At 73.3% G+C, this 57,671-nt stretch carries 44 protein-coding genes and 2 pseudogenes (2 of these 46 only partly in view); 20 read left to right on the top strand and 26 right to left on the bottom strand.

Annotated elements, in window-relative coordinates; genetic code table 11:
- From ACF09C_RS03430 to ACF09C_RS03405, 6 genes are all read right to left on the bottom strand, one after another.
- A protein-coding gene (locus ACF09C_RS03430) for an ABC transporter ATP-binding protein (protein WP_392088130.1) crosses the window boundary here: on the bottom strand, positions 1–107 show its beginning. 706 nt of this gene lie to the left of the window's left edge; the window shows 107 of its 813 coding nt (coding positions 1–107); the start codon lies at positions 105–107; its stop codon lies off the left edge, out of view.
- Complete coding sequence (locus tag ACF09C_RS03425; protein WP_392088128.1) at positions 104–1,078, bottom strand: ABC transporter ATP-binding protein; 975 nt, start codon at positions 1,076–1,078, stop codon at positions 104–106. The genes ACF09C_RS03430 and ACF09C_RS03425 overlap by 4 nt, the downstream gene beginning before the upstream one ends.
- 5 nt (positions 1,079–1,083) lie before the next feature.
- Positions 1,084–1,989 (bottom strand): ABC transporter permease, encoded by a 906-nt coding sequence (locus ACF09C_RS03420; protein ID WP_392088126.1) that lies wholly within the window; start codon positions 1,987–1,989, stop codon positions 1,084–1,086.
- Positions 1,989–2,939: an ABC transporter permease gene (locus ACF09C_RS03415; RefSeq protein ID WP_392088124.1), complete on the bottom strand. Its 951-nt coding sequence runs from the start codon at positions 2,937–2,939 to the stop codon at positions 1,989–1,991. The genes ACF09C_RS03420 and ACF09C_RS03415 overlap by 1 nt, the downstream gene beginning before the upstream one ends.
- Positions 2,936–4,561, bottom strand: a complete 1,626-nt coding sequence (locus tag ACF09C_RS03410; protein ID WP_392088686.1) for an ABC transporter substrate-binding protein — start codon at positions 4,559–4,561, stop codon at positions 2,936–2,938. Before ACF09C_RS03410 ends, ACF09C_RS03415 begins: the two co-directional genes overlap by 4 nt.
- 177 nt (positions 4,562–4,738) lie before the next feature.
- Entirely contained in the window at positions 4,739–6,373 is a 1,635-nt protein-coding gene (locus ACF09C_RS03405; RefSeq protein WP_392088122.1) for an amidohydrolase, read from the bottom strand.
- Positions 6,374–6,471: 98 nt separating this feature from the next.
- Between ACF09C_RS03405 and ACF09C_RS03400 the strand changes: the two genes are divergently transcribed.
- Entirely contained in the window at positions 6,472–7,170 is a 699-nt protein-coding gene (locus tag ACF09C_RS03400) for a TetR/AcrR family transcriptional regulator (protein ID WP_392088120.1), read from the top strand.
- Positions 7,171–7,289: 119 nt separating this feature from the next.
- On the opposite strand, the gene ACF09C_RS03395 is transcribed toward ACF09C_RS03400, so the two are convergent.
- Positions 7,290–8,012, bottom strand: coding sequence for a sigma-70 family RNA polymerase sigma factor (locus tag ACF09C_RS03395; protein WP_392088118.1), 723 nt, complete (start codon positions 8,010–8,012; stop codon positions 7,290–7,292).
- A 117-nt stretch (positions 8,013–8,129) separates the two neighbouring features.
- Positions 8,130–8,882: a hypothetical protein gene (locus tag ACF09C_RS03390; RefSeq protein WP_392088116.1), complete on the bottom strand. Its 753-nt coding sequence runs from the start codon at positions 8,880–8,882 to the stop codon at positions 8,130–8,132.
- 145 nt (positions 8,883–9,027) lie between these two features.
- On the opposite strand from ACF09C_RS03390, the gene ACF09C_RS03385 reads away from it, so the two are divergent.
- Positions 9,028–10,224, top strand: coding sequence for an MFS transporter (locus tag ACF09C_RS03385; RefSeq protein ID WP_392088114.1), 1,197 nt, complete (start codon positions 9,028–9,030; stop codon positions 10,222–10,224).
- Between the two features lie 188 nt (positions 10,225–10,412).
- Complete coding sequence (locus ACF09C_RS03380) at positions 10,413–11,465, top strand: sugar ABC transporter permease (RefSeq protein ID WP_392088112.1); 1,053 nt, start codon at positions 10,413–10,415, stop codon at positions 11,463–11,465.
- Here ACF09C_RS03380 and ACF09C_RS03375 read toward each other — a convergent pair.
- Positions 11,452–12,624 (bottom strand): acyl-CoA dehydrogenase family protein, encoded by a 1,173-nt coding sequence (locus ACF09C_RS03375; RefSeq protein ID WP_392088110.1) that lies wholly within the window; start codon positions 12,622–12,624, stop codon positions 11,452–11,454. The genes ACF09C_RS03380 and ACF09C_RS03375 overlap by 14 nt on opposite strands.
- A gap of 171 nt (positions 12,625–12,795) precedes the next feature.
- On the opposite strand from ACF09C_RS03375, the gene ACF09C_RS03370 reads away from it, so the two are divergent.
- Together ACF09C_RS03370 and ACF09C_RS03365 are read left to right on the top strand one after the other, a co-directional pair.
- A complete protein-coding gene (locus ACF09C_RS03370; protein ID WP_392088109.1) occupies positions 12,796–14,670 on the top strand; it encodes a CoA transferase in 1,875 nt (624 codons plus the stop codon).
- Entirely contained in the window at positions 14,667–16,505 is a 1,839-nt protein-coding gene (locus ACF09C_RS03365) for a class I adenylate-forming enzyme family protein (RefSeq protein WP_392088107.1), read from the top strand. The genes ACF09C_RS03370 and ACF09C_RS03365 overlap by 4 nt, the downstream gene beginning before the upstream one ends.
- A gap of 60 nt (positions 16,506–16,565) precedes the next feature.
- Here the strand turns inward: ACF09C_RS03365 and ACF09C_RS03360 are convergent, their stop codons facing one another.
- From ACF09C_RS03360 to ACF09C_RS03350, 3 genes are read right to left on the bottom strand one after another with little or no spacing between them, the layout of a single operon-like run.
- Positions 16,566–17,390 carry a metal ABC transporter solute-binding protein, Zn/Mn family gene (locus ACF09C_RS03360; RefSeq protein WP_392088105.1) on the bottom strand — a complete coding sequence of 275 codons (825 nt, stop codon included), beginning with the start codon at positions 17,388–17,390 and terminating at the stop codon, positions 16,566–16,568.
- On the bottom strand, positions 17,333–18,211 hold the full coding sequence (locus ACF09C_RS03355) for a metal ABC transporter permease (RefSeq protein WP_392088103.1): 879 nt from the start codon (positions 18,209–18,211) through the stop codon (positions 17,333–17,335). The genes ACF09C_RS03360 and ACF09C_RS03355 overlap by 58 nt, the downstream gene beginning before the upstream one ends.
- Complete coding sequence (locus tag ACF09C_RS03350; protein WP_392088101.1) at positions 18,208–18,843, bottom strand: metal ABC transporter ATP-binding protein; 636 nt, start codon at positions 18,841–18,843, stop codon at positions 18,208–18,210. The genes ACF09C_RS03355 and ACF09C_RS03350 overlap by 4 nt, the downstream gene beginning before the upstream one ends.
- Positions 18,844–19,078: 235 nt before the next feature.
- On the opposite strand from ACF09C_RS03350, the gene ACF09C_RS03345 reads away from it, so the two are divergent.
- On the top strand, positions 19,079–24,217 hold the full coding sequence (locus ACF09C_RS03345; RefSeq protein ID WP_392088099.1) for a CHAT domain-containing protein: 5,139 nt from the start codon (positions 19,079–19,081) through the stop codon (positions 24,215–24,217).
- Positions 24,218–24,245: 28 nt separating this feature from the next.
- On the opposite strand, the gene ACF09C_RS03340 is transcribed toward ACF09C_RS03345, so the two are convergent.
- Together ACF09C_RS03340 and ACF09C_RS03335 are read right to left on the bottom strand one after the other, a co-directional pair.
- Positions 24,246–24,416 (bottom strand): hypothetical protein, encoded by a 171-nt coding sequence (locus ACF09C_RS03340; protein ID WP_392088097.1) that lies wholly within the window; start codon positions 24,414–24,416, stop codon positions 24,246–24,248.
- Positions 24,391–25,086, bottom strand: a complete 696-nt coding sequence (locus tag ACF09C_RS03335; RefSeq protein ID WP_392088095.1) for a DUF6338 family protein — start codon at positions 25,084–25,086, stop codon at positions 24,391–24,393. Before ACF09C_RS03335 ends, ACF09C_RS03340 begins: the two co-directional genes overlap by 26 nt.
- A gap of 165 nt (positions 25,087–25,251) precedes the next feature.
- On the opposite strand from ACF09C_RS03335, the gene ACF09C_RS03330 reads away from it, so the two are divergent.
- Complete coding sequence (locus ACF09C_RS03330; RefSeq protein ID WP_392088093.1) at positions 25,252–28,473, top strand: ATP-binding protein; 3,222 nt, start codon at positions 25,252–25,254, stop codon at positions 28,471–28,473.
- A gap of 28 nt (positions 28,474–28,501) precedes the next feature.
- Here the strand turns inward: ACF09C_RS03330 and ACF09C_RS03325 are convergent, their stop codons facing one another.
- Complete coding sequence (locus tag ACF09C_RS03325; protein ID WP_392088091.1) at positions 28,502–29,332, bottom strand: ATP-binding cassette domain-containing protein; 831 nt, start codon at positions 29,330–29,332, stop codon at positions 28,502–28,504.
- Between the two features lie 215 nt (positions 29,333–29,547).
- Here ACF09C_RS03325 and ACF09C_RS03320 point away from each other — a divergent pair, with 215 nt between their 5' ends.
- Both ACF09C_RS03320 and ACF09C_RS03315 read left to right on the top strand, forming a co-directional pair.
- Positions 29,548–31,386, top strand: a complete 1,839-nt coding sequence (locus tag ACF09C_RS03320) for an APC family permease (protein ID WP_392088089.1) — start codon at positions 29,548–29,550, stop codon at positions 31,384–31,386.
- Between the two features lie 130 nt (positions 31,387–31,516).
- Positions 31,517–31,846, top strand: a pseudogene (locus tag ACF09C_RS03315) (DUF4118 domain-containing protein); the annotation flags it as partial.
- A 458-nt stretch (positions 31,847–32,304) separates the two neighbouring features.
- Here ACF09C_RS03315 and ACF09C_RS03310 read toward each other — a convergent pair.
- The 3 genes from ACF09C_RS03310 to kdpB (ACF09C_RS03300) all read right to left on the bottom strand — a co-directional run bounded on the left by ACF09C_RS03310 (position 32,305) and on the right by kdpB (ACF09C_RS03300) (position 36,573).
- Entirely contained in the window at positions 32,305–33,099 is a 795-nt protein-coding gene (locus ACF09C_RS03310) for a GNAT family N-acetyltransferase (RefSeq protein WP_392088087.1), read from the bottom strand.
- A gap of 216 nt (positions 33,100–33,315) precedes the next feature.
- Positions 33,316–34,125 (bottom strand): SDR family NAD(P)-dependent oxidoreductase, encoded by an 810-nt coding sequence (locus tag ACF09C_RS03305; protein WP_392088085.1) that lies wholly within the window; start codon positions 34,123–34,125, stop codon positions 33,316–33,318.
- A 285-nt stretch (positions 34,126–34,410) separates the two neighbouring features.
- Positions 34,411–36,573, bottom strand: a complete 2,163-nt coding sequence (kdpB, locus tag ACF09C_RS03300; protein ID WP_392088083.1) for a potassium-transporting ATPase subunit KdpB — start codon at positions 36,571–36,573, stop codon at positions 34,411–34,413.
- 653 nt (positions 36,574–37,226) lie between these two features.
- Between kdpB (ACF09C_RS03300) and ACF09C_RS03295 the strand changes: the two genes are divergently transcribed.
- The 8 genes from ACF09C_RS03295 (at position 37,227) to ACF09C_RS03260 (ending at position 46,879) form a co-directional block, all read left to right on the top strand.
- A complete protein-coding gene (locus tag ACF09C_RS03295; protein WP_392088081.1) occupies positions 37,227–38,654 on the top strand; it encodes a hypothetical protein in 1,428 nt (475 codons plus the stop codon).
- Between the two features lie 99 nt (positions 38,655–38,753).
- Complete coding sequence (locus ACF09C_RS03290; protein WP_362419934.1) at positions 38,754–38,882, top strand: hypothetical protein; 129 nt, start codon at positions 38,754–38,756, stop codon at positions 38,880–38,882.
- Complete coding sequence (kdpF, locus tag ACF09C_RS03285; protein WP_329853613.1) at positions 38,879–38,968, top strand: K(+)-transporting ATPase subunit F; 90 nt, start codon at positions 38,879–38,881, stop codon at positions 38,966–38,968. The genes ACF09C_RS03290 and kdpF overlap by 4 nt, the downstream gene beginning before the upstream one ends.
- Before the next feature lie 8 nt (positions 38,969–38,976).
- A complete protein-coding gene (kdpA, locus tag ACF09C_RS03280) occupies positions 38,977–40,641 on the top strand; it encodes a potassium-transporting ATPase subunit KdpA (RefSeq protein WP_392088079.1) in 1,665 nt (554 codons plus the stop codon).
- Complete coding sequence (gene kdpB, locus ACF09C_RS03275; protein WP_392088077.1) at positions 40,638–42,773, top strand: potassium-transporting ATPase subunit KdpB; 2,136 nt, start codon at positions 40,638–40,640, stop codon at positions 42,771–42,773. Before kdpA ends, kdpB (ACF09C_RS03275) begins: the two co-directional genes overlap by 4 nt.
- Before the next feature lie 2 nt (positions 42,774–42,775).
- Positions 42,776–43,510, top strand: a complete 735-nt coding sequence (locus ACF09C_RS03270) for a potassium-transporting ATPase subunit C (protein WP_392088075.1) — start codon at positions 42,776–42,778, stop codon at positions 43,508–43,510.
- 101 nt (positions 43,511–43,611) lie between these two features.
- A complete protein-coding gene (locus ACF09C_RS03265) occupies positions 43,612–44,298 on the top strand; it encodes a response regulator (protein WP_392088073.1) in 687 nt (228 codons plus the stop codon).
- A gap of 40 nt (positions 44,299–44,338) precedes the next feature.
- Positions 44,339–46,879: a DUF4118 domain-containing protein gene (locus ACF09C_RS03260; RefSeq protein WP_392088071.1), complete on the top strand. Its 2,541-nt coding sequence runs from the start codon at positions 44,339–44,341 to the stop codon at positions 46,877–46,879.
- Between the two features lie 22 nt (positions 46,880–46,901).
- Here the strand turns inward: ACF09C_RS03260 and ACF09C_RS03255 are convergent, their stop codons facing one another.
- The 3 genes from ACF09C_RS03255 to ACF09C_RS03245 are packed head-to-tail and all read right to left on the bottom strand — an operon-like array spanning position 46,902 to position 48,518.
- Positions 46,902–47,219, bottom strand: a complete 318-nt coding sequence (locus ACF09C_RS03255; RefSeq protein WP_392088069.1) for a hypothetical protein — start codon at positions 47,217–47,219, stop codon at positions 46,902–46,904.
- Positions 47,216–47,647 (bottom strand): hypothetical protein, encoded by a 432-nt coding sequence (locus tag ACF09C_RS03250; RefSeq protein ID WP_392088067.1) that lies wholly within the window; start codon positions 47,645–47,647, stop codon positions 47,216–47,218. The genes ACF09C_RS03255 and ACF09C_RS03250 overlap by 4 nt, the downstream gene beginning before the upstream one ends.
- Positions 47,634–48,518, bottom strand: coding sequence for a hypothetical protein (locus tag ACF09C_RS03245; RefSeq protein WP_392088065.1), 885 nt, complete (start codon positions 48,516–48,518; stop codon positions 47,634–47,636). Before ACF09C_RS03245 ends, ACF09C_RS03250 begins: the two co-directional genes overlap by 14 nt.
- A 148-nt stretch (positions 48,519–48,666) precedes the next feature.
- Here ACF09C_RS03245 and ACF09C_RS03240 point away from each other — a divergent pair, with 148 nt between their 5' ends.
- The 3 genes and pseudogenes from ACF09C_RS03240 to ACF09C_RS03230 all read left to right on the top strand — a co-directional run.
- A complete protein-coding gene (locus ACF09C_RS03240) occupies positions 48,667–48,888 on the top strand; it encodes a hypothetical protein (protein WP_362419963.1) in 222 nt (73 codons plus the stop codon).
- 141 nt (positions 48,889–49,029) lie between these two features.
- Positions 49,030–49,389 (top strand): ArsR/SmtB family transcription factor, encoded by a 360-nt coding sequence (locus tag ACF09C_RS03235; protein ID WP_392088063.1) that lies wholly within the window; start codon positions 49,030–49,032, stop codon positions 49,387–49,389.
- 86 nt (positions 49,390–49,475) lie between these two features.
- Positions 49,476–50,420, top strand: a pseudogene (locus ACF09C_RS03230) (MFS transporter); the annotation flags it as partial.
- A gap of 362 nt (positions 50,421–50,782) precedes the next feature.
- On the opposite strand, the gene ACF09C_RS03225 reads toward ACF09C_RS03230, so the two are convergent.
- The 5 genes in view from ACF09C_RS03225 to ACF09C_RS03205 are tightly spaced (at most 46 nt apart) and all read right to left on the bottom strand, a layout consistent with a single transcriptional unit that may run on beyond the window.
- A complete protein-coding gene (locus tag ACF09C_RS03225) occupies positions 50,783–53,821 on the bottom strand; it encodes an alpha-mannosidase (RefSeq protein ID WP_392088061.1) in 3,039 nt (1,012 codons plus the stop codon).
- A gap of 46 nt (positions 53,822–53,867) precedes the next feature.
- Positions 53,868–55,127, bottom strand: coding sequence for a glycosyl hydrolase (locus ACF09C_RS03220; protein ID WP_392088059.1), 1,260 nt, complete (start codon positions 55,125–55,127; stop codon positions 53,868–53,870).
- Between the two features lie 38 nt (positions 55,128–55,165).
- Complete coding sequence (locus ACF09C_RS03215) at positions 55,166–56,020, bottom strand: carbohydrate ABC transporter permease (RefSeq protein ID WP_392088057.1); 855 nt, start codon at positions 56,018–56,020, stop codon at positions 55,166–55,168.
- Between the two features lie 2 nt (positions 56,021–56,022).
- Positions 56,023–56,895 (bottom strand): carbohydrate ABC transporter permease, encoded by an 873-nt coding sequence (locus ACF09C_RS03210; protein WP_392088054.1) that lies wholly within the window; start codon positions 56,893–56,895, stop codon positions 56,023–56,025.
- Between the two features lie 22 nt (positions 56,896–56,917).
- Positions 56,918–57,671, bottom strand: partial view of an ABC transporter substrate-binding protein gene (locus tag ACF09C_RS03205; RefSeq protein ID WP_392088052.1) — the 3' portion only. It continues 533 nt past the right edge of the window; only the last 754 of its 1,287 coding nucleotides appear in the window; its start codon lies off the right edge, out of view — the gene reads right to left on this strand; its stop codon occupies positions 56,918–56,920.

Here is a 57,671-nt window from a genome sequence, read left to right as displayed (position 1 = left end):
AGCGAGGCACCCGGCGCGAGTGTGAACGACACGTCGTCCACGGCCGGATGGTCGCCGTACCGCTTGCACAGGCCCTCGACGACCAGTTCCTCCGACGTACCGCTCACAGTTCGATCCCTTCGTCGGCGCGGTGGCAGGCGGCCCGGCCGTCGCCCGGTCCCAGCACGGGTGTCTCCTGCGCGCACCTCGGCAGCGCGTGCGCGCAGCGCGCCGCGAAGGCGCAGCCCGGCGGTGCCTCCGCCAGGGAGACCGGGCGGCCCGGAATGGGCCGAGGGGCGGGAGCCCCGGCCTCGATACGCGGGGTGCAGGCCAGCAGCCCCGCCGTGTACGGGTGGCGCGGCCGGTCGAACAGCGCGTCCGTGCCCGCCGTCTCGACGATCCGGCCCGCGTACATCACGTACACCCGGTCGCAGATCGCCGACGCCAGCTCCAGGTCGTGCGTGACGAAGAGCAGACCCGTGCCCCGCTCCGCCTGGAGGCCGGTGAGGATGGCGATGATCTCGGCCTGCGTGGTGACGTCGAGCGCCGTCGTCGGCTCGTCCGCCACCAGCAGCTCCGGCTCGCCCGCGAGCGCCGCCGCGATCACCACCCGCTGGAGCATGCCGCCCGAGAACTGGTGCGGATAGCGGCGCAGCGCGCCGCGCGGGTCGCGGATGCCGACGGCGTCGAGGAGTTCCTCGGCCCGGGCGCGCGCCGCCGCGGCCGGGGTTCCCGCGCCGCGCAGCCCCTCCGTGAGGAAGTCGCCCACGCGGCGCAGCGGGTTCACCGACGCCCGGGGGTCCTGGTAGATCATCGCGACCCGGCGGGCCCGCAGCCGGCTCAGCTCGGCGCGGTCCATCGCGAGGACGTCGCGCCCCCCGACCCGTACCTCACCGGTCGTCCGCGCGCCGGCCGGCAACAGGCCCAGCACACTGCGGCACGCGACCGACTTGCCCGAGCCGGACTCGCCGACCAGACCCACGGTCTCGCCGGCCGCGACCCGGAGGGTGACCCCGTCGAGGAGCGGCCTGGCCGCCTGCCCGTCCGGCAGTCGGACCCCGAGCCCGTCGATCTCCAGGAGCTGTCCGTGCTTGTCCATCGTGCTCACCGCTCCCGCTTCGCGATCCGGTCGGCGAGGCCCTCGCCGACGATGCCGAACGCCACCACGGCCAGCACCACGCAGACCGACGGCGCCATCGAGGGCAGCATCGCGCCCTGCTGGAGGGCCCCCTGACCCTCGTTGATCATGGCGCCCCAGTCGGCCGTGGGCGGCTGCACGCCGAACCCGAGGTACGACAGCGCGGCCAGGTCCATCAGGGCGTACCCGAAGTTCATCGCGGACTGGGCCAGGACCGTCGGGGCGATGTTGGGCAGCAGATGGCGCAGACAGATCGTCCAGCCCGACCAGCCCTGCACGCGGTACGACTCGATGTACGGACGCGCCTTCTCCTGACGGGCGATCCCGCGCACGAGCCGTCCGACGTACGGCGTGTACGCCACCGCCATGGCGATCACGGGCGCGGTCATGCCCGAGCCGAGCACCGCCACCAGGAGGATCGCGAGCAGCAGCCCCGGCAGCGCGAAGACCAGGTCCATCGAGCGGGAGAGCACGGCGTCCGCCCAGCCGCCCCGCCAGGCGGCGACGAGACCGAGCAGTGTGCCGAGGACCGTCGAGACACCGACCACGAGCAGCGGGCCGAGGAGTCCCGTCCGGGCGCCGTGCAGCAGCCGCGACAGGATGTCCCGGCCCGACTGGTCGGTGCCGAGGAGATGGTCGCCGCCCGTGCCGACCAGGCTCGCCGACAGGTCGAGCGCCTCCGGGTCGTACGGCGCGAGGACGGGGGCGAGGACGGCGACCAGCACCAGCGCGACCAGCACGACGACGGCGGCCGTGAAGAGCGGGCCCTGCCCGAGGACCCGCAGCCCGCGCAGGCCCGGGCGGCGGCGCAGCGCGTCCGACGGGGACGACGGTGAGGGCGACGGCGACGGTGGCGAGAGGGTGGTGGTCATCAGGAGGCCTCCCCGTGGAGCGAGACGCGGGGGTCGATGAGCGGAACGAGCAGGTCGACGAGGAGATTGACGAGGACGAAGCCCGTCACCCCGAGCAGGGTGATCGCCTGCACCACGGCGAAGTCCTTCGCCGTCACGGACTGCACGAGCAGCGAACCCACCCCGGACACGTTGAACGCGGTCTCCACGATGGATGTGCTGATCAGCAGGGAGGCGAGCATCGTGCCGCCGACGGTGACGATCGGACCGAGCGCGTTGCGCAGCACGTGCCGACGGACGACCGCACGGCCCGCGACACCCCGGGCGCGCGCGACCTCGACGTGGTCGCGCCCCAGCTCGTCGAGCATCGCCGACCGGGTGACCCGGGCGAGCAGCCCGGCGAAGGTGATCGCGAGGGCGAAGGCCGGCAGCGTCAGGTGGTACACGCGGTCGCCGAAGCCCTCGGGCGTCCCACCGGGCCCCGGGAACCAGCCCAGTTGGACGGAGAAGAGCGAGACGAGCCCGATGGCGCTGACGAACGAGGGGGTCGCCGTCGCCACACCGGTGCCGAGCAGCACCGCCCGGTCCACCGCCCCGGGCCGCAGGGCCGCGAGCACACCGCCGGACACCCCGAGCAGGGCGACCAGGAGCGCCGCGTACCCGATGAGCACGCCCGTGCCCGACAGGCGTGAGCCGATCAGCGCGCCCACGTCCTGGTGGAACTGCGCGGAGCGGCCGAAGTCGCCCTGCAGCACGCCGCCCAGCCACTTCGCGTACTGGACCGGCACCGGGTCGTCCAGGTGGTACTGGGCACGCAGCGACGCGACGGTCTCCGGTGTCGCGGGGCGGCCGTGCAGCAGGAAGGAGACCGGGTCGCCGGGAGCGAGGTGCACGGCGCCGAAGACCACGACGGAGGTCACGAACAGCACCGCCACCAGGCCGAGCAGCCGGCCCGTCAGATAGCGCGTCATGATCCGGCCGCCCCGATCGTCGCGGCCCACGGGTAGTAGAGCTGGGCGATGCCGGTGGGCGCGCCCGTCACCCGGTTGCCGAGGAACACCGAGTACGGCGCCTCGTACAGCGGGATGACCGGGAGTTCGCGCACGGCGATCCGCTGCAGTTCGGCGGTCAGGTCCGCCCGGCGGGCCGGGTCGGGCTCCGCGTTCGCCCGCTCGAAGGCGGCGTCGTACTCGGCGTTCGACCAGGCGCCGTAGTTCCCGACGTGGCCCGTGCTCAGGTACTGGTAGAACTCCAGCGGGTCCGGCGTGTTGTCGTACCCGTTGGTGATGACCAGGTCCAGGCCCGCGCGGGCCGCGGGGTCGACGAAGAGGCTGCTGTACGCCTCCGGGGCGACCGCCTTCAGTCGTACGTCGAGCCCGATCTCCTTGCCCGCCGCCTGGACGGCGTTGGCCACGACGCTGATCTCCGGCGCGAGCGTGCTCGTCGCGAGCGTGACCGTACGCCCGGCCGCCCCCGCCTCCTCGATCAGCTTCTTCGCGGCGGCCACGTCGTACACGGGCTCGGGGAGCGCCGCGAAGTACGCCTCCGTCTTCTCCGGTACGAGCGCCCACGCGCCGCGCGCGGTGGGGGCCTTCGCCGGGACGCCGACGCCGCCGGCCGCGGCCTTGACGATGTTCTTCCGGTCGAGGGCCATGGAGAGCGCCCTGCGGACCTTCAGATCGCCCAGCGGGCCCTTGAAGTCGAGGACGGAGAGGTCGGCGGCGGCCGTGTTGGGGCCGAAGTAGAGCTTCCCCTTGGTCGTGCCGCGCAGCTGCGTGATCGAGGTGGCCGGCACCATGTAGCCGCCGTCGGCGGTGCCCGACAGGAACGCGCTCGTGCGGGCCGCCGGGTCCTCGATGAAAGTGAAGGTGACGGTGTCGTTCTTGGGGACCAGGGAGGTGTCCCAGTACCCCGGGTACTTCTTGAGCGTCACGCTCTCGCCCTGCGCCCAGCCGTCCAGCGCGTACGGTCCCGTGCAGTTGACCTTGCCCTTCGGGCCGCCGTACTCCTTGCCCGCCTTCTTCAGGAAGGCGGCGCTCTCGACCGTGCCGGGGGAGGCGGCGAGCAGTTCGTTGAGGAGGACGTCGGGCTTGTTCAGCCGGATCGTCACCTCCAGGGGTCCCGAGGCGGTGATCGAGGCGACGTTCTTGAACGCGGAGCCCCACGGGGAGCCGGTGGCCGGGTCCAAGTGGCGGCTGAGGGAGGCGACCACGTCGTCGGCGGTCATCGTCGTGCCGTCATGGAACGTCACTCCGGGGCGCAACGTGTACACCCAGGTCTTCGGGTCGGGGTTGGCGACCTTCACGGCGAGCCCGGGCTCGATCTTCATCTCGGGGGTGACCCGCAGCAGCTGCTCGCAGACGTTGGCGAGCACGGTGTTGGGCGGGTAGTCGTAGGCGAGGGCGTAGTCGAGCGTGTACGGCTCGGCGTAGAGCGACCAGGTGAGGGAGGTGAGCGCGCCCTTCGCGGGAGGCGAGGTAGGCGTGACCGTGTAGGCGGCGGCGCCCGACCCGGGCGTGGTCGCGCCGGAACAGCCGGCGGTGGCGGCCGCGAGGGCGGCGGTACAGGTGAGCAGTGCGGTGGCTCTGGACATGCGCAAGGAGACCCACCCCTTTACGGGTGTAGTGACGGGCGCTGGGGATGGAGCGGGCGGTGGTGGGGGCACCGGGTGCGTGGGGCGGGCGGTGGGGCCGCCCGTCCCACGCGGGTGGGTGTGCGGTGGGGGCGTGGGGTCGGGCGGTGAGGCCCGCACCGCGCGGGCGGGCGTGGGTCAGGCGGAGTACACCCGCGTGCCGCCGACGTAGGTGCTGTGCACCCGCGCCTCGGCGATCTCCTCCGCGGGCGCGCTGAAGACGTCGCGGTCGAGCACCACGAGGTCGGCGAGCATGCCCGGGAGGAGCGTGCCGGTCTCGTCGTGGCCGTTCACATGGGCCGAACCCGCGGTGTACGCGGCGACGGCGGTGGTCAGGTCGAGGCGCTGCTCCGGCAGGAAGACCCGTTCGTCGGCCGTGCCGGGCTCCTTCCGGTTCACGGCGACGTGCAGGCCCGCGAGCGGGTCGGGGCTCGACACGGGCCAGTCGCTGCCGGCCGCGAGGGTGGCCCCGGCGCGCAGCAGGGAGCCGAACGGGTACTGCCAGGAGGCCCGTTCGGGCCCGAGGAAGGGGATCGTCAGCTCGTCCATCTGCGGTTCGTGGGCGGCCCACAGCGGCTGGATGTTGGCGATGGCGCCGAGCCGCGCGAAGCGCTCCATGTCGTCCGGGTGGACGACCTGGAGATGGGCGAGATGGTGCCGGTTCCCGCGTCGGCCGTTGGCCTCGACGGCGGCCTCGACCGCGTCCAGGGCCTCGCGCACGGCCCGGTCGCCGAGCGCGTGGAAGTGCACCTGGAAGTCGAGGGCGTCGAGCCGGGTCACGTACGAGCGGAGCGCGACCGGATCGATGAAGCTCAGGCCCGCGTTGGCGGTCGCACAGCCGCAGCCGTCGAGGTACGGCGCGGTCATGGCGGCCGTGAAGTTCTCCGCGACACCGTCCTGCATGATCTTCACCGAACCGGCGCGGAACCGTCCGTGCGCCAACGTACGGCGCCGTTCGACGAGTTCGTCGATCTGCTCCGCGCCCCGTTCACGGTCCCACCACAGCGCGCCGTTGACCCGCGCGGTGAGCGTCCCCGCGCGGGCGGCGGCGAGATAGGCGTCGGAGGGATCCGGGTTCCCGCCGTACACCCCGAGCATCGCGTCCTGCCAGCCGGTGATGCCGAGCGAGTGCAGCAGCTCCTGCGCGCGCAGCAGACCGGCGAGCCGGGCGGCGGGGGTGCTCGGCGGCACGAGCCGTGAGACCAGGTTGGTGGCGCCCTCCTGCAGGGTGCCGCTCGGCGTGCCGTCCGGCTCGCGCTCGATCCTGCCGTCGGCGGGGTCCGCCGAATCCCGGGTGAGCCCGGCCAGTTCGAGCGCGCGGCTGTTGGCCCAGGCGCCGTGGTGGTCGCGGTTGATCAGGTAGACCGGGCGGTCGGGGACGACCGAGTCGAGGAGCTGCCGGGTGGGCGTCCCGCCCTCGAAGCTCTCCATCGACCAGCCGCCACCGGTGATCCACGGGCGGTCCGGGTGGGCGTCGGCGTACTCCTTGATCCGGGTCAGGTAGTCCTCGACGCCGACCGTCCCGGTCAGGTCGCACTCGGCCAGCTCCGTCCCGCCGAACACGGCGTGAATGTGCGCGTCCTGGAAGCCGGGCAGCAGCACCTTGCCCCGCAGGTCGACGACCTCGGTGCCGGGACCGATGAGTTCGTGTACCTCGTCGTGGCCGACGGCGGTGATGCGCTCCCCGGTGACGGCGAGCGCGCTCGCCCGGGTGCGGGCGGGGTCGCCGGTGTGGACGGGGCCGTGGGTGAAGACCAGATCGGCCTTGGGCATGGGGGCTCCAGAACGAGAGTGCGGAGGGGTCTGGTGAACGGATATGGAACTGGTCGGCGCGTTTACATGTCAATGGTGTTGTCATAAGGTCCGGGGGCATGGCCGAACGAGTGGTTCCCGAGGGGCAGCGGCGGCGCCGCAGGCCCACCAAGCAAGGCGCCGTCCTCTCCGAACGGCTGATCATCGACACGGCGCTGCGGCTCGTCACGCAGCACGGCGCGGACGCGCTGTCCGTACGGCGGCTCGGTACCGCCCTCGGCGCCGACCCCAGCTCCCTCTACCGGTACTTCCGCAACACCGACGACCTGCTGCTCCGGCTCGCCGACGAGTTCATCGGGCTCGCCCAGGAAGGCTTCACGCCCAGCGGGGACTGGCGCGCGGACCTGCGCGACATGGGGCTACGGATCCACGGGGTGTACGTGGAGAACCCGCAGGTCGCCCTGCTCGCCGCGCACCGGACGACCGGGCGCGCCCACGAGACGGCGGCGGTGGAGAAGATCCTCGGCATCCTGCGCGGGGCCGGATTCCCCGATCCGACGGCCGTCCGGCTCTACCACGCCTTCGTCGACCAGGCGCTGGCCTTCGCGGCCCTGGACGCGGCGGCCCAGGCCCTGCCGACCCCGGCCCGCGAGGCCGACGAGGAGGTGTGGCTGTCCTCGTACGGGAGACTCCCGCCGGACACCCACCCGAACGTCGCCGCGACGTTCCCGCTCCTCGCCGCCGACATGCGCGACAGCGGCTACCCGTTCGCCCTGGACCTGATGCTCGAAGCGGCGGAGGCGCGGCTGCGGGGGTAGCGGCGCCCCGCTGTGGCCTCGGGTGACGGCCGAGGCCGCGAGCGGCTGGGGCGGCTGCTCGCGGCCTCGGCGGGTGGGCGCGGCCTCGGCCTCGGGGGTCGGCGTGGGGTTTCGTCGGCTCAGGCCACCAGGGGCGCCCTGCCGCCGCTCGTACGGGCCGGGGTACGGGGACGGGAAGGAGCCGACGCCGGGGCGAACGCGGGCGGGGTGCCCGCTTCGGCGGTGCCCGCACGGGTCGCGGGCTCCGTCGCGGTGGGCTCCTCGGTCAGCAGGGCGATCAGCGCGCCGCGGGCGCGGGCCACGCGGGAGCGGACCGTGCCGACCGGGCACCCGATCGCGGCGGCCGCGTCGGCGTAGGGAAGTCCGAGCAGCTGGGTGAGGACGAACGCCTCGCGGCGCTCGGCCGGTATCGCCGCGAGGAGCTCGGCGAGCGCGATGCCGTCGTCGAAGCCGGGCAGACCGCGCGGCTGGGCCAGTTCGGCCGCCGTCTGCCAGTCGTCCCGACCCGAGAGCCTCGGGCGGGCGGCGGCGTGCCGGACACTGTCGATCACCGTCCTGCGGGCGATCGCGAGGAGCCAGGTCCGGGCTGACGAACGGCCCTCGAAGCGGCCGAGCGCGCCCAGGGCCCGCAGGAACGTGTCCTGGGTCAGGTCGTCCGCCGCCTGCGTGTCGGCGCTGAGGAACGCGACGTACCGCCAGACATCGCGCTGCGTGGCGCGCACGAAGCGGTCCACGGAGTGCGGGTCGCCGTCGCGGGCGGCGAGCGCCAGCAGGGTCACCGCCTCGTCGGCGGTACAGGTGGCGTGCCGCGACGCGCGCGGCTGGTTCGGGGCAGGGGTCATCGCCTCGGGTCCTTCGTGAGGAATGGGGGTCCGGCGGGGCGCGTGGTCGGCGCGGCCGGTGCGTCGTACGGCCGGGCGCGGGCGCGCTCGGCCGGTCGTTCCGGTTGCCGCCTGCCGTCAGGCGGCGGCGACCGGTGGGGGACCCCGGGAGGTGAGGACGTGGGCGAGGAGGAGCCGTCGGAGCCGTCGGGCCCGCTCCTGGCGGCGGGCGCGGATCCGGGGACGGTGGGGCGGCGCCGGAAGCCGGAGGATGAGGAGGAGCGGCGACGGCAGGAGGGCCGCGAGGGCGCGCAGGACGCGGAACGCTGCGCGCTCGCCGTGCGCGAGCCAGAGACCGCACAGCAGCGCGGCCAGGAGGTGGGCGGCGAGCATGCCGCTCGCGGACAGGTCCGCCATGTCGTGGCCGGACATGGGCGCGAGGCCCATGGGGTCGTCGCCCATGAGGGTCCGGCCCATGGGGTCGTGACCCATGGTGTGCCGGCCCATGGTGGTGTGCCCCATGGTGGCGTGGGCCAAGTGGTCGTGGCCCAGGGCCGGGTGGGGGACGGGAGCCGTGGTCGCCCCCGTCGCCGGTGCGGCGACGGGGATGCCCGCGACGGCGCCCGGCGACCGCGCGGCGCTCTGGGCCAGGGAGAACCAGGTGTGCAGGGCCGCCTGGGCGGCGACCGTCGCCGCGGTGACCCCGACGGGACCGCGTTCCCGGTCGGCGAGCCACCAGGAAGCACCACCGGTCGCGGCGAACGCCGCCGTCAGCGCCCACCAGGGCACGGAGGCGTCCGACATGAGGACGTGACCGGTGGCTGTGAGCACCACACAGGCGGCCGCGAACACCGCGGCCCGTATCCCTCGACACCACTGGTCCGGAATCATGGCGGGGGCCATCCTCGCACTCCCCTCCGTCCATGGGCACCATCAGGTACGGAACCTGCCAGCTGCCGCGCTCAGCACAGGAGTTGTGGCACAGGTCACAGCGGAGGCGGGGAACCCCGCCGCCTCCCCGTCCGACCCTTGCCTCATGACCACGGAGGGGGACGCGCGGGTGGAACGCCGGCTCACGGCACTGCTGACCTGCGCGATGGCGTTCTCGATGCTGCAGTTGTTCCTGCTGGGCGCGCTCGGACCGCGCCTGGTCGATGAACTCGGCATCTCGGCGACGATGTTGGGGCTGACGACGACCATCGGCTTCGGCACGGCCGCCGTCCTCTCGCCGTCGGGCGGACATGTCGTGGACCGGATCGGCCCCCGGCGCTCCCTCGTCCTGCTCCTCCTCGTCTCCTCGGCCGCGCTCGCGCTGATCGGCGCGGCGCCGGGCGCGGGCCTGCTGCTCGGCGCGGTCGCGCTGGGCGGTCTGCCGCAGGCGCTGGCGAACCCCGCGACCAACAAGGCCGTCCTCGCCGCCGTGCCGCCCGAGCGCAGGGGCGCGGTGACCGGCACGAAGCAGTCCGGTGTCCAACTCGGCGCGTTCGCTGCGGGATTGCCGCTCGCCGCGCTCGCGGGCGGGGTCGGCTGGCGGGGCGCCGTGTGGACCGCCGCCGGTACGGCGCTGCTCACCGGACTGTGGGCGTGGCGCGCGCTCCCGGCGGACCCGCCCGCACCCCAGAGCCCGGCGTCGGGTGGGCGTCCGTCGCTCGTGCCGCGCGGTCCGATCGCCCGGCTCGCGCTCTACTCACTCTTCCTGGGCTGCGGCATCGCCTCCGTCAACACCTACCTCGCGCTCTTCGGCACACGGGAGCTGGGCCTCGGGCCGACCGCAGCCGGTGCGCTGGTGGCGGTTCTCGGCGTGGCCGGGATCGCCGGCCGGATCGGCTGGTCGCGGGCGGCCCGCCCCGGCCGCGCCGAGTGGCTACCGGGCCTGCTGGCCGCCGGCGCGGTCGGCGCGGCGCTCCTGCTCACGGCCGCGCAGACCGTGGGAGCGGCCGCCTGGCTGGGCGCGGCGGCCGTCGGCGTCTTCGCGGTCGCGGGCAACGCGGTCTCGATGGTGCTCGTCCTCCAACGCGCCGCCGCCGGACGGGCGGGCCAGGACTCCGCCCTCGTCGCGGCCGGCTTCTTCACCGGCTTCGCCGTGGGCCCCCCGCTATTCGGCCTGCTCGCCGAGACCGGCCGCTATGGCGCCGGTTGGCTCCTGGTGGCCGCCGAGTTCGCCGCGGCGAGCGCGGTGGCGCTTGCGTGGGCCCGGAAGGACCGCACCCGCAGAACGGTCAAGGCCTCGTGACACCGACGGGGCGGCAGGCGCCGGACCCGGATCGCGTGCGCGCCGGGCTCGACGGCTCGGCCGTCGGCGCGGGTACGGCACGGCGAAAGGAGCCCTCGGCGGGGGAGAGCGACGGCGCAGGAGACGGCAGGGGCTCGCGGGACGGGCAGGGGGGTTCGGAGGGGCGGGGGGTGCTTGAGGGTCCGGGGGTGCGCGGTGATGCTGCGCCCGAGCGCTGGGCCGTCGATGCGCTCGGGGCCGTCCTCGACCGGGTGGCGGTGACCCGCGCCGAAGTCGGTCCGCGCTTCCCGCTGTTCGCCGAGCCCGACACCGGTCGCTGGACCACGACCGGGCGCGGCTCCTGGACCGGCGGATTCTGGGCCGGGCTGCTCTGGCTGCGGGCCAGGCACACCGGCGACCAGCGGGACCGCGCGGCGGCGATGGAGAGCACCGCCCGGCTGGCGCCCTGGGCGGAGGCCGACACCGCGACACGGGGGCTCATCCTCTGGTACGGGACCGTGCTCGCCGACCGCGACGGGGACGCCGAAGCCCTCCGGGCGCGCGCGGCCCGCGCCTGCCTGCGGGACTTCGTGCCCGAACTCGGCCTGGTCCCCTGGGGCGCGGCGCTCGGCGGCCCCCGCCTGCTGGCCCGGGCCGACGGCGTCCCCGGCCTCGTCCCACTCCTTGCCACCGAGAGCGCCACCGCCGCCGACGCGCACCTCGGCACCCACCTGGACCTCTGCGTCCACGGCGCCGGGGGACCGCGCCCCGCCTGGCGGTGGGAGACCGCCCACGGCTGGCAGCCGTGCGAGGACCCACCCGCCGACTGGGCCCGCGGCCGCGCCTGGCTCCTCCTCGCCGTGGCCGACACCCTGCTGACGACACCGGGCCAGGCCCACCAGGCCCACGGAGCACTGGAGTCGCTCCTGCCCCGCCCGCACGAGCCGCTTGTGCCGCCCGCGCACACCGGCCGGGGTGACGGCCCCCTCGACACCTCCGCCGCCGCGATCACCGCCGTGGCCCTGGCGAAACTCGCGCTCCTGCCGGACGGCGACCGCTCGGCCCGGGCGTGGTACGCGGAGCGCTCATGCGACGCCCTGCGCGAACTGGTCTCCGCGCACCTCACCGACGGCAGGCTTCTCGACGGCTGCTACGACGCGGGGAGCGCGACCGCCGTGCGCCACCAACTCGTCTGGGGTGACTTCTTCCTGGCCCTCGGCCTCGCCGCCCTCACCGGCCTCGTCGACCTCACGACCGTCTAGGGCCTTTCGACCCTTCATCGTCCCTGTTCCGCAGGACGCGGCGGGCGACCGACGTGATGTGGAGCTCGTCGGGGCCGTCGAGGATGCGCGCCGTGCGGCCCGTGCGGAAGAGTGCCGGCAGCGCGGTGTCCGGGCCGAGCCCCGCCGCGCCGTGCACCTGGATCGCCGCGTCCGTGACCCTCTGCAGCATCCGCGCGGCCGCGACCTTGGCCAGGCCCACCTCGGTGCGCGCGTCCCGCTCCGCCACCAGCAGCGCCACCGCCTCGTGCACCAGGGGGCGGGTCGTGCGCAGCGCGAGCAGGGCCTCGAAGACATGCTGCTGGACCAGTTGGTGACCGGCCAGCGGGCCTCGGGAACCCACCCGGGACACCGCCCGGTCGCACATCAGGTCGAACGCGCGTTGCGCCTGGCCCAGCCAGCGCAGGCACCGCAACGTCCGCCCCCACAACAGCCGTTCACCGGCGACGGCAAGACCCTGCCCCCGCCCGCCGACGAGATGGTCGCCCGGCACGACGACCCCGTCCAGCTCGATCTCCCACTGGCCGCCCGCCCCGAACACAGGCAGTTCGCGCACGATCCTGAATCCGGCCGAAGCCGTGGGTACGAGCAGCAGCGACAGGCCCTCCCGGTCGCCGTCCGCGCCGTCCGTGCGGGCCAGCACCGTGACCAGGTCGGCGTCCCCCGCACCCGAGGTGAACCACTTCCGCCCGGTCACCCGCCAACTCCCGTCCGGGCGCCGCTCGGCGCGCGTCGCGGTCAGGAACGGATCCGTGCCGGGCGCGTCCGGCTCGGTCATGGCGTAACAGGTCCGCGCCTCCCCGGCCACGAGCGCCTTCAGATACCGGTCCCGTACCGCCGCGCTGCCGTGCCGCGCCAGCATCCGTACGTCGAGCAGCGGCGCCGAACCCAGGGCCGAAGGGCCGTGGTCGCTCGCCCCCTCCACCTCGGCGTACGTCGCGTAACGGTCCAACCCCAGCCCCCCGCCGCCCAGTTCGGCGGGGAGCGGCAGCGCCCACAGTCCCCGGTCCACCGCTTCGGCGCGCAGCTCCCGCAGGGCCGCGGCGGCCGCCGACCCACCGGCGTCCAGCACGCCCTCGCGCGGCACGACCAGGTTCCGTACGAACGCGCCCACCCGCGCCTCCAGGGCCGTATCAGCCACGTCACTCCTCCGGTTCGGGTAGCGGGGTCCGTGTCCAGGTCGCCGGGAACCCGTGGGAACGGCTGTCCGACTGACTCATGCGTGGAACTGGTCGGGAGCGGACCCCTTCGGGTTCCCGCTCACCCAACACCCACCGGGCGCCGCCCACCGCCGCGCCGGGAGAGGAGAGGCATGACGACATCCGTCACGACCCCGACGGCCAGGCCGCTCGACACGCTTCGGTTCGACGCCGTCGGGCCCCCGGAGGTCGCCGATGTCGTCGCCCGCCACCTTCGGCTGCTCGGTGCCACGCCCACCGCCCTCGTCGCCCCTGGACGCGAACAGGGCGCGGCAAGCGTCGAGTTGGGCGGCGGTGGCTTCGCCGACGTCGAGGCCGCCGCGTCCTGGAGCGACGCGCCCGAAGCCCACGGGATCGGCGACGAGGCGACCGTCCAGGCCGCGACCGGAATCATGGCGGTGCACGGACGCCGTGACGGCTCGCCGCGCGGACTCGCCGCCGACTTCGCCGCCACCGCCACCGGCGTCCTCACCGTGCAGGGCATGCTGGCCGCCCTCCTCGCCCAGGCCCGGGGCGGCACCGGGCCCACCAAGGTCCGCACCTCGGCGGACCGGACCGGACTCCTCGTCGTCTCCCAGTACCTCGCCGCCGCCGGGGCCGACGAGGGCGAGGCCGCCGAACTCGCCCCCGGGGGACCACCGTTCACTTCCGCCGACGGGGTCCTGTTCGAGCTGGAGACCCTCGACCCAGGGGCCTGGGCGGCGTTCTGGCGGGCCCTCGACGCTCCCGCCGACGCGATACGGGCGGGCTGGCGACCCTTCCAGTTCCGCTACGCCACCGCCTGCGCGCCGTTCCCGGCCGCGCTCCACGCCACCACCCGCGCCCACGGCTGGGAGGCCGTGCGCCGGGCCGCGAGCGCCTCGGGAGCCGAGGTCTGCGCCCTGCGCACCCTGGCCGAGCGCGCGGCGGAGGACGACGGCGCCGCCCCCTGGTCGCTCGGCCTCCTGCGCCCCGGCGGCGCCGGGCGCCCGCCCGCCGGCACCGCGCCCGCCGGCACCGCGCCCGCCGGCACCGCGCCCGCAGGCACCGCGCCCGCAGGCACCGCGCCTGCGGGAACCCCGCCCACGCCCGAACGGCCGCTCGCCGGCCTGACCGTCCTGGAGGCGGGCCGCCGCATCCAGGCCCCGCTCGCCGCCCACATCCTCGGCCTTCTCGGCGCCGACGTCGTCCGGATCGAACCGCCCGGCGGCGACCCCCTGCGCGGAATGCCGCCCGCCTGCTCGGGCATCTCCGCCCGCTGGCTCGCCCTCAACCGCGGCAAGAGTGCCGTCGAGATCGACATCAAGGCGGCCGACGACCGGCGCCGGCTGCGGGAGATGGCCGCCGAGGCCGATGTCTTCCTGCACAACTGGGCCCCCGGCAAGGCGGCCGAACTCGGCCTCGACGCCGCGGACTTCGCCGCCGTCAACCCGGCGCTCGTGCACGCGTACACCAGCGGCTGGGCCGGCCGGCTGACGGACGCCCCGATGGGGACGGACTTCATGGTCCAGGCCCGAACGGGCGTCGGCGAGGCCGTCCGCCCGCACGGCGAACCCGGCGCGCCCTCCCTGATGACCCTCCTCGACGTCCTCGGGGGTCTCCTCGGCGCGGAGGCGGTGCTCGCCGGCCTGCTGCTGCGCGAACGCACCGGTCACGGCGTCCGCGTGGAGTCCTCCCTCCTCGGCGCCGCCGACACGCTGACCGCGCCCGCCCAGCGGCGGGCGTCCGGAGGCGCGGACCCCCGCCGCCCGGCCGGGTTCCGCCACCCGCTGCGTACGGCCGACGGCTGGGTCGCCCCTGCCGACACCTGCGCCGGGCGGGCGGGCGCGTACGACCTGCGTGAACTGCCCACCGACGAAGCCGTACGGCACCTGCGCGCCCGCGGTCTGACCGCGACGGCGGTCACCACCGACCTCGCCGAACTGCCCCACGACCCGCGGTTCGCCGGCTCGATCAGCCGCGACGCGCACGGCGCACCCGCAGTCCCCGACCCCTGGAGCCTCGCATGACCGCCGACAGCCTCACCGCCCCCGCCCGGACCGCCCCCGCCCGGACCGCCCCCGCCCGGACCTCCGACGCCCGGACCTCTGACGCTCCGAATCCCGTCGCCGCGCGCGGCCTTCGGGACCTCCTGCCGGCCCGGCTGCGACGCTCCTGGGCCGTCGACGGCACCTGCCCCGACCTCGACCTCTACAGCCTCTTCCGCGCACGTCAGATCGCCGAACTGCACCGCACGGCCGTCGTCGACTCCAAGGGGAAGCTCTGTTACACGGCCCTCGACCGCAAGGTCCGATGTCTGGCCACCGGTCTGCGGGAACTCGGTATACGGGAGGGCGACGTCGTCGGCGTCCAACTCCCCGACAACCGGAACGCCGTCATCACCGACCTGGCCCTCGCCGCACTCGGAGCCGTAGCGCTGCCGTTCCCGGCCGGCCGGTGCGCCGGCGAGGCCGCGTCCCTGCTGCGGCGCGCCGAGGCCGTCGCCGTCGTCGCCGCGACCGAGCACCGCGACGTCCACCCCGCCGCCGACCTCCTGGCCCTGGCCCCCCAGCTGCCCGACCTTCGCCATGTCGTCGCCGCCGGACCCGGTACGGCGCCCGAAGGGGCCGTGGCCTTCGCCCGGTTGCTGCGCTCGGACCCGGCCGACTTCGTCGCCGCCCGCCCCGACCCGGACAGCGCGGCGCGCATCCTCGTATCGTCCGGCTCCGAGGCGGAGCCGAAGATGATCGCGTACTCGCACAACGCGCTCGCGGGCGGACGCGGCAACTTCCTCGCCTCCCTCCTCCCCGACGCGACTCCGCCGCGCTGCCTCTTCCTGGTGCCGCTCGCCTCCGCCTTCGGCTCGAACGGCACGGCCGTCACCCTCGCCCGGCACGGCGGCACGCTCGTGCTGCTCGACCGGTTCACCCCGGAGGCCGCCCTCGCGGCGATCCGGGAGCACGAACCGACCCACATCCTGGGCGTGCCGACGATGATCCGCATGATGCTCGACCGCCTCGACACGGCCGGTGAAACGCCCCGTGACGCGCCCGGTGACATGCCCCGTGACGCGCCCGACTCGACGCCTCGCGCCGAACTCCCCGCGCCGGTCGCCCTCGTCCTGGGCGGCGCGCCGCTCGACGAGACGACCGCGGCCGACGCGGCGGCCGCCTTCGGCTGCCCGGTCGTCAACCTGTACGGATCGGCCGACGGCGTCAACTGCCACACCGGCCTGGAGAACCGGACCCCGCCCACCACCGACGGAACAGGTGTGGTCGCGGGCCGGCCCGACCCGCGGGTGGCCGAGATCAGGATCGCCGACACCGAGACCCACGAACCGCTCCCGGACGGCGCCGTCGGGGAGATCGTCGCGCGCGGCCCGATGACCCCGCTCTGCTACGTCGGAGCACCCGAACTCGACGCCCGTTACCGAACCGCCGACGGCTGGGTCCGCACCGGCGACCTCGGCTTCCTCGACCCGGACGGGATCCTTCACGTGGTCGGCCGGCTCAAGGACATCGTGATCCGCGGCGGTGCCAACATCAGCCCGGCGGAGGTGGAGCGCGCCCTCGCCTCCCACCCCGGCATCCGGGACGTGGTGTGCGTGGGCGTGCCGGACGAGCTGATGGGGGAGCGGCTCGCGGTCTGCGTCGTGCCCCGTGCCGAGGCTCCCGCCGGCCAGGCCCTCGCGCTCGACTCGCTCAGCGCGCACCTGACCGCGTACGGCCTCGAACCGCGCAAGCACCCCGAGCGCCTCCTTACGGTCGCCGAACTCCCGCTGACACCCGCGGGCAAGCCCGACCGGGCGGCCCTGCGCGCCCGACTCGTCGCGGCCGGCGAGAACGTCCGGACAGCGGCCGGATGACATGAGGGTGGGGCGGCCCGACAGGACCGCCCCACCCTCGCCCTCACCCGCCCAGGGACGTCAGGGCGTCGCGGCGCCCATCGCCTTCTTCAGCTCGGCTGCCGCCGCCCGGTGGACGGCCAGCAGATCGAGGTCCTCGCCCGGGTAGTTGGCGATCTTCACCTGCGTGGCACCGGAGTCGGGCAGCACCGTGCCGGTCGACATGTGCGCGTTGTCGAGGACCAGCGCCGGCTTCTTCTTCGACAGCTCCGCGAGCTGCCCGGGCGTGACGGCCTCGGGACCGTACGTCCCGACCGTGGTGGCGCCGGCGAGCTTCGCCGCCCAGGCGGTGAAGACCTGCGCGACCACGTTCGGGCTCTTCCCGCCCGGCCAGGCGGCCTTCAGCTCACCGGACAGCTTCGTGTACTCGGCGTCGAAACCGGTCTTCCACGCCGTCGCGGCCTGTTCCGTGCCGAACAGCTTGCCCAGCCGGGTGACTTCGCTCCGCACCTTGTCGGCGTCGTTGTCGAGGCCGACCTCGACCAGCTCGGCCTTGGATCCCGCCGCCTCCTTGATCTTCGCGGCGTACGGCTCGAAGGGCGCGTACAGCACGAAGTCGGCCTTCGCGACGGCGGCGAGGTCGGAGGGCTTGGGGTCGTAGTCGGGCGCGTGGTGGGTGGACGGCGGCACGATCACCGTGATGTCCTCGGCGCCCGCCGCCTTGGCGAAGGCTCCCTCCCAGGTCGTCGTCACGACCACGACCGGCTTCCCTTCAGGACCTTCCGGACCACCGGCGCCGGACGAGGATTCCGTGTCCCCGCAGCCGGTCAGCAGGACCGATGCCGCGCTCAGTGCGAGGACGGGGAGGAGGGAGGCGATGCGGATGCGGACGCGGGTGCGCGCCATGGGCGGGTTCTCCGTTCGGGGACGAGATGGACGGCGAGGACGACGGCCCCCGCCGTCAGGACGAGGACGGGCCCGGGGGGCCAGTCCAGCCAGAGGGCGATGAGGAAACCGGTGAGGTTGACGGCGACGCCGAAGGCGATCGCCCAGAGGGTGATGGACTTCAGGGAGTTGCCGAGCCGGCGGGCGGCCAGCGCGGGCAGCAGGGTCAGGGCGTCCACGAGCAGCGCGCCGGTCAGCTTGATCGCCCCGGCGACGGCCACGGCGACCAGGACGAGCAGCACGAGCGTCAGGGCGCGCACCGGCACCCCGGAGCAGAGCGCCAGCTCACGGTCGTACAGCAGGAGGGCCAGATCGCGCCGCTTCCACCAGAACAGGCCCGGTACGAGGACGGCGAGCAGCCCGAGCACGACGAGATCCGCGGTGCCGACGGACAGGATCGACCCCCACAGCAGGGCGAACGCCCCGGAGGCGTTGACGCCCGACACGGCGAGGACCAACAGCGCGGCGGCGATGGCGAGGCTCATCAGCAGCCCCATCGCCCCGGACAGTCCGTCGGGGGTACGGGCCAGGGGCGCGACCCCCGCACCCGCGAGGGCGCAGGCGACCAGCGCGCACACCATCGGGTCGATGCCGGTCAGCAGGCCCACGGCGATGCCGAGCAGCGCCACGTGCATCATCGCGAAGCGCACCGGCATGATGTCGAGCCCGACGATCACCACGCCGATCACCGGCAGCCCGATCGCCGCGAGCAGCAGGGCGAACCCGGCGCGCTGGACCGGCAGCAGCCGGAGCAGTTCGCCGACGTCGGCGGCGAGGTTCACCGGGCCTCCCGCAGCCGTCCTGCGGCCATCTCCAGGACCCGGTCGCACCGCTCGGCCAGGGCCCGGTCGTGGGTCACCACGATCAGGGTGACCGGCAGGGACGTCAGCGCGTCGGACGCCTCCTCCTGGCCGTCGAAGTCGAGGGCGGCGGTCGGCTCGTCGGCGAGCAGCACCTGCGCCCCGGCCGCCACGGCGCCCATCGCCCGAGCGAGGTACACGCGCTGCAACTGGCCGCCGGAGAGCGTGTGCACGGGCCGCTCCGCGAGTTCGGCGACCCCGAGCCGGGTGGCGGCCTCGGCGGCCTCGCGCGCCGCGCCGCCGCTCGCCAGCAACTCGCGTGCGAGCAGCGGGAACCGGCCGGCCGCGGGCTTCTGCGGGATCCAGGCGCAGGCCCGGCGCCGCCAGGCCGCCTCCGCCGGGGATCCTGTGCCCCGGCCGCCGACCAGGATCGACCCGCTCACCGGCCGGTGCAGCCCCAGGACGGCCCGCAACAGCGTCGTCTTCCCTGAGCCGTTGGTGCCGGTCAGCGCGATCCGCTCGCCGGCCGCGATCTCCAGGTCCACGTCCGCGACGGCGTCGACCCGGCCGTGGCGGCAGGCGACCCCCCGCATGTGAACATCAAGTCCGCCCATTCCCCGCCTTCCCGCCGCCTCGTGGAGTTCGCCCCGGTAGTCGGACGCGACGCCCGCCGGGTTCCCGGCGCCCGTCCGGTTCTCGTCGGACCGGTGTCCGTCCGGAACGCGTGGGTCTGTGGCCGGGAGACATCGGTGCGGACCGAGCCGTTTGGTCAACGCCCTTACCCCTGGGCTACGTTGAACTCGACCGGGCGTCGAGGTCCGGCGGGCCTACGGGGAGCGGCGCGGGACGATGGCGACGGACGTCGAGGAGACAGCGCGGCGCATCCTGGACCACGTCCAGCGGGCGGAGGACGATGCCGAGGCGCTCGCCTGGTTCCTCACCGAGGAGGCCGCCGCGGACGCCGAGGCGGTGCGCCGCGCGGGCCGGCTCCCGGACGGCAACGTCCTGCTGGCCGCCCTCAACGCGATCGGCTACTACGACTTCGGCCGCTTCCTCGCGGGCGGTGAGACGGACCTGGCGGCGCTCGGCTCTGCCGTCGTCTGCTTCCTCGACGTGTACCGCGCCTCGCCCGCGCACGTCCCGCCGCTCCTGACCCCGCTGCTCGCGCTCCTCGCGGGCGAGCCCGCGGGGGCGGACGCCGACCCGGGCAGCGCCTACGAGGCGGGCGCCGGGATCCTCCTGCTGTACACCGCCCACCGCAACCCCGTGCTGCTGCCGGCCGCGGCCGCTCTGCTGCGTCACGCCGTCGCGGGCTTCCCCGAGGGCGGCGCCGAACAGGGCACGTGCCTCTCCGACCTCGGACTTGTCCTGCTGTACGGATTCCGGGACGGCGGCGGTCCCGGACTCCTCGACGAGGCCGTGCGCCTGAGCCGCGCCTCCGCGGCGGCCCCCTCCCCGGAGCGGGCCGAACAGGCCCGCAGACAGGGCAATCTGGGTCTGGTCCTGCGGCACGCGGCCGACGCGAGCTCCGACCCGGACACGACGCGCGAGAGCGTCGAGACCCTGCGCCGGACGCTGCGGGTGAGCCTGCCGGGAGATCCGTACCACGCCCTGCACCTCGGACTCCTCGGCTCCGCGCTCCTGAGCGCGGCGCCGCGGCTCGACGAACCGGCCCTCGTCGTCGAGGCACTCGACCTCCTGCGCAGGTCCGTCGCGGCCGAACCCCCGGGGCAGCTGCCGCCCCCGGCCCATCTCGCCGATCTGGGCATGGCCGCGATCACGCTCTCCCTCGCCCCGGAGCGCGCCACCGGACCGCAGGACCGCGCCCGGCTCTACGACGAGGGCCTCGACACCATCCGGCGCGCGGCCGCCACGTCCGGCAACCCGGTCGAGGCCTCCCTCTACCTCGCGAACCTGGCCTTCGCCCTCAACGCCCGTTCGGTGAACACCAGGAACCAGGCCGCGCTCGACGACGCGCACCGCGCGGCCCGCGACGCGCTGGCCGCAGCCCCGCAGGGCCACCCGGCCCGCGCCCACGCCGAGCACATCCTGTCCGAGGTCCTGCGCACCCGGTACGCCGAGACGGGAGACCTCGACGAGCTGGACTCCGCGCTCGGGCACGCCCGGAGCGCGCTGGCGGTCACCGCCCCGCACGACGCCCCGTACGCGGTCCGAGCCGTGGACCTCGCCGACCTGCTGCGCCTACGGGCCAACGCCGCGGGCGACGCGCCCGAGGCGCTCGGCGAGGCGCTCGTCCTGCTGCGCCGTGTCACCGCCGACACCCCGACGGATCCCGGCAGCCGCGCCCGCGCGCTGCTCGCCCTCGCGCGGGTCCTGGACACGACGGACGACGGCACGGGCGAGCGGGCCGCGACCCACGCGGCGGAGGCGGAGCGCGCGTACCGGGAGTGCCTCGCGCTGACCGTCGGGAACGGCGGAGTCGGCGCCGCCGCCCGCCACGCGCTGGGCCTGCTCCTGCTCCGACGGGCGAACCGGGCCGCCGCGTACGGCGAACACGCGGGACCGGGCTCCACCGACACGGCCACGGACACGGCCACAGCCACGGGCACGGCGGCAAGCACAGCCACAGGCACGGCCGCCGACACGGCCGTCGACCGGTCCTCCGGCACGGCCGCCGCCCGCGCGGAGGAGGCGCGCCGTGAGGGCCTCGCCCTGATCAACGAGGCGCTCGACCTGATGGGGGAGGACGACCCCCGTCGTTCGGAGTTCCTCTCCGAACTGGGCTGTGTCCACCTGGAACTCGCCGAGACGACCGGCAGCCCCGAAGCCTGCGCCGAGGCCGTGGCCGCGCTGCGCCGCGCCGTGGCGGCGGCCCCGGCCGGCTCCGGGCACGACCGGGCGGTGGCGGGCTCCAACCTCGGCGCCGCGCTGGTGTCGCTCGGCCTGCTCACCGCCCAGGAGGCGCCGCTGACCGAGGGGGTACGGGCGCACCGGGAGGCCGTCGCGGCGACCGGCCCGCGCGACCACTACCGTGCGCACCGCCTCGGCAACCTGGGCGACGCGCTCCAGCGCCTGGCCCAGCACCGCTCGGACGTGGCGCTCGTCGAGGAGGCCGTCGAGGTGCTGCGCGAGGCCGTCCGCGACGCCGGCCCCGGCGCGCCGGGCGCGGCCGACAACTTCACCCGCCTCGGCAACGCCCTGCGCTCGATCACCCGCTTCACCGGCGACCCGGCGCCCCTCGAAGAGGCACTCCACCGGCAACGGCAGGCCGTCGCCGCCGCAGGAGCCCCCGCCCCGAGGACCGCGGGCACCCGCCCGGCCTCCGTCGGGCGCGCGCGGGTCAACCTGGCCAACGTCCTCATCGAGCTGTACCAGCGCAGCCTCGACGAGTCCCAGCGCGAGGAGGCCCTGGGGCACTACCGCGAGGCGCTCGCGCACACGCACGAACCGGGCGAGCGTCATGTCGTCCTCACCAACTACGGCAACGCCCTCTTCTGGCTCGCGGGCGACACCGTCGACGACCTCCTCATGGACCGGGCGATCGGCGTCCTGCGCGAGGCGACCGCCGTCGTCCCCGCCTCGCACGCGGGGCGCTCGGGCGTCCTGATGAACCTGGGCCTCGCCCTCGTGCGGCGTTCGCGTCTCACCGGCGACCGCACCTGGCTCGCCGAGGGCCTCACCGTCCTGCGCCGCGCCGTGGACGAGTCCGCGCCGTCCTCCTTCGACCGCTCCGTCCAACTCTCCAACCTCGCCCACGCGCTGAGCTTCCGGTTCGACGTCACGGGCGACCGCGCGGACGCGGACGAGGCCGCGGACCTGCTGCGCCGGGCGATCTCCCTGGAGCACGGCGAGCGCCACGGCAGGGATCTCGCCCGCATCAACCTCGGCGTCCTGCTGCACCGGGTCGCGTTCTCCCCGGCCGCGGCGGACCCCCACCTCGTCCTTGAGGCGAGGCGTGTCCTGGAGGAGGCGCTGGCGGGCCTGGACGAGCGCCATCCGCGCCGGGCGATGGCGCTGCTGAACCTGGCCGGGACCATCATGGCCACGGCGGAGCTGGCCGAGGACGCCGGTGACCCGGCGCTCGGCCCCCTGCTCGACCGAGGCCTGAGCGCCGTTCGGGAGGGGCTGGGCCGGCTCTCCGACGGCCACCCCGACCACACGCAGGGCCTGTGGATCCTGGCCAGGACCCAGGTGGCCCGGGCCCGGGTCGCCGGGGTGCCGGACGCGAGCACCGGAGCGGACGGTGACGCGGGCACCCGAGCGGACGGCGACGCGGGCGCGCTTCGTGCCGCGTGGGCGGCGCCTCTCGGCGAGGCGATCCGGTGCGCCCGGCAGGCCGCCCGCACCACGGTCGCCTCGATCTCCAAGCGCCTGCTGGCCGCGCGTACCTGGGGCGACGCAGCCGCCGCCGCGGGCGAGGACGCCGAGGCGCTCGAAGGTTACGCGTACGCCGTCGGCCTGCTCGCCAGACTCGCCCCGCGCGGTCTCGCCCGCGCGGACCAGGAGGGCCGCCTGATCGTCGGGACCGGGCTCGCCTCCGACGCCGCCGCGTTCGCGCTGCGCGCGGGCGACCCGGCGGCCGCGCTCACCCTGCTCGAACAGGGCCGTGGCATCCTGCTCGCGCAGGGAGTGGAGTCCCGCGGCGACCTCTCCCGGCTGCGTACGGCGGACCCGGCCCTGGCCGCCGAGTTCGAGCGGGTCCGCGACGCGCTGAGCGCCGACCCGAACGGCGGCCTCAGTACGGTACCGGCCGATCTCCGGCCGAACGGCGCGCCGTTCGGCGCGCCGGACGGCCCTGCGTACGGGCCGTCCTCCTCCCGGCCCGGAGCCGGGCTGCTCGCCGAGTCACGGCACGCCCTGGCCAGGACCTGGGACGAACTCCTCGACCGGATCCGCCGACTGCCCGGCTTCGACGACTTCCTGGGGACACCGACGGCGGCGGATCTGCTCGGCGCGGCCTCCAAGGGACCGGTCGTGGTCGTCAACGTCAGCCGGCACGGCTCGGCCGCCCTCCTCGTCACCGCCGACGAGGGCATCCAGGTCGTCCCCCTGCCCGCCCTCAGCCAGGCGGAGGCCCTCGGCAGGGCCACCGAGTTCGTCGCCGCCGTCGACCACGCGTACGGAGACCAGGGGGCCCGGCGGGCCGTCGCCGCCATGCGGACCCTCTCGGAGACCCTGGAGTGGCTCTGGACCGCCGTGGCCGAACCGGTCCTCGACCGCCTCGGCCCGCTTGCCGCCCCGGGCGAGGACGGACCGTCGACCCGGCTGTGGTGGTGCCCCACCGGCTGGCTGTCGTTCCTGCCGCTGCACGCCGCAGGCCGCCCCGACCCGCGGCCGGGCGAGACCGTCATGGACCGGGTCGTCTCCTCGTACACCCCGACCCTGCGCGCCCTGGTCCGCGCCCGGAACGCACCCGCCGGCACCGCCGTGACGCTCCCCGCCCCGCTGATCGTCACCCTCGCCGACACCCCCGGCGCCCCGTCGCTGCCCGGCGTCGCCCAGGAGGCGCGGCTGCTCCGGAGGCTCTTCCCCGCGCACCGCGAACTCGCGGGCGACGCGGCGACCGTCGCGGCCGTCCGCGACGCCCTGCCCGCGCACCCGTGGGTCCACTTCAGCTGCCACGGAGTGAACGACCCGCACACGCCCTCCGCGAGCGGACTGGTCCTCCACGACGGGCGGCTCACGGTCCGCGACGCCGCCGAACAGCGCCCCCGAGAGGCCGTCCTCGCCGTCCTCTCGGCCTGCTCGACCTCCCAGGGCGGCTTCACCCTCCCCGACGAGTCCGTCCATCTGGCCTCCTCGTTCCAGCTGGCCGGGTACCCGCATGTGATCGGCACGCTGTGGCCGGTCGCCGACAAGGTGGCGACCCGGCTCACGGAGGAGTTGTACGCGAGCCTCGTGGACGATCTCGCGCGCGGCCGGCCGATCGATCCGGCCACGGCGCTGCACCGCCCGGTCAGGGAGCTGCGCCGCCGGCTCGCCGGCGCCCCGCACCTGTGGGCCGCGCACATCCACACCGGCCCGTGACGCCGCCGCGCCGGCCCCTCGCCCCCGGTCAGTCGGAGGACGCGGGTGTCTCCTCGCCCATCGCGGTGCCCGACGGCGCCTGGGGGACGTCGTCCGGTTCCGGTGCGTCGTCGGCCGGCCGGTAGGTGCGGCGCTCGGAGAACTCCGCGAGCAGCTCCGCCAACTCCGCGTCCTCACGTCCCTTGTGATGCTTCGTCATGGCCGGCTCCTTCCTCCACGTGCGCCCGGGCCGAGGGGACGACCGGTGCCGTCGGCCACAGCAGCACTTCCAGTACGTCGATGTCGGCGGCGCGCAGATACACCCCGCCGGTGTCCGGAACCTTCCCGAGGAACCTGCCGTCGGGACCCATCCGGTACTGGGCCTGGAGGTAGACGTCCCCCGGTTGCGGATAGGCCGAGACCGCCGACCTCGAACCCAGCCAGCCGCCCACCCACAGACCGTTCTTCAGCCGGGCCCGGACGAAGCACGAACCCCGGTCCCGGAAGAGCGCGTCCCAGGCGGTAGGCGTCGGCTCGTACCGGGCCCGCCTGCGCCGCCGGTCCAGGACGGCCTCCCCCCACGCGATTCCGGCCGGTACCAGGACCACGAGGAGAAGCGCCGCGAGGCCGGCCTCCCGGGGGTGCGCGAGCACCCCCGCCACCGGCCCCCTGCCCTGCCCGCCGAGCAGCCGCACCAGCCACGGCCCCGCGGCCACCGCGTACACGGCGTCGAGCAGCGCACCGGCCGCGATGGCCCGCACGATCCGGTTCTGCGGTTCCTGCTCCGCCGCGACCGCGCCGCGCAGATGCTCCCGTACGGCCTGGTAGAAGACGCCGGGCAGCACCAGGATCAGCAGAATGGTCAGCTGCTGCACCGTTCCCGGAACCATCGTCGCCTCGCTCCCGCTTCCGTCGCGCTTGGGTGTCGACTCCCCTTCCCCCACCGTACGTCGGTGATCCACCGGGGGAGGCGGAAGGGGCGTGAGAGGTGACACACGAGAACTCAAGATCGATAGGATGACGCGATTCACCGCGCCCAGGGGGAGGTTGCCGCCGTGAGGGTTCAACTGCTCGGCCCGGTCGGGGCCGTGGCCGACGACCGCTCGACCGAGGCCGCGTCGGCCGAGGACGGCTCGGCCGACGCGCATCCGGCCGTCGACATCGGAGGCGTCCGGCTGCGCATGCTGCTGGCCAGGCTCGCGCTGGAGGGCGGACGGCCCGTCTCCGTCGACGCGCTCGTGGACGGGCTGTGGGGAGCCGACTCCCCGGCCGAGGCGCTGAACGCCCTCCAGGCCCTGGCCTCCCGGCTCCGCAGGGCCCTGCGCGGCGTCGCCACCCTGGAGTCCGCGGCCGGCGGCTACCGCCTGTCGGTACGGGACGAGGACGTGGACGCCCACCGCTTCGAGGAACTGGCCGCGCGCGGCAGGCGCGAACTGGTCGCCGGGCGCGTGGACGAGGCCGCGTCCCTGCTCGGTACGGCGCTCGGCCTGTGGCGCGGCCCCGCGCTCGCCGATGTCCTGGACGCCCCCTTCGCCCGCGCCTCCGCCGCCCGCCTCGACGACCTGCGCGCCTCCGCCGCCGAGGACCGCTTCGACGCCGAACTCCGCCTCGGCCGGTACGCCGAGGTCCTCGCCGACCTCGAAACGGCGGGCGCGGAACGCCCGTTGAGTGAGCGGCTGGCCGGGCTGAGGATGAAGGCGCTCTCCGCGGCCGGACGCCAGTCCGACGCGCTCGCCGTGTACGAACAGCTGCGCGCCCGGCTCGGCGACGAACTCGGCGTCGACCCGTCGGCCGAGCTTCAGGAGATCCACCTCGCCCTGCTCCGGGGCGAGTTGACCGCCCCGGCCCGTGCCGAGACGGCGGCCAGCCGGCTGCCGGCCCGGCTGACGAGCTTCGTCGGCCGCGAGCGGGAACTGGAGCGGGTCGCCGGTCTGCTGGCCTCCTCCCGGCTCGTCACCGTCGTCGGCTTCGGCGGCGCCGGGAAGACCCGGCTCTCCCTGGAAGCGGCGGCCCGGCACCGGGCCCACGACCGCGGCCGGGTCTGGCTCGCGCCGCTGGCGGGCATCGGCCCCGGCGACCAGCTGGCCGACGCGGTCCTCGGCGCGCTCAGCTCCAAGGACGGCCGCTTCTACGACGGCGCGCAGGCCCAGCGCCTCACCCCCGTCGACCGCCTGGCCGAACTTTTCGAGGGCGGCGAGGCGGTGCTCGTCCTGGACAACTGCGAGCACGTCGTCGAGGCCGCCGCCGAACTCGCCGAGGAACTCCTCGACCGGCTCCCGCAGTTGCGGATCCTCGCCACCAGTAGGGAAGCCCTCGCCATCACCGGCGAGGTGCTCTGCCCGCTCGGCCCGCTGGACGTCCCCGCGACCGCCGACGAGCTCGCCGACTCCGCCGACGCGACCGCCGTCCGCCTCTTCGTGGACCGGGCCGTCGGCGTCCGCCCCGACTTCACCCTCGACACCACCACCGTGGGCCCCGTCGTGGAGATCTGCCGCCGCCTCGACGGCATGCCGCTCGCCCTCGAACTGGCCGCCGCCAAGCTGCGCTCGATGAACGTCGACCGGATCGCCCGCCGCCTGGACGACCGCTTCCGCCTCCTCACCTCGGGCAGCCGCACCGCACTGCCGAGGCAGCGCACCCTCCTCGCGCTCGTCGAGTGGAGCTGGGACCTCCTCGACGAGCCCGAACGGATCCTGGCGCGCCGGCTGTCGGCCTTCCCGGGCGGTGCGACGGTCGCCGCCCTCGAGGGAGTCTGCGCCGACGACACCCTGCCCGCCGAGGACGTGGCGTACGTCCTCGACACCCTGGTCGAGAAGTCCCTGGTGACCTGCTCCGGCGAGGACGAGCCCCGGTACCGGATGCTGGAGACCGTACGGGCCTTCGCCGCCGACCGGCTCGTCGGCGACGGGGACGACGTCGCCCTGCCGTTCGCCGACCACTTCCTGGCCCTGGCGGAGGAGCTCGAACCCCTCCTCCGCACGCGGGAACAGCTCCGTGCGATCGCGCTCTTCGACGCCGAGCACGACAACATGGTCGCCGCGCTGCGGTCGGTCCTCGACGCCCGGGACGCGCCGCGGGCCGCCCGGTTCGTACGGGCGATGTTCTGGTACTGGGGGATCAGGGGCATGTCCGCCCAGTTCGAGACCTTCCTGGGGGAGGTCCTGGAACTGGGCGACGCGCTCCCCGACGACACGCGCGCGGCCTTCGGACTCGTCCGCACCGCGGCGGGCCCGCACGACGCCGACGGCGCCGCCGATACCGACGAGCAGGCCGACCTCGACCGGGCCGAGGTGCTCGGCTTCCACCCGGCGCTGCCGCTGCTGCGGATGTCCCAGCTGGCGGGGGACGCCGACCAGCGGGAGCGCGGGCTGCGGCAGTCCCTCGGCTCCCCGGACCCCTGGGTGCGGGCCAGCGCGTACTGGGCGCACGACTTCGTCCTCTCCGAGCAGGGCGACCTGGAGAGCGGAGCCGAGGCCCGGGCGGCGGCGCTGCGCGGCTTCGAGGAGGTCGGCGACCGCTGGGGCCTGGTGATGAGCCTGCTCCCGCTCGGCCGGGACCACTCGCTGCGAGGCGAGTACGGCCCCGCGCTCGCGGCCTTCGAACGAGCGGTGGTGATCAGCTCCGAACTGGGCACGGAGGAGCACCTCACCTGGACCAAGTTCCGGCTGTCCCAGGAACGGTCGCGCTCCGGGGACCACGAGGGCGCGGTGAGCGACATCCTCGCGGCCCAGCGGCAGGCCCGGGAACGGGGTCACCGGCGGGTGGAGGCCGGCCTCCTGCCCCAACTCGCCTATGCCTACCGCCGTGCCGGTGATCTCGACCGTGCGGAGGAGGCCCTCGACCGGCTGGAGGCCCTCGTCCACCGGCTCCCGTACCCCGAGGAGACCAGCCGGGACATTCTCGCCGGCGGCAGAATGGCGAACCTGATCGCCCGGGGAGCGGCACCTGAGGCGCGCGCCCTCATGCCCAGGGCGGTACGCGGCTACAGCGCGCGGGGCGACAGCAACGGACTGACCTGGGTGGCGGAGGAACTCGCGCTGCTCCTCGCCCTGGAGGGCGACGCGGTGGGCGCGGCGACCACCCTGGGCATGACCCACGCGATCCGCGGCGCGTTCGACCACGGCGACCCGGAGATGCGGACACTCGCCGCCGAACTGACCGAGGAACTCGGCGAGGCCGGCTACCGGGACGCGTACGAGCGCGGGGCCGCCATGCCGAGGCAGGAGGCCATGGCCGTGCTCGCCGACGTGCCGGGCCGCCGGGAGGAGCAGGCCTGACCCGCGGGCGGCCGCGCCGCGAGAGCCCTCAGCGCGCCGGATGCCTGGTCAGCGCCGCCAGTACGTCCTCCAGGTCGGGCTGCCGCAGGCCCACCTCCTCGGTGCCGATGCCCGCGCGCTCGAGCCGGCGGACGAGCGCGGCCAGCAGCATCGGGTCAGTGGCCGGCGCGGAGAACAGGCCCGTGTGGCGGTCGTGCGCCGGCGCGGTGCCGGTCAGCTCGGTCAGGATGCGGTCCACCGCGTCCCCGTCCCCGGTGAGGCTCGGACGGACCCGCAGGGACGGGTCGCCGGTTCTCCTCTTGAGCTCCTCCGGCGTCCCGTCCGCCACGACCCGGCCGCCGTCCAGGACGGCGACCCGGTCGGCCAGGCCGTCCGCCGCTCCCGGCTGCTGGGTCGTGAACAGCACGGCGGTTCCCCCGGCCGCCAGCCGCCGCAGGACCGCCCGTACCGTCCGCCGGGCCCGGTGGTCGAGCCCCGTGTCCGGCTCGTCCAGGAGCAGCACAGGGGAGCTGCCGAGCAGCAGCGCCACCCTTTCCTCCCCGTCGGGACCGGTCCAGGTCGGGTCGCCGCGGACGCCGTCGACACGCGCCGCCCCGCCGCCCGTCGGCCACCCCGTGGCCGTGACCAGCTCGCGGACCCGCGCCCCCTCCCGTACGACGTCGTGGCCGCAGACCGCCGCGCGGCCCGCGTCGGGCCGGTCGAGGCCGGCCAGGACACGGAGGACCGTCGTCTTGCCCGCGCCGTGCGGCCCGAGCAGCGCCACGGTCTCGCCGGGCCGCACCGCCAGGTCGACCCCGTCCAGCGCGAGCGTGTCCCCGTACCTCTTGACCAGGCCCTCGGCCCGGACGGCGTACGACATCGTCCCTCCCTCCTCCGGCCCCGGACGTTCCCGACGGGCCGGGTCCGACGATGCCCGGCGCCGCTGACAGACCGCTGACCGCACCTTGACGAGCGGCGGTGTCAAAAGTGCGTACGGACAGGTCGAGCAGGCGTCAAGAGAGCGCAAGTGTGGCTCGAACTCGGCGGCTCGCGGGTCGAACCTGAGCGGACCTGCCACGAAAGGGAACAACCGAGATGGCCGTCCTGACCACCGAGACCGGTGCCGCCCCCAGCGCCGAGGAACCCCCCGATACCGGCGCCCGCCACCGGCTGACCGCTGTCACCGGGCTCGCCGCGCTCTCGCTCGACGCGATGGCATCGGTGGCCTACGGACCCGAGGCGATCGTCCTCGTCCTCGCGGCGGCCGGCGCGCACGGCCTCGGCTTCACCCTCCCGGTCACGCTCGCCATCGCGGGCCTGCTGGCCGTACTCGTCGCCTCCTACCGCCAGGTCATCCGGGCCTTCCCGGACGGCGGCGGCTCCTACGCGGTGGCCAAGACCCACCTCGGCCGGCGCACCAGCCTCGTCGCCGCCGGCTCGCTCGTCCTGGACTACGTCCTCAACGTGGCCGTCGCCGTCACCGCCGGTGTCGCGGCCCTCACCTCGGCCTTCCCCGAGCTCTACGGCGACCGGCTGTGGATCTGCCTGGTCGTCCTCGTCCTGATCACCGCGGTCAACCTGCGCGGCATCGTCGACTCGGCCCGCGCCTTCATCGTGCCGACCGCCGTCTTCATCGGCGCGATCCTCGTCCTGATCGTCGTCGGGCTCTTCCGTGACGCGCCGGTCTCCACGGCCGCCTCCGCCGGTCACCCCTCCGTCCTCGCCGACAACGCCACCACCGTCGGCGCGCTGCTCCTCCTGAAGGCCTTCGCCTCCGGATGCTCCGCGCTCACCGGTGTCGAGGCGATCGCCAACGCCGTGCCGTCCTTCCGCGCCCCCGCCGCCAAGCGGGCGATGCGCGCGGAGGTCGCCCTCGGCGTGCTCCTCGGCGTGATGCTGATCGGCCTCTCGGTGCTGATCTCCCGCTTCGGCCTGCAGCCGGTCGAGGGCGTCACCGTCCTCGCGCAGCTCGCCGACGCCTCCCTCGGCCACAACTGGGGCTTCTACGTCATCCAGTTCGCCACCATGGTGCTGCTCGCGCTCTCCGCGAACACCTCCTTCGGCGGTCTGCCGGTCCTGCTGAAGCTGCTGGCCCGTGACAACTACCTGCCGCACGTCTTCGGCCTGAAGGCGGACCGCCAGGTCCACCGCCACGGTGTCGTCTGGCTCTCGGTCGTCTCCGCCGCCCTGCTGGTCTTCTCCGGCGGCGACACCAACACCCTCGTCCCGCTCTTCGCGATCGGCGTCTTCGTCGGCTTCACGATCGCCCAGACCGGCATGGTGCTGCACTGGAGCCGCGAGCGCGGTGCCGGCTGGGCGGGCAAGGCCTTCCTGAACGGCCTCGGTGCCCTGCTCACCGGCGTCTCCGCCGTCGTCGTCACGGCCACCAAGTTCCACGACGGAGCCTGGCTGATCGTGATCGCGCTGCCCCTCCTGGTCCTCGTCTTCGAGACCGTCCACCGCGCCTACGGCACGATCGGCGAGCGGCTCGGCGTCGGCCGGATCCCCGAGCCGCCGCACCGCGAGCGTTCGCTGGTCCTCGTCCCTGTCTCCTCCCTGACCCGGGTCACCAGCGAGGCACTCACCGCGGCCGTCTCCCTCGGCGACGAGGTCCGCGCCGTGACCGTCTGCCACCCGGAGGCCGAGGACCGCGCCGCGACCGAGGCCCTGGAGCGCGACTGGGCGCTGTGGAACCCGGGCGTCGACCTGGTCAGGCTGCCCTCCGAGCGCCGCTCGCTCGGCCGCCCCATCACCGCGTACGTCCGCGAGCTCGCGCTGACCGAGCCGGACACCCGCGTCACCGTGCTCATCCCGGAGGCCGAGCCCGCGCACCTGTGGCAGCGGCTCCTCCAGAACCAGCGGGGCGCGGTCGTCGCCCACGCCGTCCGGCGCGACACCGACGCGGTGATCTGCCGGCTGCGGTTCCGCTGCTGAGCCCGGTGGATCCGCCGTACCGGGCGGATCCACCGTAAGAAGTCCGTCAAGGAGCCCTCCGCCCGGTGCCGCGTACGCGGCACCGGGCGGAGGCTTGACGTGTACGGACGCGCCCGCACGGAGGTGCACGATGCCCGTTCCGCTCCGGGACACCGCGGCCCTGGCCGCAGGAGTCCTCGCTCCCTTCGCCGCGTCGCTCGTCCTGGTTCCGCTGCGGGACGACGTCACGCACACCAATCTGGCGCTGCTGCTCGTCGTCGTGGTCGTCGCCGTGGCGGCGCTCGGGAACCGCCTCGCCGGTGCGCTCTGCGCCCTGTCGGCCGCCGCCTGGTTCGACTTCTTCCTCACCGAGCCGTACCAGAGCTTCCACATCGAGAACCGGGCCGACATCGAGACCTCGGTCCTGCTCCTGGTCGTCGGCCTCGCCGTCTCGCAACTCGCGGCGCGGGCCAGGACCTTGAAGCGGGTCGCCGTCACGGACGCCACCCACCTGGAGCGGCTGCACGGCACGACCCGCCTCGCCCGGTTCGCCGGTTCCTCCGACGAGATGGTCCGCCGGGTGCGCGCGGAGCTGACCGACGTACTCGACCTCAGCGCCTGCCGCTTCGAGCACGGCTCCCTCATCGGGCGTCCGCCGCGGCTCGACCCGGACGGGTCGGTGAAGGTGTCCGGCTGGATCTGGGACCTGGAACGGCAGGGCTGGCCGGCCGGCGAGATCGAGCTGCGGGCCGTCGCCCACGGCCGCTACCAGGGCCGCTTCATGATGACGCCGGTGCCCGGCTCCGTACCGCCGCCGCTGGAGTCCCGGCTCGTCGCGCTCGATCTCGCGGCCCAGGCGGCAGGGGCGCTGGACGAGGGGCAGGACCACCGCGCCCGTGTGACGCCGGGGCGGTACGGCTGCGGCGGCCTCCGGATGTCTCAGGCGGCCGCGGCGATCCCCGGCAGCGCGGAGACCGCTGCACGGGAGGGGGCACCCGCGGCGTGGTGGACGTACTCGTGGTCGAGCCGGAATCCGGCGGTCCAGGCCAGCAGCCGGCTGGGCCGGTTGTCGCGGGAGCAGCACCAGCTCGCGGTGTGGCCGCGCTCGGTCACATCGGCGACCAGCCGGGTGACGCAGGCGAGCGCGAGCCCCTTGCGGCGCGCCTCGGGCGCGGTCGCGCAGGCCAGGTCCTCGTAGCGGCTGCCGAGGAAGCGGGTGCACGCCACGGTGACGACGCGGCCCTTGTGGAACGCGGCCCAGCCGAGACCGGAGGAGGCGAGACCCACCGGGCCGTCCCAGGTGTCATGGATCCAGGCCATGGAGGGGTCGAGCGCGGCGAGTGCCGGGGCGTCCTCGGCGGAGAGCCGGCGCACCCGCGCACCGCGCGGCACGGACGAGGCGGCGACGGTCACGCGGTGGATGTAGAGCATCCGCTCCCAGGGCGTGATCCTGTCGAACGCGCCGCCGAGCAGCGGCAGGAAGCGGTCCGTGGCTTCGACGTAGTGGTCGGCGAGCGGAGCGAGGTCGGCCGGTGTCAGGGCCGTCGGGTCGCCCGCCAGGAGGGCGTGGTCCCCGCAGGAGACGGCGACCGCCCGGGGCCGCTCGGCGCGGTCGGTCCACCAGCGGCCGTGGCCCGTGGCGAGGACGTGCTCCGTGAGAGCGGCCGTGCCGGGGGCACCGGTCGGGAACGCCCGGGCGGGGGCGGGGGGCTGGTGGGACGGGTGCGGGAACACGGAGACCTCCTTCGGGAACGGGACCTTGGGACGGGACGGGGGCGGCCCGTGTAATGGACGGGCCGCCCCCTGGCTATTCAGCGCTGACCGGCCTTGGAGCCGTGGTTCGCCTTCTTCTTGCGGCGTGCCTTCTTCTTGCGGGCGCGCTTGGACATGGACGGTGTTCCTTTCGGTGGTGCTGCTGGTGCTGCTGGTGGTGAGCTGGTCGTGGAGTCGTCAGGCGGGCTGGCCGACGAGCAGGTCGGCGAGCTTGTTGAGGCGCTTGACCGTGCGCTCCTCGGACGCGGCCGGGGCCGGGTCGACGCGGTGCTCGCGGTCGTAGTAGGCGCCGTTGACGATCTCGACGGCCGGGTCGCAGAGCCGCGCGACGTGCTCCGCGCCCTCGGCCGGGGACACGCCCTCGTGGGCGTAGAGCGGCAGCAGGCTGGTGGTGCAGATGCCCGGGTGGACGGAGACGGCGGTGACGCGCGCGTCGGCGGCGAAGACCGTCAGCGCCAGCTGCGACTGCGCGTACGCGGCCAGGCGGGAGTAACGGCGGGTGCGGTTGGGGTCGTTCCACTGGATCGAGCCCGTGCGGTGCAGCGAGGAGGAGACGTTCACGACCCGGCCGCCCGGGTCGGTGGTCAGGGCCGGCTCGAGCAGGTGCGTGAGCAGGTAGTGGGCCAGGAAGTTGACCTGGAACGCGATCTCGTTGCCGTCGGCGGTCACGGTGTGCCGCTCGGGGGCCGCCATGCCGGCGTTGTTGACCAGGACGTCGAGGTGCGGGTGCTCGGCCAGCACACGGGTGGCGAGCTGTTCCACCTCCTCCAGCCGCGTGAAGTCCGCGGCGAACGCGCACAGTCGGGACCCGTCGACGTCGGCCAGCGTGACGAGCCGGTCGGTGGCGGCGTGGGCCTCCTCGGCCGTGCGGCCGTGGACGAGCACGGTCGCGCCGCGCTCGGCGAGCAGCCGCGCGGTCTGGTAGCCGATGCCGGATGTGGCACCGGTCACCAGAACGGTGCGGGAGGAAAGGTCGGAAACGGACATGACTGGTCAGTCCCTCAAGGGTGAAGAGTGCGTACGGGTACGAAGAAGGGGCGCCGGACCGTGAAGTCACGACGCCCCGAAGGCAGAGTCGGAGAGGTCAGCGGAAGGCTGCGGTCTCCGGACAGCACTCGGCTGCGGTCTGCGGACAGCGGGGCTCACGACGGGACGCCTGATGAGGCGGCCGATCGAGGAGGAGCCATGCGCTGTTCATGGTGTCCATCGAACCCGCGCCGGAGTCCCCGGGCAAGCACGACCCCGTTTCCCTGACGCCCCCCTGACGGAGATTCACCCCAGGCCGGGGATGGTCGAGACCAGGAGATCGATGACCTTGATGCCGACGAACGGCAGTACGAGGCCACCGAGGCCGTACACCGTGAGGTTGCGCCGCAGCAGGTCGTGCGCGGAGGAGGGGCGGTAGCGGACGCCGCGCAGGGCGAGCGGGATCAGCGCCACGATGATGAGGGCGTTGAAGATGATGGCCGAGGTGATCGCCGAGGTGGGGCTGTGCAGCCCCATGATGTTGAGAGCCTCCAGCCCCGGGTAGGCGCCGGCGAACATCGCGGGGATGATCGCGAAGTACTTCGCGACGTCGTTCGTGATCGAGAAGGTCGTCAACGCGCCCCGGGTGATGAGGAGTTGCTTGCCGATCTCGACGATCTCGATGAGCTTGGTCGGGTTGGAGTCCAGGTCCACCATGTTCCCGGCCTCCTTGGCGGCCGAGGTACCGGTGTTCATGGCCACGCCGACGTCGGCCTGCGCGAGCGCCGGGGCGTCGTTCGTGCCGTCGCCGGTCATCGCGACGAGCTTGCCGCCCTCCTGCTCCTTCCTGATGAGGGCCAGCTTGTCCTCCGGGGTGGCCTCGGCGAGGAAGTCGTCGACACCCGCCTCGTGAGCGATGGCGCGCGCGGTGAGCGGGTTGTCGCCGGTGATCATGACCGTGCGGATGCCCATCCGCCGCAGCTCGGCGAACCGCTCCCTGATCCCGTCCTTCACGACGTCCTTGAGGTGGACGATCCCGAGGACCCGCGGGCCGTCCCAGTCGTGCACGGCCACCAGGAGGGGCGTGCCGCCCGCGTCCGCGATGGCGTCGCTCCAGGTGCGCGCCTCCGCCGGCACCATCCCCCCGTACATCTCCACCCAGGCGATCACCTGCGCGGCGGCGCCCTTGCGGATGTGGCACGCGGCGCCGTTGTCCCAGCGCAGGTCGATGCCGCTCATCCGGGTCTGCGCGCTGAACTCCACGAAGCGGGCGTTCGCGAGCTCCCCCTCGGCGGGTGCCCGCAGCCCGTACCGCTCCTTGGCGAGGACCACCACCGAGCGCCCCTCCGGGGTCTCGTCGGCGAGCGACGACAGCTGGGCGGCGTCCGCGAGCTTGGCCTCCTCGACCCCCGGCAGCGGCACGAAGTCGGCCGCCTCCCGGTTGCCCAGCGTGATCGTCCCCGTCTTGTCGAGGAGCAGCGTGTTGACGTCGCCCGCGGCCTCGACCGCGCGGCCCGACATCGCGAGCACGTTGCGCTGCACGAGCCGGTCCATGCCGGCGATGCCGATGGCCGAGAGCAGGGCGCCGATCGTGGTCGGGATCAGGGTCACCAGGAGGGCCACGAGGACGGTCGTGGACGGTCCGGCGTCGGCGTACCCCGCCATCGGCCGCAGGGCCACGACGACCAGGATGAAGACCATGGTCAGCGCGGCCAGCAGGATGTTGAGCGCGATCTCGTTCGGGGTCTTCTGCCGCGAGGCGCCCTCGACCAGGGCGATCATCCGGTCCATGAAGGAGTGGCCGGGGCGGGACGTGACCCGGACGACGATCCGGTCCGAGAGCACCGTCGTGCCGCCCGTCACGCCCGACCGGTCGCCGCCCGACTCCCGGATCACCGGGGCGGACTCGCCGGTGACGGCGGACTCGTCGACGGCGGCGACCCCGTCGACCACATCACCGTCGGCCGGGATCAGCTCGCCCGCCTCGACGAGGACGAAGTCGAAGAGCTTGAGGTCGCTGGCGGCGACGGCGTCCGTCTCCGCCCGGTCGAGATCCGTCCCGTACCGCCAGTGCCGCAGCCGCAGCGCCACGGTGTCCGTGCGCGCCTTGCGGAGCGACTCGGCCTGCGCCTTCCCCCGTCCCTCCGCCACCGCCTCCGCGAGGTTGGCGAAGATCACGGTCAGCCAGAGCCAGGCGCTGATGACCCAGGTGAACACCGAGGGGTCGAAGAGCGCGGAGAGCGTGGTGAGCACCGATCCGGCGCCGACCACGAAGAGCACCGGGTTGCGCACCAGGGCCCGGGGGTGCAGCTTGCGCACCGCCTCGGGAAAGCACTTCAGCAGCTGGACCGGGTCGAGCAGCCCGCCCCGCGCCGAGCGCCGCCGGCCCGGCCGTGGGGTCGGGTTGCGAGGCGGGGCCGAGGGAGCGGACGGTGCCGAGGGCGCGTGCGGGGACGCGGCGGGATGCATCGCGGAGGACCTTCTGAATGGGCCCCGGCGGCCCGCGCGGCGGACGCCCGGGGAGAGACGGCAGGGAGCGCCGTCGCCCACGGCCTGGGGTGCGCGGGGTGACCCGGGCCCCCATGGTCACGGCCGCGGACGTGCGGCGTCGGTCGCTCCCTGAGGGCACGGCCACCGGATGGGGTCGGGTGGCGCGTGCCCTCACGAGCCGGGGACGGTCAGGCCACTGACGTCCCGGGTCGGTGAGCGACCGAGAGGGGAATCTAGCCGCCCGGCAACGCTGCGTACGCGCTCGGGCACCGGAATTGACGGTGCCCTGACGGCGTACGCGGACCTGCGACAAGGGCGCGTCAAAGCGAGCCGACAGACCGTCAGGAGGCCGTCAACGAAGGTCGTTCCGCGCCAGGTGCCGATCCAGACTCGTCGGCACGGGGGATCGGACGGCTGTCCGATCAGGTGAGGTGGGAGGGCGCGTGGCTACCACGACAGGTATCGCGCAAGGTCCGGACTCGACGGCCAGGACCGCCACCGCACCGCCAGGGACAGCCGGACGACCGGCGGGCCGTCCAGGTCCGCGGCCACGAGGGGGCCGCGGTCCGGACGGCCCCACCGGCGTACCCGGAGACCCCGGCGCCCCGCCCGCGCCGCTCGTCGACCGGGCCGTGGCGAGGGGTGCGCGGCGCCTGCGCGCGCTGCGGCACCGCTATGTCGACACCCTGCCCGCCCGGCTGCGCCTGCTGCGCGGCGCCGTGCTGCTGCTCGCGGCCGGCTGCGCCGGGATCCTCCTCACCGCGGGCCTCTCCGCCGCCTCCACCTGGGACGCCGTCGCGGGCCGGCACGCCCCGCGCACGGTGAGCGCGGCCGATCTGAACCTCGCGCTCAACGACATGGACGCCCAGGCCGTCAACATCCTGCTGTCCAACGGCGACGCCGGAAAGGGCAGGCTGACCGAGTCGTACGACAAGGCGCTCAGGCTCTACGACGAGGCACGCGAGTCCGTCAGCCGACAGCTGCGCACCCTCGCCGTCGCGGCGGAGGGCGACGAGCGGGCCCAGCGGACCGTGGAACTGCTCACCCAGGATTTCGCCCGCTACCAGGAGTTCGTCGGGCGCGCCCTGGAGAACGACACCCGCCCCGGCGGCAAGGCCGCCGCCATCGACGACTACCGCACCGCCTACGGCCTGCTCACCGAGCGGATGCTGCCCGAGTCCCGCGACCTCGTCGACGCCAACGACCGGCAGTTCGAGGACGCCTACGGCGCCGAACGCGCGGACCTGCGGACGAACACCGCGCTGTTACTGGGTGTGGGGGCGGCGTTGCTCACCGTACTCGTCGCGCTCCAGTGGTATCTGGCCCGACGCTTCCACCGGGTGCTGAACCCGGGCGTCCTCGCCGCCACCGTCTGCGTGCTGACCGCGCTCGTCCTCGGCGCCCAGGCCCTCGCGACCGGCTCGGAGGAGCTGCGGGTCGCCCGCCGCGACGCCTTCGACTCCGTCGTCGCCCTCTCGCGCGCCCGTGCCATCGCCTACGACGCCAACGCCGACGAGAGCCGCTACCTCCTGGACAAGGAGAACCGCGTCGTCCACGAGGCGGCCTTCCTGGCGAAGTCGCAGAGCCTCTACGGGGTCGAGGGCGTCACCGCCGTCGGCGGGTACGAGCCCGTGCTCACCGAGACCTGGCAGGCCTATGGCCGGGACAACACGGACAAGCGGTTCACCGGCGAGTTCCGCCGTGAGCTGGACAACATCACCTTCACCGGCGAGCGGGACGCCGCCGAGCGGACCGTCGAGGCCTACCTCGTCTACCAGCGGGACGACCGCACCATCCGGTCGCTCGTCGCGGCCGGCCACGAGGCCGAGGCGGTGGCCTTCTGCATCAGCTGGGACCCGGGGGAGTCCAACGCCCACTTCGGTGCGTGGATGGCGGCCCTCGACGAGGTCACCGGCATCAACAGGACCGCCTTCGCGCAGGCCGTGGAGGACGGTCGAGGCGCCGTCGGCTCCACCCTGCCGTGGGCGGGCCTCGCCCTGCTCGCCGCCGCCGCGCTGACCGTCCTGGGCCTGCGCCCGCGCCTCGCCGAGTTCCGCTGAGACCGCCGCGGGGCTCCGCGACGTAGAGGACGCGTAAAGAGCGCAGTGCCCGTCGTCAGGGACGCGTTAACGGCGGCCTTGAGGTGGCCGAAAAGCGCTTTGCTCATCCAGTCCGAGAATCCGTTCTTCACTCAGGAGCTCACGATGGCCGACGTGGCCTTCGTCGTCACCACGATCGCGATCTTCGCGCTGGTGGCCTTCATCGCCAAGGGGGTGGCCAAGCTGTGACTGCCGAGAACATCGTCGGTCTGATCGTGGCCGTCGCCCTGCTGGTCTATCTCGTCCTCGCCCTCGTCAAGCCGGAGAGGTTCTGAGTACGGATATGAGCCCCGTTCTTGCTGGTGTCCTCCAGCTCCTCGCGCTGATCGCCGCCCTCGGCCTGTCCTACAAGCCGCTCGGTGACTACATGGCCCGGGTCTACTCCTCCGACAAGCACCTGCGGGTCGAGAAGTGGATCTACAAGGGCATCGGAGCCAACCCGAACACGGAGATGCGCTGGCCCGCGTACCTGCGCGGCGTCCTCGCCTTCTCCGCGGTGAGCGTCCTCTTCCTCTACCTGCTCCAGCGGGTGCAGGGTTCGCTCCCCGGCTCGCTCGGCTTCGCGTCGATCGACCCGGACCAGGCTTTCAACACCGCCGCGTCCTTCGTCGCCAACACCAACTGGCAGTCGTACTACGGCGAGCAGGCCATGGGCCACGTCGTGCAGACCGGCGGCCTCGCGGTGCAGAACTTCGTCTCGGCCGCGGTCGGCATCGCCGTCGCCGTCGCCCTCGTGCGCGGCTTCGCCCGCTCGCGTACCGGTGACCTCGGCAACTTCTGGGCCGACCTGGTCCGCGGTGTCGTGCGCATCCTGCTCCCGATCTCCATCGTGGGCGCGCTCATCCTGGTCGCCTGCGGCGCCATCCAGAACTTCTCCGGCATCCACGAGGTCGGCCAGTTCACGGGCGGCACGCAGCAGTGGAACGGCGGCGCCGTCGCCTCCCAGGAGGTCATCAAGGAGCTGGGCACCAACGGTGGCGGTTACTTCAACGCCAACTCCGCCCACCCCTTCGAGAACCCGAACCCGCTCTCGAACCTCTTCGAGATCTTCCTGATCCTCGTCATCCCCTTCGCGCTGACCCGCACGTTCGGCCGCATGGTCGGCTCGCTCAAGCAGGGCTACGCGATCCTGGCGACGATGGCCACCATCTGGCTCGTCTTCACCGGTCTGATGATGTGGACCGAGTTCGCGGGCAACGGCCCGGCCTTCGAGGCCGCCGGCGGCGCGATGGAGGGCAAGGAGACCCGCTTCGGCATCAGCGCCTCGGCGATCTTCTCGGTCGCCACCACGCTGACCTCCACCGGTGCGGTCAACTCCTTCCACTCCTCCAACACCGGCTTCGGCGGTGGCATCAACCTGCTGGGCATGCAGCTCGGCGAGATCGCTCCCGGTGGTGTCGGCTCCGGCCTCTACGGCATGCTGATCATGGCGATCATCGCGGTGTTCATCGCCGGTCTGATGGTCGGCCGCACGCCCGAGTACCTGGGCAAGAAGATCGGCACCCGCGAGATCAAGTACGCGGCCTGCTACATCCTCGTCACCCCGGCGCTGGTGCTCTGCTTCACCGCCGCGGCGATGGCCCTGGACACCCCGGCCGACTCGATGACGAACAGTGGCGCGCACGGGTTCTCCGAGATCCTCTACGCGTACACCTCCGGCGCCAACAACAACGGCTCCGCCTTCGCGGGTCTGAACGCCGACACCCAGTGGTTCAACTCGACGATCGGCATCGCGATGCTGCTCGGCCGCTTCCTGCCGATGGTGTTCGTGCTGGCCCTGGCCGGCTCGCTCGCCGAGCAGAAGCCCGTCCCCGCGACCGCCGGCACCCTGCGGACCGAGAAGCCGCTGTTCACCGGCCTTCTGGTCGGCACGATCATGATCATCACCGGTCTGACCTACTTCCCGGCCCTCGCCCTTGGCCCGCTCGCAGAGGGGCTCGCGGCATGAACATCGATGTGAAGAAGCAAGAGGACGCCATGTCCACCGCCACCCCGACGAAGGCGCCGCACGGCGACCTGTCCGCCGGACACAAGCCGGCCGGACGCGTCGGCGGGGGTCTGTTCGACCCCAAGCAGCTGATCAAGTCCTTCCCGGACGCGGTCAAGAAGCTCGACCCGCGCGTGATGATCAAGTCGCCCGTGATGTTCGTGGTCCTGATCGGCTCGGTGGTCACCACCGTGCTGGCCTTCAAGGACCCGGGCGACTGGTTCGGCTGGGCGATCGCCGCCTGGCTCTGGCTGACGACCATCTTCGCCAACCTGGCGGAGGCCGTGGCCGAGGGCCGCGGCAAGGCCCAGGCCGACACGCTCCGCAAGGCGAAGACCGACACGGTCGCCCGCCGCCTCATCGGCAAGAACGAGGAGCGCGTCCCCGGCACCGAGCTCAAGATCGGTGACCTGGTGGTCTGCGAGGCCGGCGACATCATCCCCGGCGACGGTGACGTCGTCGAGGGTGTCGCGAGCGTCGACGAGTCGGCCATCACCGGCGAGTCGGCCCCGGTCATCCGCGAGTCCGGCGGCGACCGCTCGGCCGTCACCGGCGGTACGAAGGTGCTGTCCGACCGCATCGTCATCAAGATCACGACGAAGCCGGGCGAGACCTTCATCGACCGGATGATCAACCTGGTCGAGGGCGCGGCGCGCCAGAAGACCCCCAACGAGATCGCCCTCAACATCCTGCTGGCGTCCCTCACCATCGTCTTCCTGCTCGCCGTCGTCACGCTGAAGCCGTTCGCGATCTACGCGGGCGCCGACGACCAGACGTCGATGATCGTCCTCACCGCGCTCCTGGTCTGCCTCATCCCGACCACGATCGGCGCACTGCTCTCGGCCATCGGCATCGCCGGCATGGACCGCCTGGTGCAGCGCAACGTCCTCGCCATGTCGGGCCGTGCGGTCGAGGCCGCCGGTGACGTCTCCACGCTGCTCCTGGACAAGACCGGCACCATCACGCTCGGCAACCGCCAGGCTTCCGAGTTCGTCCCGGTCAAGGGCACCACCGAGGCCGAGGTCGCGGACGCCGCGCAGCTCTCCTCGCTGGCCGACGAGACCCCCGAGGGTCGCTCCATCGTGGTCCTCGCCAAGGAGAGGTACGGCCTGCGCGAGCGCCACCAGGGCGAGCTGGACGGCGCCGAGTGGATCGCCTTCACCGCCCAGACCCGTATGTCGGGTGTGGACGTCGACGGCCGCAAGATCCGCAAGGGCGCGACCGGTTCGGTCCTGGCCTGGGTGAAGGAGCGGGGCGGCAACGTCTCCGAGGACGCCCAGAAGCTCAACGACACGATCTCCCAGGCCGGCGGCACCCCGCTGCTGGTCGCCGTGGAGGACGCCAAGGGCGCCCGCGTCCTCGGTGTCATCCACCTCAAGGACGTCGTCAAGGAGGGCATGCGGGAGCGGTTCGACGAGCTGCGCCGCATGGGCATCAAGACGGTCATGATCACGGGTGACAACCCGCTGACCGCCAAGGCCATCGCCGAGGAGGCGGGTGTCGACGACTTCCTCGCCGAGGCCACCCCCGAGGACAAGATGGCGCTGATCAAGCGCGAGCAGGCCGGTGGCAAGCTCGTCGCGATGACCGGCGACGGCACGAACGACGCCCCGGCGCTCGCGCAGGCCGATGTCGGCGTGGCCATGAACACCGGTACCTCGGCCGCCAAGGAGGCCGGGAACATGGTGGACCTGGACTCCAACCCGACCAAGCTCATCGAGATCGTCGAGATCGGCAAGCAGCTCCTCATCACCCGGGGCGCGCTCACCACCTTCTCGATCGCCAACGACGTGGCCAAGTACTTCGCGATCATCCCCGCGATGTTCGCCGTGGCCTACCCGTCGCTCGACAAGCTGAACATCATGGATCTGCACTCGCCGCAGTCCGCGATCCTCTCCGCCGTCATCTTCAACGCGCTGATCATCATCGCGCTGGTCCCGCTCGCCCTGAAGGGCGTGCAGTACCGGCCGACGAGCGCGGACAAGATGCTCCGCCGGAACCTCGGGATCTACGGCCTCGGCGGCCTGGTCGCCCCGTTCATCGGCATCAAGATCATCGACCTCCTCATCTCCCTCATCCCCGGAATCGGCTGATCATGAACAACTCCGTAGGAAACGCAGGGCGGCTGCTCTGGGCCGGTCTCCGCGCCCTGCTCGTCCTGACCGTGGTGACGGGTGTCCTCTACCCGCTGGTCGTCACGGGCCTGGCTCAGGTGGCGTTCAACAACAAGGCCAACGGCTCCGAGATCGAGAGCGGGGGCAAGGTCGTCGGATCCGAGCTCATCGGCCAGACCTACAACCTGCCGCTCAAGGACGGCGAGGAGACGTCGGGGCCGGACCTCAAGTGGTTCCAGCCGCGCCCCTCCAACGGTCTGGGCACCAACAGCGTCAACACCCAGTACTCGATCATCCTGTCGGGTGCGACCAACCGGTCGGGTGAGGACGGCGCCGAGCACGACAAGAAGACCGGCAAGGCGTACTGCAAGCCGATCGAGGAGTACAAGACCGAGGACGACCAGGCCTCGCTCTGCTACAAGGTGCTCGCCGCCAAGGAAGCCGTCATCAAGGACAACACGGCGGCCGGCTTCACGCCCAAGGACATCCCGGCCGACGCCGTCACCTCCTCCGGCTCCGGCCTGGACCCGCACATCTCCCCGGAGTACGCGGAGCTGCAGGTCCACCGGGTCGCGGAGAAGAACGGTCTCGACGTCAAGCAGGTCGAGAAGCTCGTCGCCGACAACACCGACAGCCGGATCCTCGGCTTCATCGGTGAGCCGCGCGTCAACGTTCTCAAGCTCAACATCGCGCTCAAGGAACTGACCAAGGGCTGATGGCCTTATCGCAACAGAGAGGGAGTCGGCGGGTCCCAGGGACGATCCCGGACCCGCCGGCTCCCGTCGCACGTGGACGACAAGAGGAAGGCAGCACGCCGATGACCCGGGTGCTTGTCGTGGAGGACGACGCGCAGCTCGCACGAGCCTTGGTGATCAATCTCCAGGCCCGTCAGTACCTGGTGGACGCGGCACCCGACGGTGCCACCGCCCTCCGGCTCGTGGCCGCGGGACAGCCGGACATGATCCTGCTCGACCTCGGACTGCCCGACATGGACGGCGTCGACGTCATCAGAGCCCTTCGCGGCTGGAGCCGGGCGCCGGTCCTGGTCCTCTCCGCCCGCAGCGGCTCCGAGGACAAGATCCGCGCGCTCGACGCGGGCGCGGACGACTACATGACCAAGCCGTTCAGCATGGACGAGCTCCTCGCCCGGCTGAGGGCCGCCACCCGGCGCACGGAGGAGGCCCCGGACCGGCCGAACACCACCCACCTGGTCGTCACCGACGAGTTCACCGTCGACCTGGTGGCGAAGAAGGTCCGGCGCGGCGACCGTGACGTACGGCTCACCCCGACCGAATGGCACCTGCTCGAAATACTGATCGGCAACCCCGGGGTGCTCGTCAGCCAGCGCCGGCTGCTCCAGGAGGTCTGGGGGCCCAGTTACGGGGGAAAGACCAACTACCTCCGGGTCTACATGGCCCAGTTGCGACGCAAACTGGAACGAGACCCCTCGCACCCCCGCTATCTGATCACCGAACCCGGCATGGGCTACCGCTTCGAGGCGTGACCCGGTCCGTCCTCCATCGAAGAAACGGCATCACACCACCATGGGACGCGGAAAGCTCCGTATCTACCTCGGCGCGGCACCGGGCGTCGGCAAGACGTACTCGATGCTCTCCGAGGGGCACCGGCGGGTCGAACGCGGCACGGACTGTGTCGTCGCCTTCGTCGAGCACCACGACCGGCCGCGTACGGAGGTGATGCTGCACGGCCTCGAACAGATCCCGCGCCGCACGATCGCCTACCGCGACACCACCTTCACCGAGATGGACGTCGACGCGGTCCTGGCCAGGAAGCCCGCCGTCGCCCTCGTCGACGAGCTGCCGCACACCAACGTGCCGGGCTCGCGCAACTCCAAGCGCTGGCAGGACATCGAGGAGCTGCTGGCCGCCGGGATCGACGTCATCTCGACCGTCAACATCCAGCACCTCGAATCGCTGGGCGACGTCGTCGAGTCGATCACCGGCGTACGGCAGAAGGAGACCGTCCCCGACGAGGTGGTGCGGCGGGCGGACCAGATAGAGCTGGTCGACATGTCGCCCCAGGCCCTGCGCAGACGCATGGCCCACGGCAACATCTACAAGTCCGACAAGGTCGACGCGGCCCTGTCCAACTACTTCCGCCCCGGCAACCTGACGGCGCTGCGCGAACTCGCCCTGCTCTGGACCGCCGACCGGGTCGACGAGTACCTCCAGGAGTACCGCACCGAGCACCGGGTCTCGAAGATCTGGGGCTCCCGCGAGCGGATCGTCGTCGGCCTCACCGGCGGCCCGGAGGGACGCACCCTCATCCGGCGCGCCGCGCGCCTCGCCGAGAAGGGCGCGGGCGGCGAGGTGCTCGCCGTCTACATCGCCCGCAGCGACGGCCTCACCGCCGCCTCGCCCAAGGAACTCGCCGTCCAGCGCACGCTGGTCGAGGACCTCGGCGGCACCTTCCACCACGTCATAGGCGACGACATCTCCTCGGGGCTCCTGGAGTTCGCCCGCGGGGTCAACGCCACCCAGATCGTCCTCGGCGTCAGCCGCAGACGCTCCTGGCAGTACATGTTCGGGCCGGGCGTCAGCGCCACGGTCGCCCGCGAGTCGGGCCCCGACCTGGACGTCCACATCGTCACCCACGACGAGATGGCGAAGGGGCGCGGCCTGCCGGTCGCGCGCGGCGCCAAGCTCGGCCGTTCCCGGACCATCTGGGGCTGGCTCACCGGCATCGCGGGCCCCGCGCTGCTCACCCTGATCCTCGGGGGCGCGCCCGACATCGGCCTCGCCAACGACGTCCTGCTCTTCCTCGCCCTGACCGTCGCCGCCGCCCTGCTCGGCGGACTCAAGCCGGCCCTCGCCTCGGCGGCTGTCGGGTCGCTGCTCCTGAACTACTACTTCACGCCGCCCATCCACGAACTCACCATCGCCGACCCGAAGAACATGGTCGCGCTCGTGGTGTTCCTGGGCGTCGCGATCTCCGTGGCCTCCGTGGTGGACCTGGCGGCCCGCCGCACCCACCAGGCCGCCCGGCTGCGCGCCGAGGCCGAGACCCTCAGCTTCCTCGCCGGCAGCGTGCTGCGCGGGGAGACCAGCCTGGAGTCGCTTCTCGAACGGGTCAGGGAGACCTTCGCCATGGACTCCGTCGCCCTGCTCGAACGCCGGGAGGAGTCGGACCCCTGGTCCTGTGTCGCCTCCGTGGGCGTGCGCCAGTCCGACCGGCCCGAGGACGCGGACGTGGACATGCCCGTCGGTGACCATCTCGCGCTCGCCCTGTCCGGCCGGGTCCTGCCCGCCGAGGACCGGCGCGTGCTCGGCGCCTTCGCCGCCCAGGCCGCGACCGTACTGGACCGGCAGCGGCTCGTCGGGGAGGCCGAGGAGGCCCGCAAGCTGGCCGAGGGCAACAAGATCCGCACCTCGCTCCTGGCCGCGGTCAGCCATGACCTGCGGACCCCGCTCGCCGGTATCAAGGCCGCGGTCACCTCGCTGCGCGCCGACGACATCGAGTGGTCGGAGGAGGACCGGGCGGAGCTCCTGGAGGGCATCGAGGACGGCGCCGACCGGCTCGACCACCTCGTCGGCAACCTGCTGGACGTCTCCCGCCTGGAGACCGGCACGGTGACCGCCGTCATCCGCGAGACCGACCTCGACGAGGTCGTCCCGATGGCGCTGGCCGGAGTGCCGGAGGGCAGCGTGGACCTGGACATCCCCGAGACGCTGCCGATGGTCGCCGTCGACCGGGGCCTGCTCGAACGGGCCGTGGCCAACATCGTCGAGAACGCCGTCAAGTACAGCCCGGCCGGCGAGCCGGTCCTGGTGGCCGCGAGCACCATGGCCGACCGGGTCGAGCTGCGGGTGGTGGACCGGGGCCCGGGCGTCCCGGACGAGGCCAAGGACCGCATCTTCGGCGCCTTCCAGCGCTACGGGGACGCCCCGCGCGGCGCCGGCGTCGGCCTGGGCCTGGCGGTGGCCCGCGGCTTCATCGAGGCGATGGGCGGCACGGTCACCGCGGAGGACACCCCCGGCGGGGGACTGACGATGGCCGTCAGCCTGCGCATGGCGGAGGGCCTCCCGCTGTCCCGCGCGGAGCTCCCCGCCTCGACGACGATGTAGCCGTGGGCCGGGGCCGAGGCGGTCAGGGCGCCAGGAGGCCCCACAGCAGGACGACGCCGACGCCGCAGACCGTCCCGCCCACCACCATGGCGACAAGACCGTTGCGGACGTTCTCCGGCTGGTACGCGCCCAGCACACTGAAGCAGAGCCGCACCCCGAAGGACAGGCCGAGCAGCCCGGAGCCGGTGATCGCGAAGCCCGCGAGGATCGCGTCCCACTGGGACTCGAAGAGACGCTGGTACGGGCCGGGATGACGGGTGGCGAACGCGTACAGCACCGCGGTCAGCAGGACGGTCGGCAGTGCCACATAGGTGAGGGCGAGGTTCGTGAGCCGTTTCATCGGGACGATCCTCCTTGGATGGGGAAGCGCGACAGGCGTTGGCGTACCGATTTCTCCACCACCGGGTCCCATTTCTCCTGTATGGCGATATGGGCGTACCTCTCCCGTAGCCGGTTGACCTCGTCGAGCATGGCCCGCTCCTCGTGCGCGATCACCAGCAGGCTGGGGCGGACGAACCGGAACCAGGCATCGGTCATCACGCCCAGTGCGCCCGCCGCGACAAGCAGGGGCACAAGTGTCACGGCGATGCCGCCCGTCCCGTCGGCCGTCAGCGCGAGGATCAGGCACACGACGGCCACGCCCGCCGACACCGCACGCGTCCTGCGGCCCAGCCGCAGCCTCGTCCGGGCGAGACGCACGGTCTTGAGTCGCGCCTCGGCCCCCTCCAGGGACTGGAAGAACGCGGCCGTGCGGTCAGCTCGCCCCATGGGACCCGCCCCCGTCGGACGCGATGAACCGCTGGAGATGATGGTTGAAGTGGCCCCGCAACACTCCGATCTGGGAGTCGTCCAGGCGCGAGACGCCGTCGTCGATCCCGGGCAGGAACTCGTGCCGGATCAGCCGTGAGGCCATCGGCAGGACACCGAGCCGCAGCGAGGTCTGACTCCGCAGGTCACGCAGCGAGGCGGCGAACCGCGAGTCGGTGGGTGCGCCGCCCGGGATGTAGTGGTCGCGGGCCTCGTCGAGCCGGTCCCAGTAGAGGTCGCACTTCGAGACCACGACGAGCAGCCAGCGCAGCCGCTTGGCGAGTTCCCCGTCGATGATCGCGTCGGCCAGCACCCGGAAGTCCAGGGACTCCTTCTCCAGGTGCCAGGCCCGCACCGCCTCCTCGTCCACCGGTCCGCCGGCGGCCGCGAGCTCGTCCCGCACGTCGCGACCGTCACTGCGCAGCCAGATCCGGTTGTGCCCCCAGCAGGTCACATGGATGATCCCGTGCGGAGAGGCCTCACCGCGCATGGTGTCGGTGAGGGCCTGTTCGCGTTCCAGTGACAACTGCCCCGGGATCACCGTCACGGCCGTCTGGGTCCGGCGCCCGCCGGCGCGGATGACCGCCTTGTGCTTCTCGATGTCCGGACTTTTCCGGCTGTCGGGGTCCCCCGACCGGATCGCCTGGAGCAGCGCGCCGCAGAGGACGGTCTTGCCCGCCCCCGCCTCACCGGTGATCGACACCGGGTTGCCGGACAGTTTGGGGCCGCCCCGGCTGACCGCCGCGCTCGCGGCCGGCGGCGGCCGGCCGTCGCCGACGCCCTCCCGGATGCTCTCCCAGAGCCCCCGGATCTGGTCCCAGTCGTCGCTCATGAGCGCAGCCCTTCCCCCGACGCGGACTCGACATTCGGAATGCTAGCGAGCAACTGCCGCTCCCGGTGGGCGTGTTGCCGCAACCGCCGCAGAGGCATCACCGCAGCCCCTGTGCCCCCGCCCTTACGCGGGGCATACTGGCGGGACGATGACGAACCGATCCGCGCCCCGGCGCCACCTGTCCACCAGCCCGTTCGCGGCTCCCGCCGATCCCGTGATCAAGGAGTTCGCCGTCGGTGACCGTGTCTCGCACGATCGCCACGGCCTCGGGAAGGTCATCGGCCAGGAGCCGACGGGTGCGCTGCTCGTCGACTTCGGAGCCAGTCAGGTCCGAGTCCTCAGCCCCTTCAAGGGCATGCACAAGCTCTGACGCCCCCGACAGCCTCACCGAAGCCGCCCCGGCGCCAGGTCGTGTCCGGGAAGTGAGCCCCGCCCTTCGGGCGGACGCCCGTACTTCCCGGACGCTCCCAGGCGTCGGGGCGGCTTGCGTTCCGGTGCCTACGATGGGCCCATGTCGTCACGCGAACCGTCCTCAGCTGCGAGCGTCGTGCATCAGCGCACACCGGGCGCCCGTGAGCTCGCCGCGGCGGCCGGGGTCTTCGCCCTCCTCGCGGACCCGACCCGGCTGCACCTGGTCTGGCTCCTGTCGCGCGGGGAGTCCGACGTCACCGCCCTCGCGGAGGCCTGCGGGGCCGCCCGCCCGGCCGTGAGCCAGCACCTGGCCAAACTGCGGCTCAGCGGTCTCGTCCAGCACCGGAAGGACGGCCGCCGCGTCGTCTACACCCTGCCCGACGGCCATATGCGGCGGCTGGTGGTCGAGGCGATCAGCCACGCCGACCACCAGGTGACAGGAGAGCCCTGGCACGACTGAGCCCCTGAGCCCGTCCACGTGTGCGCAATCATGCACATGTCCGCTATGGTGGTCACGACCCCCGGAGCCGAACGAGGGCGGGCCCCATGCTGTCCGTGCTGCGTCACCGCACCTACCGTCGCCTCTTCGCCGCCCAGCTCGTCGCCCTGGCCGGAACCGGGCTCGCCACCGTGGCCCTCGCCCTCCTCGCCCACGAACTCGCCGGCCCCGACGCCACCGCCGTCCTCGGCACCGCGCTCGCGATCAAGATGGTCGCCTACGTCACCGTCGCGCCCCTGGCCGGCGCCCTCGCCGACCGGATACCCCGGCGGGCGCTCCTCGTCGCCATGGACCTCACCCGCGCCGCGGCCGCCCTCGCCCTGCCGTTCGTCACCGAGGTCTGGCAGGTCTACACCCTGATCCTGTTGCTCCAGGCCGCCTCCGCCGCCTTCACGCCGACCTTCCAGGCGACCGTCCCCGACGTCCTGCCCGACGAGCGCGACTACACCCGGGCCCTCTCCCTGTCCCGCCTCGCCTACGACCTGGAGAACCTCTTCAGCCCCGCGCTCGCGGCCGCGCTGCTCACCCTCGCCCCGGCCGGACTGCTCTTCACCGGCACCGCCGTCGGCTTCCTCGCCTCCGCCGCGCTCGTCGCCTCCGTCCTCCTCCCGGTCGCCGCACCGGCCGAGCGCCCGGGCGGCGCGCACACCAAGGCCCCCTCCGGCATCCGGCTCGTCCTCGCGACCCCGCGGCTGCGCGCCCTCCTCGCGCTCGACCTGGTCGTCGCCGCGGGCGGCGCGATGGTCCTGGTCACCACCGTCGTCCTGGTCCGCGAGGTCCTCGGCCGGCCGGTCGGCGACGTCACACTCGCCCTCGGCGCGTACGGAGCGGGCTCCATGGCCGTCGCCCTGCTGCTGCCCCGCGCCCTCGAACGGACCCGCGACCGCACCCTGATGGTCCCCGCCGCCTTCGTCATGGCAGGAGTGCTGCTGCTGCTCCCGGCGGGCGCGGCGGCGGTCCCCGGCGCCTGGGCCTGGCCCGGCCTGCTCGCCGCCTGGCTGCTGCTCGGGGCCGCCTCCTCGGCCGTCCTCACCCCCGGCGGGCGCTTGCTGCGGCGCTCGGCGGGCAGCGCGGACCTGCCCGCCGTCTTCGCCGCCCGGTTCTCCCTCGCCCACGGCTGCTGGCTGCTGACCTACCCCCTCGCGGGCTGGACGGCCGCCCGCGCCGGCCTCGCGACCGCCGCGGGCGCGCTCGGCGTCCTCGCCCTCGGCGCGGCCGTCGCCGCGCTACGGCTCTGGCCGCGCGAGGACCCCGACGCGCTGGAGCACCGGCACCCGGAGCTGGCCGCCGACCATCCGCACCTGGCCGGCGGGGACGGCCGCCGGCACGCACACGACTACCGCATCGACGCCCTTCACCCGCGCTGGCCGACCCCCGTGAAGCGCAGGGTGACCAGCTCGAAGGGGCGCAGGGACACCTCCACCCCGCCGTCCGCCGCCAGGTCGGCGAGGGGGCGTTCCAGGAGATCGCACACCGCCACCGCCGCCCAGCCGAAATCGGTGGTGAGCCGGGTCCGGGCCCGCCCGCCCCGGGACTCATAGAGCCGGACCACCACGTCCCCGCTCCGGTCGTCGGCCAGCTTCACGGCGCTGACCGCGACGCCGTCGTCGTCCACGACGGCCAGCGGCACGACCGCCGCGTCCCCCGGAACCACCCGCTCGGGAAGGTTGATCCGGTAGCCCTCGCGCACGGCGTCCCCGACGGAGGCTCCCGGCACCAGGGCGTGCCGGAACCGGTGCACGCCCTGGTCCGTGTGCGGGTCGGGGAAGCGCGGGGCGCGCAGCAGGGACATCCGGACCGTCGTCGTGGTCCCGCCGTCCTCCGGCCGTACCGCACGGGTCACGTCGTGCCCGTACGTCGACGCCGTCACCAGGGCGACGCCCCAGCCGGGCTCCTCGAAGTGGACGAACCGGTGGTTGCAGGCCTCGAACTTGGCCGCCTCCCAGCTGGTGTTGGTGTGCGTGGGACGGAACAGGTGGCCGAACTGCGTCTCCGCCGCGTACCGGTCGGTGTGCAGGTCCAGCGGGAAGGCCGCCTTGAGGAACTTCTCCGTCTCGTGCCAGTCGACCTCCGTGTCCAGGTCGAGCCGCTTCGCCCCCGCCGTGAGCGTCAGCGTCTGCACGGCGCTCGAGGCGCCGAAGGACCGCGTCACGCGCACGGCCACGGCCCGCGCGCTCTCCTCGGCGAGCACCACCTCGTCGGCGTCGGTCAGGTCCGTGACGGTGTTCCGGTAGAACTGGTCGACGTCCCAGGCGTCCCACATGTTCGGGAAGTCGGGGTGGACCTGCAGCAGATTGGCCGCCGCGCCCGGCGCCAGCGTCTCCCGGCCGGAGGCCAGGTCGACCACCGACACCACGAGCCCCCGCCCGTCGACCGCCACCCGCAGCAGCCCGTTGTCGAGGACGAACCCGCCGCCCGGCCGGACCTCGGCCGCGCAGCCGCCGGACGCCGGCGCCACGACGGCACCCGCGCCACCCGCGGGGACCCCCGCGCGCTCGTGCGGGGCCGCGTTGAAGACCACCTCACCGCCCGCCACCGGGTCGCCGGCCAGGACCCGCTGCGCGCGCCCGATGATGCCGTTCAGCTCCTCGGCGACCGCCGCGTACGTCCGCTCCGCCTCCCGGTGCACCCACGCGATCGACGAGCCGGGCAGGATGTCGTGGAACTGGTGCAGCAGCACCGTCTTCCAGATCCGGTCCAACTCCTCGTACGGATACGGCACTCCGGACCGCACGGCCGCAGTGGCCGCCCACAGCTCCGCCTCCCGCAGCAGGTTCTCGCTCGCCCGGTTGCCCTGCTTGGTGCGCGCCTGGCTCGTCAGCGTCGCCCGGTGCAGCTCCAGGTACAGCTCGCCCACCCAGACCGGCGCGTGCGGATACTCCGCCTCGGCCTTCGCGAAGAACTCCGCCGGCCGTTCCCAGCGCACCCGCGCCGAGCCCTCCAGATCCCGCAGCCGAGCCGCCTTCGCGACCATCTCCCGGGTGGTGCCGCCGCCCCCGTCGCCCCAGCCGGTCGGCGCGATCGAGTGCCGGGCTCGTCCCTTGTCCTTGAAGTTGCGGACCGCGTGCGCGATCTCCTTGCCCTTCATCGAGCAGTTGTACGTGTCGATCGGCGGGAAGTGCGTGAAGATCCGGGTCCCGTCGATGCCCTCCCACCAGAAGGTGTGGTGCGGGAAGGAGTTGACCTGGCTCCACGAGATCTTCTGCGTCAGCAGCCACTTCGACCCGGCCGCCTTGATGATCTGCGGCAGCCCGCCCGCGAAGCCGAAGGTGTCCGGCAGCCACGCCTCCTCGTTCTCGACCCCGAACTCCTCCAGGAAGAACCGCTTCCCGTGTACGAACTGACGGGCCATCGCCTCCGAGGACGGCATGTTGGTGTCCGACTCCACCCACATGCCCCCGGCCGGCACGAACCGGCCCTCCGAGACCGCCTTCTTGACCCGCGCGTACACCTCGGGCCGGTGCTCCTTGATCCACGCGTACTGCTGCGCCTGCGACATCGTGTAGACGAAGTCCGGCTCGTCCTCCAGGAGCGCCGTCATGTTCGCCGTGGTCCGCGCCACCTTGCGGACGGTCTCGCGCAGCGGCCACAGCCAGGCCGAGTCGATATGGGCGTGGCCCACCGCGCTGATCCGGTGCGCCGACGGCTCGGCGGGCGAGGCCAGCACCTCCGCGAGGCGCGAACGGGCCGCGGCCGCGGTGCCGTTCACGTCCTGGAGGTCGACCGCGTCCAGGGCGGCCTCCACCGCCCGCAGGATCTCCCAGCGGCGCGCGCCGTCCACCGGCAGCTCCTCCATGAGCTCGCCGAGCACCTCCAGGTCGATCACCAGCTGCCACACGGTCTCGTCGAAGACCGCCAGGTCCATCCGCGCGAGCCGGTACTGCGGAGTGTCGCCCGCCGTCTCCTTCTCGCCCAACTCGGTCGGCAGGAAGGGGTGGTAGTCCAGGATCACCGGATTGGACGCGGCCTCCACATGCAGCAGCACCTCCTCGCCGCCGACCGCCCGTTCGGCGACCCGCACCCACTGGTTGCGCGGATTGAGCCCCTTCACCGGTGAGCCGTCCGGCAGGTAGACCAGGCCCTCGCACTGGAAGCCGGGCATGTTCGCGTCGAAGCCGAGGTCGATCAGCGCCTCCACCGTCCGGCCCGCCCATGCCTGCGGCACCACCCCGGAGACGGTCAGCCAGCTCGTACCCCAGGGCGCGCCCCAGGCGTCACCCGCGGCGATCGGGCTGCGCGGCGCGGCGATGCCCTCGGCCACCGGCACCGGTTCGTCGGGCGCGGTCCAGATCCCCACCTCCAGCGGGACGGACTCCGGGTGGATCGCGGGGCGGATCCGCTCCTCCAGGACCCGCTTGAGACGGGACTCGGTCAGGGTGCGGTCGTCATGCATGCAAGTCGCTCCATCACGTGAGAGAGAACGGACGAGAGGGTGGTCGTCAGGCCCCGCCGACGTCGTCGACGGTGACCGTCCCGGTGATCCCGCGTGCGCTGAGATGATCGCGGTCCGACGCCCGCGACGCCAGTACGACGGCCGGCCGCGCGCCGTCCGCGGCGAGCCGCATGAACGCCTCGAAGAACGCCCCGCCCGGCGCGCACGTGGAGCGCTTCGGGGCCTCGTCCGGCAGGTCGAGGACGAGCGCCGTCGTCCGTGGCCGCGGCAGGTGGGCGCGGGCCCGGCACTCCGCCACGGCCTCGGCGAGCGCCCGCCCGGCCGGTTTCACCCGCTGCTCGCCCGTCAACAGGCCGAGGCTGTACTCCAGTTCGGGGAAGTCGGCGAGCGAGCGGTCGACATCGTGGGAGCACCACCAGGTGACCCCCCACAGGTCCGGGCAGTCGAGCGCCGCGGCCACCGTCGTCCGGGTGAAGGCGGCGGCCCGGTCCGGCGCGATGTGCGGGGCGGGGGCCCCCACCTCCTGGAGCCACACCGGGCGCCCCGGATCCTCGGCCCAGGCCTTCGACAGCTCGATCAGATACGCGGCGTGCTGCCCGGTCGCGACGGAGTCGGCGCCGTGGCGCTGGGCGGTGCCGTTGAAGACCCAGGAGTGGACGGCCGTCACCGCGCCGACGCGGGCCGCCTGGGCGGGCGTGAAGGGATGGTCGTCCAGGTACCAGGCGGCGTCGTACTCCGCGTGCAGATGCATGCGCCCGGGCGCCCCCCGCTCGCACGCCCCGAGCATGCGCCGCAGCCAGCTCTCGGCCTCGGCCGGGGTGATCCGGTCCGGATCGGGGTGCGGGTCGCCCGAGAACTGGTTGATCTCGTTGCCGAGCGTCATGCCCAGGAAGTTCGGCCGGTCCGCGAGGGCGGAGGCGAGGGTGTGCAGATAGGCGGCCTGACCGTCGAGGACCTCGGGGTCGGTGAACATGTTGCGGCGGTGCCAGGTCAGCGTCCACGAGGGCCGGAAGTCGAAGCTGGACAGATGGCCCTGCAGTCCGTCGACGGCCACGTCCAGGCCTCGTTCGGCCGCCGCGTCGACGAGCGAGACCAGCTGCTCGACCGCGCGCGGCCGGATCAGCGTCCGGTTCGGCTGGAAGACGGGCCAGAGCGGGAAGACCCGGACGTGGTCGAGGCCGAGGGCGGCGATCGCGTCCAGGTCGGCGCGGACCGGGTCGAGGTCGAAGTCCAGCCAGTGGTGGAACCAGCCCTGACTCGGGGTGTAGTTGACGCCGAAGCGAGGGGCGTCGGGCGACGGGGTCATGCGCGGCATCGCATCCTTTGCAGAGGTTGCCCGGGTGGTCATCCCTTGATGGCGCCTTCCTCGACGCCCTTGAAGAAGAACCGCTGCAGCGCGGCGAAGACGGCCACGATGGGCAGGAAGGCGATCATGGTTCCGGCCGCGATCAGCCGGGGGTTGGCGGTGAAGGTGCCGTCGAGGTACTGGAGCCCCACGGTGAGCGTGTACCGCGCGGGGTCGTTCAGCACGATCAGCGGCCAGAGGAAGTCGTCCCACGCGCCGATGAAGGTGAAGATCACCACGACGCTCAGCATGCCCCGGACGTTGGGCAGCCCCACATGGATCAGGCGCTGCCACACGTTCGCGCCGTCCACCAGCGCGGCGGCGTCCAGCTCGGGCGGGACGGCCTGGAAGGCCGTGTACATCAGCAGCACGTTCAGCATGGCGATGGCCCCCGGCAGCGCCACGCCGAGCAGCGTGTCCGTCAGGCCCATGCTCCGTACGGTCACGTACTGGGAGACGATCGTGACCTCCCCGGGCAGCACCAGGGTGGCCAGGAACAGGCCGAGCACGAGCCGCGCGCCCCGGAAGCGCAGACGGGAGAGCGCGTAGCCGGCGAGGGTGGCCCCGACCACGTTGCCGAGGACCGCGATCGCCGCCACCGTCAGCGAGTTGAGGGCGTACGTCCACACCGGGACGGTGTCGGCGACCTGTGCGTAGTTGGCGAGCGTCGGGTCGCTCGGCAGGAAGTCCGGCGTGCGGGAGTACACGTCCTCGCCAGGTCCCTTGAGCGAGGTGGACAGCTGCCAGAGGAACGGCCCGATCGTGAGCAGCAGGACCAGGAGGAGCAGCGCGTAGCGGACCGCCCGCGCCGCGGGGCCGGGTGTGCCGAAGCCCCGTGAGGCTCGTACGGGCATGGTCAGGCCGCCTTCCGGTTCAGCCGGGCGAGAAGCAGCATCGGGCCGATGGTGATCACGAAGAGCAGCAGGCTCAGGGCGGAGGCGTAGCCGATGTGCCCGGAGAAGCCGCGGCTGTACATCTGGATGAGCATGACGACCGACATGTCCCGGCCGCCGGGACCGCCGGTGCCGTGGGAGAGGACGTACAGCTCGGAGAAGACCCGCAGGGCGGAGACCGAGATGAGGACGGAGACCAGCATCATCGTGGTCCGCACGCCGGGCAGGGTCACGTGCCAGAAGCGGCGGACGGCCGACGCGCCGTCGACGGCGGCGGCCTCGTGCAGCTCCCGGCCGACGTTTCCGAGCGCGGAGAGGTAGATGACCATGTAGTAGCCGAGGCCCTTCCACACGGTCAGGGCGATGGCGCTGAAGAGCAGTAGCCAGCGGTCGGTGAGGAAGTCCACCGGCCGGTCCACCAGGCCGAGCTGTCCGAGCATCCCGTTGAGCATTCCGCGGTCGTCGAGGAGCCAGCCCCAGATCAGGGCGACCACGACGGCGGAGGCGACCACCGGGGTGTAGAAGGCGGTGCGGAAGAAGGTGATGCCCGGCAGCTTCTTCTCCACGAGCAGCGCGAGCAGCAGCGGCAACAGGGTCAGCAGGGGCAGGCAGATCAGCAGATAGACGATGCTGTTGATCAGCGCGTCGGTCAACTGCTCGTCGTTCAGGACGCGTTCGTAGTTGGCGAGCCCGGTGAACCGGCCGCCCCCGAGCGGCTTGGCGTTGGTGAACGACAGGATCACCGTGTTGAGGGCGGGCCAGAGGTTGAAGACGAGGAGCCAGACGACGGCCGGCGCGGCGAGCAGCCACGGGGTGAACCAGCGCCGGTGGGTCATGGGGTGCCTTCCGGGTGGGGGTTCAGTCCTGCAGCAGCTGGTTGGCGCGTTCGACCGCGGTGTCCAGGGCTTCCTTCGAGCTCGCCTGGCCGTTCAGGGCGAGCGCGATCTGCTGGTTGACCACCGTCTTGATCGCGTCGTTGGCCTGGACGGGCTCCAGCATCGTGGCCTTCGCGAGCGAGCCGAACGCGGTGACCTTGGCGTCCCCGGCGTTCGTCCCGTCGCTCCGGCTGAAGAACGGGTCGGAGGCGGACGCCTTGGTCGAGGGGAAGATGCTGGTGAGGTGGGCGAACGCGGCCTGGTTCTCGGCGTTGGTGACCCAGCGGGCGAGGGCGAGCGCGGTGGCCCGGTTCTTGGTCGTCCGGGAGACCGAGAGGCCCTGCACGTACAGCGGCGGGGTGCCGATCGCGGGGGAGGAGACCACCTGGGGCGCGAGGCTCGGGTTGTCGGCGGCCAGCGAGGTGATGTAGTTGCCGCCTGCCGTGGTCCAGGCGGCGGTGCCGGAGGAGAACAGCTTGGTGTTGCCCGCGTACGTCTCCGTCAGGACGTCCCTGGGCAGCAGCCCCTCCTTGAAGGCGCCGCGGTAGGTGTCCAGGAGGGCGGCGGCCTCGGGGGTGTTGAAGGTGAAGGTCTTCCCGTCCTCGGACATGAGCTTCACCCCGGCGTTGGCGAAGTCCATGAGACCCGGCTTGCGGCTCATCAGGTAGACCGAGCCCTTCGACTTCTCCTTGACCGTCCTGGCCGCCGCGATCAGTTCGTCCAGGGAGGCCGGCGGC

The organism is Streptomyces sp. NPDC014870, assembly GCF_043081505.1.
Classification (GTDB): Bacteria; Actinomycetota; Actinomycetes; order Streptomycetales; family Streptomycetaceae; genus Streptomyces.
The sequence above is the reverse complement of the archived record's forward strand: the minus strand, read 5'-3'. Positions and strand labels throughout refer to the sequence as shown.

Excerpts from the sequence above, each read along its gene's own strand:
- ACF09C_RS03425 (WP_392088128.1), bottom strand. The coding sequence starts at position 1,078 with ATGGACAAGCACGGACAGCTCCTGGAGATCGACGGGCTCGGGGTCCGA.
- ACF09C_RS03420 (WP_392088126.1), bottom strand. The coding sequence starts at position 1,989 with ATGACCACCACCCTCTCGCCACCGTCGCCGTCGCCCTCACCGTCGTCC.
- ACF09C_RS03415 (WP_392088124.1), bottom strand. The coding sequence starts at position 2,939 with ATGACGCGCTATCTGACGGGCCGGCTGCTCGGCCTGGTGGCGGTGCTG.
- ACF09C_RS03410 (WP_392088686.1), bottom strand. The coding sequence starts at position 4,561 with ATGTCCAGAGCCACCGCACTGCTCACCTGTACCGCCGCCCTCGCGGCC.
- ACF09C_RS03405 (WP_392088122.1), bottom strand. The coding sequence starts at position 6,373 with ATGCCCAAGGCCGATCTGGTCTTCACCCACGGCCCCGTCCACACCGGC.
- ACF09C_RS03400 (WP_392088120.1), top strand. The coding sequence starts at position 6,472 with ATGGCCGAACGAGTGGTTCCCGAGGGGCAGCGGCGGCGCCGCAGGCCC.
- ACF09C_RS03395 (WP_392088118.1), bottom strand. The coding sequence starts at position 8,012 with ATGACCCCTGCCCCGAACCAGCCGCGCGCGTCGCGGCACGCCACCTGT.
- ACF09C_RS03390 (WP_392088116.1), bottom strand. The coding sequence starts at position 8,882 with ATGATTCCGGACCAGTGGTGTCGAGGGATACGGGCCGCGGTGTTCGCG.
- ACF09C_RS03385 (WP_392088114.1), top strand. The coding sequence starts at position 9,028 with ATGACCACGGAGGGGGACGCGCGGGTGGAACGCCGGCTCACGGCACTG.
- ACF09C_RS03370 (WP_392088109.1), top strand. The coding sequence starts at position 12,796 with ATGACGACATCCGTCACGACCCCGACGGCCAGGCCGCTCGACACGCTT.
- ACF09C_RS03365 (WP_392088107.1), top strand. The coding sequence starts at position 14,667 with ATGACCGCCGACAGCCTCACCGCCCCCGCCCGGACCGCCCCCGCCCGG.
- ACF09C_RS03360 (WP_392088105.1), bottom strand. The coding sequence starts at position 17,390 with ATGGCGCGCACCCGCGTCCGCATCCGCATCGCCTCCCTCCTCCCCGTC.
- ACF09C_RS03350 (WP_392088101.1), bottom strand. The coding sequence starts at position 18,843 with ATGGGCGGACTTGATGTTCACATGCGGGGGGTCGCCTGCCGCCACGGC.
- ACF09C_RS03345 (WP_392088099.1), top strand. The coding sequence starts at position 19,079 with ATGGCGACGGACGTCGAGGAGACAGCGCGGCGCATCCTGGACCACGTC.
- ACF09C_RS03340 (WP_392088097.1), bottom strand. The coding sequence starts at position 24,416 with ATGACGAAGCATCACAAGGGACGTGAGGACGCGGAGTTGGCGGAGCTG.
- ACF09C_RS03335 (WP_392088095.1), bottom strand. The coding sequence starts at position 25,086 with ATGGTTCCGGGAACGGTGCAGCAGCTGACCATTCTGCTGATCCTGGTG.
- ACF09C_RS03325 (WP_392088091.1), bottom strand. The coding sequence starts at position 29,332 with ATGTCGTACGCCGTCCGGGCCGAGGGCCTGGTCAAGAGGTACGGGGAC.
- ACF09C_RS03320 (WP_392088089.1), top strand. The coding sequence starts at position 29,548 with ATGGCCGTCCTGACCACCGAGACCGGTGCCGCCCCCAGCGCCGAGGAA.
- ACF09C_RS03305 (WP_392088085.1), bottom strand. The coding sequence starts at position 34,125 with ATGTCCGTTTCCGACCTTTCCTCCCGCACCGTTCTGGTGACCGGTGCC.
- kdpB (WP_392088083.1), bottom strand. The coding sequence starts at position 36,573 with ATGCATCCCGCCGCGTCCCCGCACGCGCCCTCGGCACCGTCCGCTCCC.
- kdpA (WP_392088079.1), top strand. The coding sequence starts at position 38,977 with ATGAGCCCCGTTCTTGCTGGTGTCCTCCAGCTCCTCGCGCTGATCGCC.
- kdpB (WP_392088077.1), top strand. The coding sequence starts at position 40,638 with ATGAACATCGATGTGAAGAAGCAAGAGGACGCCATGTCCACCGCCACC.
- ACF09C_RS03270 (WP_392088075.1), top strand. The coding sequence starts at position 42,776 with ATGAACAACTCCGTAGGAAACGCAGGGCGGCTGCTCTGGGCCGGTCTC.
- ACF09C_RS03265 (WP_392088073.1), top strand. The coding sequence starts at position 43,612 with ATGACCCGGGTGCTTGTCGTGGAGGACGACGCGCAGCTCGCACGAGCC.
- ACF09C_RS03260 (WP_392088071.1), top strand. The coding sequence starts at position 44,339 with ATGGGACGCGGAAAGCTCCGTATCTACCTCGGCGCGGCACCGGGCGTC.
- ACF09C_RS03255 (WP_392088069.1), bottom strand. The coding sequence starts at position 47,219 with ATGAAACGGCTCACGAACCTCGCCCTCACCTATGTGGCACTGCCGACC.
- ACF09C_RS03250 (WP_392088067.1), bottom strand. The coding sequence starts at position 47,647 with ATGGGGCGAGCTGACCGCACGGCCGCGTTCTTCCAGTCCCTGGAGGGG.
- ACF09C_RS03245 (WP_392088065.1), bottom strand. The coding sequence starts at position 48,518 with ATGAGCGACGACTGGGACCAGATCCGGGGGCTCTGGGAGAGCATCCGG.
- ACF09C_RS03240 (WP_362419963.1), top strand. The coding sequence starts at position 48,667 with ATGACGAACCGATCCGCGCCCCGGCGCCACCTGTCCACCAGCCCGTTC.
- ACF09C_RS03235 (WP_392088063.1), top strand. The coding sequence starts at position 49,030 with ATGTCGTCACGCGAACCGTCCTCAGCTGCGAGCGTCGTGCATCAGCGC.
- ACF09C_RS03225 (WP_392088061.1), bottom strand. The coding sequence starts at position 53,821 with ATGCATGACGACCGCACCCTGACCGAGTCCCGTCTCAAGCGGGTCCTG.
- ACF09C_RS03220 (WP_392088059.1), bottom strand. The coding sequence starts at position 55,127 with ATGACCCCGTCGCCCGACGCCCCTCGCTTCGGCGTCAACTACACCCCG.
- ACF09C_RS03215 (WP_392088057.1), bottom strand. The coding sequence starts at position 56,020 with ATGCCCGTACGAGCCTCACGGGGCTTCGGCACACCCGGCCCCGCGGCG.
- ACF09C_RS03210 (WP_392088054.1), bottom strand. The coding sequence starts at position 56,895 with ATGACCCACCGGCGCTGGTTCACCCCGTGGCTGCTCGCCGCGCCGGCC.